This is a genomic window from Pseudomonas sp. p50(2008) (genome assembly GCF_015351605.1).
GTDB lineage: Bacteria > Pseudomonadota > Gammaproteobacteria > Pseudomonadales > Pseudomonadaceae > Aquipseudomonas.
Map to the genome: position 1 here is coordinate 1 of NZ_JACMYF010000016.1, position 46,974 is coordinate 46,974.

Here is a 46,974-nt window from a genome sequence, read left to right on the forward strand (position 1 = left end):
CAGGCTGAAGCCTTGGGCATGACTGATTTGAATGGTGGCGCGCTCTTCAACGCTGAGTTCGGTATAAGACATAGGGGCAGCACCGTACCGGAAAGGTCAGGTGTTGCACTCAGTTTTTGCCGCCGCCTGGGTTTAGCCCATTTCACAATTAGCGAATTGCAGAACTGCATGTTTAATCGAGCTAATCATATGAAGAAAAAGTGGAATAGCGAATTTGATGCTTTTCTAAAAGAGAACATCAATAAATTGAGCAAAGATAAAATAGCCATAACCCTCGGTGTTAAGCCAGATGCTATAGATAGAGCGAGGGTTCGCCTAGGTTTGCCCGCCTTCCCCAAATGGGCGAGCGAGGATGACCGCATCCTTGCCGAAAACGCAGAGATCAAAACTATCAGCGAACTCGCCAGCATGCTCCAACGTAGCAAGTCGCAAATAGACATAAGATTGGATTGGCTGGGCAAGACTGCCAAGGCAGTCTCCAGCGAGAAACAATCTTACTTATCTGAAAACCAGAAGGAAATCATTAAAAAAAATCGACTCCGCCTTAGTTTTAAGCAAATAAAAAAATTACTTGGAATATCAACTTCGCATTTGAAAGGAGCTTTAAATACCCTAAATATCGAGCTGAAGCATAAGTCACCTTTTTCAGTTGATGAAGTTAGTTACATAGCTCAAAATTATGCAAATCGTGGCGCACGGCACTGTGCTGAACACATAGGCCGGACAAAAAAGAGCGTCGAAGCTAAAGCACTATCGCTTAAAATCAAGATGGGAAATAAAAAAATCTGGACTATAGAGGACGATCGTTTTCTCGTCGAGAACATTCAGATGCTTGGCTGTGAACAGGTAGCTTTAGAACTCGGAAGAACGCTAGCAGCTGTTAAATTTCGCCGAGCTTTTTTGAAACCAACAAGAGAAAGGCGAGTATTTAGTAAGGCAGAAATAGATTTTATCATCGACAACTACTCTAGTTTTGGATGTGTCTGGATATCAAATGAGCTGAATACCTCCGTTGATAAAGTCGTTGGAAAGGCTAACCGCTTGGGGCTTAAGCCAGTCTCTCGAATCCTCCTAAGTATGGATATCGAGTTTATAAGGGATAACTATCAAAAGTACGGAGCCACATGGGTGGCAGAGCGAATCTCCTGCACTATCCAAAATGTCCTTGAGATAGCCAATGAATTTGAATTGACTTTCAAAAGAACTAGATGGACCAAGGATGAAGATAAATTCCTTCTTGACAATTACCAAAATCTTACGCTCAGAGAGATCTCAGAGAAACTTAATAGGCCTTACAAATCGACCGTGACAAGACGCACCAGGTTATTTAAAAAAACAACTTATAATCCTTAAAAAGCAACTTCATTTGTTAATGTCTACTGCTCCTCTGGTGACGGCCAGTTTCACTAACTGGATAACTTGCTTCGATTCAGACCCCAGCCTTTACTATTTACCGATTGCTCAGACCAGTCCGAACAGAGTAATCAGACCTTTGGGGGGCATACACGCCCCTCCCCTTCACTAGGCCCAGACACTCAAGCTCTCACAGCCTGCCTCCTCTCCTTCCTGAAGGGTTCATTCTGCTCGATAGCAACTGTGGGCTATGATGTGGGACGTAATATTTGGGTTCCCTGTAATCCCTTATATCCTGTGGCCTGTAGCCATTTTGTATGGGGATACCTTATCCTCCTACATTCCGGCGAGATCTGGCGCGATTGCAGTATCAGCGCCTGCGAACAAACGAGCCGCGAGGAATCCGTAGTGAAAAACCATGATTCGAATGAGCACGCTCAAAACGAGCCAATTTCTGGTGAGATTTACCACGTCACGCCAACTCGTAATCTGGAGTCCATCTTCCGTGAAGGCTTACGGCCGCAGATTGGCCCTCGCTCCGAACTACTCGGCGAAGCCAAGGAAATGGTCTATTTTTTTGGGTCGATGCTGGCAGTAGAAGACGCACTCAGTAACTGGCTTGGTGAAATGCTTGATGACGAGCCTGGAGCGATTTCCGTTCTCGCCGTTGATCGCTCCGGTTTACACCTCGTTTCAGATGCGGGGTACGAGCTTGCTTGCCTTCGCCTTGTCCCACCGGAGAACATTTCTCTCGCTTTTCAGGATCACGAGCCGGCGGTTGATAAAAATGGCCCGGTGACCGAGGGCACCTCATGAGCAAACTGACCCCTAAGTTCGTTAAGGACATCGACCAGCCCGGCTCCTACCAGGACGGCCGAGGGTTGATTCTTCGTGTATCAGCTACTCTGCGGAAAAGTTGGGTCTTTCGCTATATGCTGGCGAAGCAACGGCACGATCTAGCCCTGGGGACATTCCCTGCTTTGAGCCTCAGAGACGCACGGCTGGAGGCTGACAAGTACCGGCTCGACATCGCCCGTGGCGTCGACCCAGCCGCTGAGCGTGCGAAGGCCAAAGCCGCCAAAGCCTCACGAACTACAACGAGCCACACGTTTCGGTCTTCGGCGGAAAGGTACATACGCACGCATTCGTCGAGTTGGTCTAAGAAGCATCACCAGCAATGGCAGAATTCACTCACGAAGCATGTCTACCCTGTCATAGGCGGATTTCGGATAGTCGAGGTCGACACGGACGATATCCTGGATGTGCTGACACCGATCTGGAGCAAGATCCCCGTCACGGCTAACCGCGTCCGGAATCGCATAGAGCTCGTGCTCGATGCAGCGAAGGCACTGAAGCTTCGACAAGGTGAAAACCCCGCACGGTGGCGTGGCCATCTCGACAAGCTCTTGCCCAAGCAATCACATACGGTAGTCCCCTTCCCGTCTCCGACACCTTTACGCACTGCTGAGCTGTTGGCCAGGCTCGATTCCCTGGATGGGGCAGCAGCTCGTGCTGTTGAATTCGCAATTCTGACTGCGACCCGTAACCAAGAGGTGGGCGGGGCCCAGTGGCCGGAAATAGATTGGGAAGAGAGAATCTGGTACATCCCAGCAGAACGCATGAAAGCGGGCAAGGCTCACCGGGTACCCCTTACAGAGCAAATGCTCGAGGTGCTACGGCAGCAGGTCGGAAAGCATGACAAGTGGATATTTCTCAACTCCTGGCGAACAGGCCCCATTCCCGGCAATGCCATGGCCAGGGTGCTCGACCAGCTCCAGGTCGATGGCGTCGTACCGCATGGGTTCAGATCTACTTTTCGGACGTGGGCCGCGGAAAAAACCGATCACCAGCGAGAGGTTTGCGAAATGGCTCTCGCGCATACCCTCACCAGTAAGGTTGAAGCAGCATATAACCGAGGTGACTTGCTGGATAAGCGTCGCGCCCTGATGAAGGATTGGGGGGACTTTCTTGTCGCCAACGCTCCTCAGGTGCAAGGTGAGGTATCGGATCTGGTTTCGGAGCTTGCCCCTGATGCTGGATCAGATCAGGCCAAGGTTCTGCCGGCCGCTTGACCACCGAGGTGAGGGCGCTCTGCCAGAAGCGCCCGAGTAACAACCAATTTTGCCTGAACTGTGCCCTCTCCCTCGCAGTTCCTATATTTCATAGGCGAGATCAGGATGGAAGTTTCTGCTCCACCACCATAGCTGCGGCGTTGTACTTCCTGCCCATCCTGAATGTGTCCCCCATAGTCGTGATAGTACGACCACGAAGATCGGTCGCTTTCTTGTCCTCAGCCAGGAAGCGCATCGCATCGGCAATCCGGTGCGCGAGCTTGCCAATTTCTTGGTTGTACCGATCGGCATCTCGACCGACACCCAGGGCCACATCCAGGGTTTCGCCATGCAACAGAGCGTCGGCAACCCACTCACCAACCTCTTTGGCTGTCTCGTGATCGTTTTTGCGGTCTACCACTTTACCGAGCAGGTAGAAGAGGAAATCGTCGTCACGGTTCGCCGACCACCCGTTAATGAAGCGGCACTCCATCTGGAACACATCGAACAACGAGTAGAGAGAGCCGTCCGAAAGCATGGACAGCTCAGGGTAATACGATCGCAGCTCCGCGAACTCTTCCTGCGCGTACTCAGGCACTTCATCGGACGGATCGTTCAGCGCGTCCAGGCGCAGGTCTACCGCCTGGGCCCACACTTCGGCAGACCGGGCTTGAGCGTGCTTAGCGGCACTGGCGATGTTGGCACGCCACCCAGCTTCCAACTCCTTCACGCGATTGAACATCACCTCCGAGACTGGCTCAAAGCCGGCCTCGAACCCCACGTTAGCCAATGCGGTGTAAACCCAGCTTTCTGGCGTCGGCCCTTCTTGAATTGCTGGTCGCGCTGGCAGCAACGTCAGATCCAGGGGATCGAGCAGCGTCATCGCCTGCCCGCGATAGGTGAAATCACCGTCCCCAGGGTGAATGCCGCCCAGCAGGATGTTGGCGAACGCGGTTTTCACGTCGCTTTCGTCCCGGAACGCGCCCGGCAGTCGGGCGTTGAACGGCCGATGCCGGATCAAGAAGGTAGACCCCTGCGTATCAAGTGGACCTATGTCCTTGGAAGGGACTTTCTCCGTCTCATAGGCAACCGGCACAACGCCCCAGGCCTCAACTGCATCTTTGGCGGAAACGGTTGCCTCTACGATCAGGCTGCGGGCCAGATCAGCAAGCGGTAAATCCGGCTGATCCAGCTCGCGCTCTTTCACCAGGTGTACCAGCTTGTCGAAGACAAACACCTTCCCGTCATTGACCAGGTAGGTTGCATTAGGGACGCCAGACACCTTTCGCAACTCTTCCTTCAGCGTGTCATTCAGTCCCCCCAAAAAGTTGCTGTACTCGTCCACGAACAGCATCCGCGGTGGCTCAGTTTTGACGTGTTTGTCGTCAGACATGACTCAATTCCTTTCCAGTGCCTCAATGGGCATAAACGGTGACCAGTTACCCGCCGAGCAACAATTCATTCGCTGGCTTGGCCGAAAGAGGTGCCTCGAATATTGTTGGCCTCGTCGCAGATCCGGGCAACCTCCAGCATCGCTTTCAGCGCTCGCTCCTCCGTTTCCTTCGTGGCGAATGCAATCATGAACCCATGCAGCAGGCCGGCGAGCATTGCCCCACTGTCCGCAACGTTACGGTTCCCTGCCACGGCGGAAAATTGCTCCAGAAGAGGAGCAGGTGCCTTCAGAAGAAACTCCTGACCGAGGGATCTTCCGATACTTGCCGCATGGACACACTGGCGAGCCAAGGCTTCTTCAGGCGACATCGGTGTACCGTCATAATGCTCGAATGACGCCTTTACATGGTTGCGACCGTGCATGCCGGCGGCGATGCTTTCAGCTCCCTGACGGATCTTCTCAACTGCAATACTGGCTATGCTGAAGTCCGTTTGCGCTTCATCCATAACCGCGGCCAACAGGCGTTCATCGACGTTTTCAGTGCTATCCATTTGATCCTCCGTTGATAGTTATTTACCTCCATTTCAAGTTCGCATTCAATTGAAAAAACCCAAGCTCCCGGTGGCCAAACCGAACTCACAAAAAAGGCCGGGTTCACCGGCCTTTTATTTTAGAAGATCCGCGGAAGCGCAAACTCACTGGGTTCGCCATGTCTCGACTACATCAGCGCCATGCTCTTGCTTCCACTCCTTGAGCGTCTTGTGGTTGCCGCCCTTGGTCTCAACGAGCTCACCCGTGTTGGGGTTGCGGTAGATCTTGACTGCTCGTTGCGCACGAGGTTTGCCAGGCTGATGGGTAATTTGCTTTCGATAGTCCGGGTCAAGAATCGCGATGATGTCGCGCAGGCTCTTGCCATACTCAGACATCAAGGCCCGTAGCTTTTTCTCGAACTCCATCTCTTTCAAAAGGGCTTCATTTCCGCTCAACTTCTCCAGTCGGTCCTGAAGCTCCTTGATGGCTTCCTCTGTGGCTCGGTACTCGGTGATGAGGGACATCTTGTCTCCTTGGTTTGGGTTTCATGGCCCTGAGCCGTGACGGTGCGCGCCAGGCTTGCTAGGGCTGCTGGTTAGATCATGCCTGCCGATGCAAGGAATGCATAGCCCGCAAGGAATCCGGCGGAAGGCCAGAATGCGTAAAATTGAATGTCGACGAACAGTTTCTTGTTCATGGCGTCCAGGAGGGCTAAGCCTCCTCCTCCAAACGGTTGATTTCGGCAATTACGCCCTGCATGTTTTCGATCGCAATTTCGGCGGCTTCCCGGGCCTTGCCGAACAGTGATTCCTTACCTTCAAGCAGGGAGTCGAGGCGGTTGTTCTCGCGCCGGAGCTGCTTCGCAATGGAATCAAAGTCTTCACCCTCGGGAGGTTTCTTGCCCTGGAGCTTGAGTTCCATGGCTTCGGACTGCTTTAACATTAGATCGCGAACGACAGTACGCTGAGTCGCACTTTGCTCGTCGAAGCCATTGATGCTTTCGAAAACCTTCACGGCTGCTTTCACACTGGACAAGGCTTTGGTGCCAACTTCGGACTTCCCTGCCTTGGTTTGAGTGGCTGCCTGTTGAGTATTCACGCCAGGTGCAACATTGCTGCTCGAGGGAGCGCTGCTACCACCAGCCTGGCCGCCGCCGGCCTCGGCCGTGTTTTCTTCGGTACAACCCTCAGTCATCTGATGAGAAATACTCGCCGTACCCTCCTGGGCCTTGTTCGTAGCATCTGCATCATCAGCGGAAGGGATGGACGCAGAGCCACCCTCGCCACCGAAGAGGTTCGGGCCAAAATCCATTACGGTGTCGTCCTGAGTTGTTTGCATGCGGGGTACTCCTTTTCTGTTCGGGCTTTAACCTATGAAATCACCCTTCCAGAAAATCCCAACACTCATGTCTCCTCAGCATATCGGGCCTGCATTTTTGCCTTCACCCGATTTTCTAGCCTCTTGGCTACGTCCACAACGAATGCAAGGAACTGAAGATCCAGGCCCTCTTCAACCTCATTCATGATGTCGTCGGCAACGCCCTCAGCTTCCTGGCCAAATTGCATTCCAGCATCAGCCATTTCGAACAGGAGCTGAGCCGCTGGCTTTCTCTCATAGGTATAGAAAACGTCCGATTCTTGCTCAATCGCGGCTATTTGGTTTGCCGGTGCATCAGGGGCTGATGCGCCATCTTCATTTTCATCATCGTCAAGCGGTACTGGCGGAGGCAGGAGACCGTTTTTATCTGAGAGCGGAAGTGGCTTATTAGGCATCGCAGGTTTCGACCTACCCTCCTCCCTCATGTCCTTCGCGGCCTTACGAATTGCCTTAGGCCCGCGGCTACACAGTTCTTGCTGTGCTTTTTTTTCCAGCTTAGCCACCTGCTCCGCTGCGGATACGCTTACGTCGCCGGCCTTGACAGCATCCAGCAGCTCCGGGGTGCCGTCTCGGACAACCTTGCACGCAGAAGACACAGAGCGCGGACTGATACCCAGTACTTTGGCTGCCTCCTCAATAGCCATTTTTGCGGCTTCCAGCTCCTGCCCGGCGGCCTTTTCCAGGTCAACAGTGATAGCGCTACTCCCGCGCAGTGAGGACAGCTCGGCAGCGATCAAAGCCCGTTGTGCAACGGTGAGCTGCCGGCGATAGAGGTTAAGCGAGAGGACATAACCTAGGGCATCATCTCCTGTGTATTCCTCTGTTCGGGGTTCGATCAGCAGATCTTTGCAAACGCGGTACCGGTTGCGCCCATCAAGGATCTTTCCTTCATAGAGAACGATCGAGGCACGCTGTCCGTTGACATCAATATCTTCAAGCAGGGCTTCGTAGTCATCTCCGATGATTAGCGGAAATAGCTGAGCGTAATCGTGAAACTCAAGATCATAGCTTTGCATAAGCAGCTTCTCGTTCCTGTTTTATCCAAGAACGATACGTCGAAGACGCGCACAAGTGACGCTTTTTCAGGTCGTTTTTACGTCTGAATTCGCGATCATTGTTGCTACCCTAGGCTCAATCTTCATTCAAAAAAAACCCTGCCGTATAAGCAGGGGTTGGTGTTCTAGAGAAGCCCAGACAATAAAAAAATCTAAATTAAATCTTCTCTTGAAGTTGGCTTATTAGTTCTTCGAGTGCTGCTTGATCCGGTTTTGTGTCAACGAATCTAAGCGACTTGTCTGAAAGGACTTCCATGACACCCCATTTCAATTCATGCAAATCCTGGCCCGGCTCTGGTGGCGTTTCCCAGTAGGGAAAGCTTCTGACTACATGGGGCGGCATCTTTGTGATCATAGCTGAATCTCGGTATTTTCTGTCAAGGCAAAGGCTGCATGCTAATCAGTGTATAGATATACAGTTCCGCATCACTACACAAAAACGGCGTCAAAAGGTCGTCATTTTTCAGCTCGTAAACGGGTCGCAGAACGGCAAAAACCTATAAAAAGTTGTTTCATAGCACAGCATAAGCTAGGGCCATGTCTACAGCAAACACTAGGCCATCACAGACCATTTAAGGCGTAATTAGTTTCATTAATTGATGCTTTGAGTTTTCTGCCCGGCGTAAGCTCGATCCTTTACACACAAGGACGGCGAACAGGCTGGTGAAAGCATAGATTACTACGAGGATCTATGTAGATCATTTCCCGACCGGAGCCTGGGATGCTCCGGGACAGCCTCCTTTGAGCTTCCCTGCTAGGCCTGCGGCCTCCTGGCCTACTCTCTGCTCGCACTAGAGCAACAGAGTAACGAATGAGCTGGAGGGTCAATTGCGATTCGTGCAAAAGGATGCGCTTGTGCGATTCCTTGAGGTCAACTTCACTCGCCCAGATCTCGGAGCAAGGCACCGACGCTGGTTCACCCGCACTCACTCACTGACACCTTTGGCCCAAGCCAACCTTGCCTGCGCACCTCGTCCATAGCCGCTTCCAACTCAGGGATCGAGGATATGTCGCAAGAAACCGTCGGTTTTTTTCCTTTGCGGTCTGTAGGCAACTGCAATATCACCTGTTCAGGATCGCTCAGTGACACCTGGAACTTTACGCTCGGAAGCCCGCTGAAGGTGATGCTCGCCTTCGTTTGGTTCACCTCAGCTGAGGCCTGTCGCACCTCACCTTCGTGCTCATACGCCAGCGAGATACGGTGTTTGGTTGAATTGCTCATAGATAATCCCTGGAGCTTGGTCCACGCAAATTTGCGTAACGCTTAATGCTTTGTTCTGAGCCCGCGCTTCACCGCGGATGAACCGATCTTCGCTGCTCAACATGTGAATCCGAGCGGGGGCTGAACACTTCAGCCAGTGCTCTGAAATTACCGAAAACAGCTCAATCCGGCTCAGGCCGTGCAGGTGCTCAGGCTCAATCTTTGACAGCTGTGCGAGAGCGGCGAATCGTGTCTGCGGTTGCACCACTCTGTGTTCTGGTTGCGCGACTGCGGTTGCCATATGTCCTTATCTCGTAGTCTAAAAAACCATATTCTGTCATGGCACATCGCCTTCGTGTGCACGTTTTCTAACCTGTTTCGCGTCTGAAATATTTAGTTACAAAGCAAATGTGAATCATTCGCTCTCGATCAAAGAACGGTCAATTGTCTTTAAAAAGGCCTCGAACTGCTCCGCAATCAGTTTCGCGTCGACACTTTTCTCACAACGAAGCTCGACTTTTTTTCCTTCTACGCGAACCCGGCCAATACCACTGATCTCAGTATCGGTGAATTTGCTGGACGAGTTTTTCTGGGTCCGTGAAGCAATTTCCTTGGCTAGCCAACGCAGGGCGTGTTCTTGTGTCCATCGCTCATCACGCATAGCCGTCACGGCTCGCAGAAGTAGTTCGGGCTCTTTGCTGCTGAATTCAATAAAATCCTTTGCCCGCTTCCCACCGATGAGTCCTGGATTCGTGTCCAGAATGGCTTTCACTTCATTAGGTAGGTCCATCAGCAATAGGCATCTACTCACTATCGAGTGATTGACTCCTAACCGGCGGCCCAGCGCCCTGACAGATGGCTCACCTCCAGAATCCAAAATTTTTGCGTAAGATTTACCTCGCTCGTACTCCGTGAGCGCTTCTTGGCCTTCGTTGTCCGTCAGCGCAAGGATCTGCGCCAAAGCGTCGTCCATTTCACGGACGTATGACGTAATGGTCTCCCGCCCCAGCAATTTGTGAGCACGCCATCTGCGCTCACCGCCGACCAGCTCATAAATGCCATCACCTATCGGCCTGACAGTGACGGGCTTGGCCAATCCAACAGAAGCGATCGAATTTGCAAGGTCTTCGATAGCTGCCTCGCTGAATGCCAGCCGTGGCTGGAATGGCGATACCCGTATATTGCTGGTGCTGATCTCAGCTATGACACCGTTCGCGGCTCCCGTTTCAAGAACCTTGCCGGAGACTTTAGCCTGGCTATTCTCGCCCTCGATGCCTGCTACCGCTTGCTCAGCAACAGGCTCATTGACCTGTTGCTGAGCAAGCATTTCCCTAACCGAAACTCTTAAATTGGGTTCAGGCAATTCCGCCGGCGTCCTTTTGACGCCAGACATCCAGGTAGGCGCATCTTTTGGCCTTCCTGGAAAATCCTCTGACTTAGCCATAATTTCTCCGTCAATTAACCGCTGTAACGTGGAGCGCATCTAATCTTTGGGCCTGCTGAAGATCTCAAGTGGTGCTCGGAGCACCAGTTAAGCTCAGCAGACTGATGGTGCTCCGAGCACCAGTGAAGCTCAAAACCCAGGTGGTGCTCCGAGCACCAGTGAAGTTCAAAACCAGGTGGTGCTCCGAGCACCAGTGAAGCTCAAAATCCAAGTGGTGCTCCGAGCACCAGTCACTGAGAAGCAAACTCCCGGACTTTTTGGAGTGCTTCGCTAAAAACTGAGCGCATGGAGTCAATAGTTTTGCTGGTAGCGCCCTTCCATACGATCAGAGGAATGCCTTGATCCAGCGCTTTACCATAGTCTTCTGAGTAATAGAGCTTTTCTTCAGCAACCCGACCAGGGAAGAGATCGTTCAGAACAACAAGGTTATTCAAGATGCGTTTACGGTTCCTGATGAACATGGTCGGGATTGCTAGAACAACAGGGGAGCGACGGTATGCCTTGGCAAATCGAACCATCCATTCGTTCAGCCGCATAAGGGCGCGGAAAGAGAATTTATCCATCCGAACAGGGCAGATAACAAAGTCGCTAGCGACGATGGAGTTTTTTGTGAGTCGAGAAGCGGTAGGGGCATTGTCGAAAAGGATCACGTCATAGGCTGACGTATCAATACCGGGAATCTCTCCAGTCCTGGCTCGCTCTAGCCAGTCTGCATACCAGAAATCCATATTGTTCTCTGCGTCTAAAGCAACAACAAGATCCTCGAGGTACGCATCAGCTGGGATGAGGTGGGGGCCGTTCTCGCCGAATGGCTTTTTGATGACTTGCTCAAAAGACAATGGCTCGAATTGTCGACCTCTCAGCTCTGGGCTCAGAAGGTTCCCTAGGTTGCCCTCAACATAGCGCTCTGGAGGAATTCCCATCGATTCAAGGTCAGACCTTGCCAAATCTGGGTCATACCCCAGCTCACTCGACGAGTCGCCCTGGGGATCATTATCAATGATAAGAATCCGGAGCCCTTGCATCTGGAGGTAGATTGCCAGGTTGACCGTTACGGTCGTTTTTCCCGTGCCGCCCTTGGGAACGAAGGTTGATATCACAACCTGCCGTGGTAGCCCCTTTGCTTGACCTTTCGCTCTACGGATCGCTGCGATATCGAAAATATCACTCAGGGTATAAGCCCGAGTTGGGACAGTGCCGCGAGCAATGCGGCGAATTTCCAGCCCGTTTTCATCCTCAATGTCCTGAAGACGACGGGTAGTCAATCCAAAACAATCGGCTGCAAATTTGGGGGGGTAGAGGAGGGTGGAGAAATCCGTGAAATAGACGGATTCCTCTTCAAACTGCTCGCTTGGCTGCTGCATGACGATCCCTGCATTGTTGAATACAGGTGAATCATAATACGTTAAGTCGCTTTTTCAAGAAAAATCATGGTACAGGCTGGGTTTTTGCCTGTAAAACCGAACTGGAAACGGCTTTTTCCATCTCACAGTTCGGCTTGGCTTTGATGTTTTGGAGACTAAACCCGAATTCACGCTAGGTAAAGCGAGAGCCGATGTCAGCGGTCAGGCGTACTGTTTTTGGGCATCGGTGCGTGCACGTTTGAAGTCCGCGCTTATGTAGTTGACTGTGAATTGGGTGTCCATGGGATGCGATTCGACCACTACCTCGGTGGAGCCAGACAAGAATGTGATGTTCTCAAACCCGTGGCTGGACTCGTCTGTGCCAATTTGCAGCTGGCTTCTCAGCCCGCTTAGCACTTCCTCCAGGTGAAGTTTGTCAGCTTTTACCGTAGCGACATCCAGTACCCCTTCAGCGTTGAAGGCCAGCTGAATGTCAGTGACACCCTCCAGGTTTACCTCCCATTCTGAGAGATTAAGTACCGGGCCGCCGGTGTAGGACGTACCAATCTTGTCGATGATGGTGTAGTGCTGCTGGACGTCGACGATCGTCGTAACGCCTACAGTCAGGCTTACCGGCTCCGGCGCTATGACAGCCATGCTGAGCAGATAAGCTGCGACGCCCGCGAAAGCGGCAGTATTCATTGGGTTCCTCCAGGTCATATTCGGATGGGATCATTTTCTCCTCGCCGACCTGGTGGGTGTGCTGCTTTCGAACCGAATTGTCGTCGGAAAAACAGCCATTGGATTGTGAGTCTGCTTTTGGTTTTTCAACCCTCAGAAAATTAGCTTTTCAGTTTTAAAAGCCTTTTAACTGTTTTTCTCTTGTTGTTCTCTTGTTTTTAGAGAGCTGGAGCCCTTGTATTACGTGGCCTCCAGAGGATCATCGACTACAAATTACGGCATTGCGACTACACATTCCGGCTTTGCGACTATGGATTACGGCTGAAGCGACTACAGATTCCGGCTGTGACGACTACAGATTGCGGCCGTTATCCACAGGCCGGATGGAGGGCCTGGGCTGTGTCTAACGACTACAGATTCCGGCTGCTGGATGCTGCACGTAGCACGAGTTTGAGTTTTTATGGCTCGATTTCAAGCAATTTTGTGTTCTGAATTTGCCTGAGTGGCGTTTCTTTGGATAGAAATCGCAATAACTCATTGTTTTTAAATGATATTTTAAATTGCCCGTCGCTTATTTGACGTTTTTCAGTGGTTTGCCCTCTACCTTGGTGGATTCGCCAATAAATAGTCTTTTAGCTTCACCGTTGGACCTATCGACTACAGATTACGGCTATTTTTACAGTCATCAGCTCGATGCGACTACAGATTACGGCTGTGCGTGGACGAGTATGACCAGGCAGTTTTGCAGCCCTATCTTCGGTATCGACTACAGATTACGGCTGTGGATCAAAGGTGTCCCACGCTATCGACTACAGATTACGGCTGTTCTACGTGGCGAACGGACGCCAATCGACTACAAATTACGGCTACTGCCTATCGACTACAGATTTGTCCCTTGTCTTGCGATTGGATGAGGTGGTTGGCTGTGAGGCCCATTTTTACTGGGGTCTAGAGCCTAACCGACTCCTGGGTATCGACTACAGCGTAATCTCTCTGTAGGGTTCCGTTACTAATCGTGGGGCCAGACATGTCCAATTTACCCAAACCTGCCAAGCCGGAACCTAAGCCGCTCCGGGTTACGAAATCCAATACGCTGATTACCGCGTCGTACCGGCTGACGCTCAACGAGCAGCGGTTGATCCTCGCGGCTATCAGTAAACTCGATCCAAGAAGGCCCATGCCGAAAAAGGTGTCTGTCTCGGCCGTGGACTATTCGGATATCTACGGCGTCCAGCTCAGGCATGCCTATGAGCAGATGAAAGTGGCAGCTGATGAGCTGTACGAGCGCGATATTAAGACCTTTGACGGCTCTGGCATGGAGCGGAAGCGTTGGGTCGATCGGGCCAAGTATTTGGATGGTGAGGGTCGCGTTGAGTTGTCGTTCACCATCCATGTCATGCCCTATCTCACGATGCTGTACAGCAAAGTGACTAGCTATGATCTTCGGCGGGTTGCCTGCCTGGACTCGAGCCATTCGTTCCGGCTGTTTGAGATGCTGATGCAGTTTCGGAAGACAGGATGGGCCTACATTGAGGTCGAATCCTTGCGGGTCGCACTCGGATTGTCGGATGCCTATCAACGATTCAACAACCTCCGCCAGAGAGTCATAGATCCGGCAGTTGTGGAGCTGAAGACTAAGAGCAACCTGGATGTCAGCTATGAGTTGAAGAGGGAAGGGCGGAAGGTGGTCGCAATCAAATTCACCTTCCGTGACGTTGCACAGCTCCCGCTTAATCTGGAACTTGACCCTGAAGATCTTCCCCCTCTTCCTGAGTTTGAACCCGCAGAAGATAGCGAATGGCTGGCCACTCAGCCGTTGGGTGAGTTGGCGGAAGCTCAGGAAGCTGGGCTGCTGTTCACTGTTTCGGCAGAGGAAGAAGAGCAACCAGATTAGCATGCGTCGTCATCTGACGGCCGTTTGTGCCTTTTCTAGCAATGCTCCCGGTGCAGTTCATTCCTGCCCAGGCATTCGAGTCGTCATTTGCCGTCCGTTTAGTGCCAATTCCATAGCAAAAACCCGCCTTGGTGGCGGGTTTTCTTGGCCTGGTCATTGACGGGTGATGCTCAGTAATTGGGTACCAGCGTAAATAGGCTTCGCCGCCATTGGCATACATCCTCGACTGATGCTCGCCCTGCGGTTTTGAGCGCGTCGAAGACGCTCAGAGCAAACGACATTGCAGCCTGGTCATCTTCGTGAAGATCGACAATCACAACAGGAAACTGGTCGCCGTCATCAGCATCTGGTGTTGCTATGGCGACTGTCTGAATTCCCCAGGTGATGCCGTCATCGTAAGGTTCTACAACAAATCGCTTGAGCCGGCGAATCATGCCGTCACGAATCATCTGAATCAGATCGGTGCGTACCGGCTCCGATTGGCACTGCTGGAAAAGTTGGATGGCTGTCATAAGCTACGGCTCCCTTGATATGCATTCATCCTGCCAGCAGTCTCGTAAATCCCAAACGGAATTCCCCTGGCTTTGTTCGACATCGCATTGGCGGCGAACCCTAGCATTATTTTTCCCCCTGGTTGGGCGTGCTCTTCCTCGCGGGTGGTGGCGGAAGATCAACAAAGGCTGGAGCGGCTACGCAAAATGCTGTTTGCATGCCAGAAACATCACCGTCCCAACACTCGCATTCGGCGTCCCAACCTTCAGGGTCAAAATTGAAGATCGTCCCGAGATCAACAGCCCCATCCAGGGTGGCGTATGCCCCGCTCAAGGTTCCGTTGATCAGTACCGCGTAGCAATCGTCGCCGATTTGCAATGCTTTCCCTGGATTGGCTTCAAGAAGACGCTGATAGGAAGCAAGGGTCTCGTCGTAAGTCATGGTTGCTGCTCTGATTCCGGGTGTGAGAAGACATTGCCACCGCTCCAGGAATACCCAAATCCTGTAGAGGGCAGAGCTGGCAGCCCCGCTTGGGTTTGTGCGTGGCTATGCAACCATGGAGACATATCAGAACGGAGATCCAAGGCATGAACTTCACCCACGAACAGGGGCCAGCGATTAACTCGTTGGCCCGTATCGTCAAGCTGGTGGCTTTTGCTGGAACAGGGAAGACCACCACGCTTGTTGGCTATGCCAAGGCTAGACCTCAATGCCGTCTGCTCTACCTCTGCTACAACAAAAGCGTCGAGATTGCTGCCAAGCAAAAGTTTCCGCCGAACGTGACGTGCAAAACAGCCCATGGCTTGGCTTATGCGTCGATCGGATCGAAGTACAGACACAAGCTCACGAGCAATCTGCGCCTGACCGACATTGCAAGAGTTATCGGCTCACAGAACTGGGAGCTGGTGCGCAGCGTGCAAGAGACGCTGAACAATTATCTGGCCAGCGCGGATGACGATATCGAGCTTTGTCACTGCCCTGTAAGCAAGCTCAAGACGGATCGAATGAAGCGCGCCGCCGGCAGCATCGTCGAAGGAGCCAGGCAGCTTTGGTTGCAAATGTGCGACATCCATAACGAGGCAGCGAATATTACGCACGATGGGTACCTCAAGCTCTGGGCTCTCTCGAAACCAAACTTGCGGGACCGTTACGATATTGCGCTTGGAGATGAGGCACAGGACATCAATCCAGTGATTGCAGGTGTTCTTGCGCAGCAGGCGGCATACGGTATGGGTGTAGTCGTCTGTGGCGATGGCCATCAGATGCTCTACCGTTTCAGGGGGGCTGTAGACGCTCTCAATGCGACCTGGCTCGACAAAGCGGAAGTCCATTACCTCACTCAGTCGTTTCGGTTCGGGTCTGCCGTTGCGCACGTCGCCAACATGGTTCTCGCGTTCAAGGGTGAATCCCGCCAACTGGCTGGGCTTGGTGGCGAGACTCGTGTTTCAAAGGCGCTACCGGCTGACCTTGAACATCGCACCGTACTCTGTCGGACGGTGGTTGGAGTGATCGAGACGGCGCTGGCCAATGTAGAGACTGGTGCAAAGATCTACTGGGTTGGGGGGATCGAGGGTTACAACCTCCAGGATCTTGAAGACCTACATGCGCTATCGAAGGGGTGGCGTGACCGAGTGAAGGGGAAAAAACTCCTCCAGGAATATCCTGATTATGACCTCTACAAGCAGATTGCCGATGAAAGCCAAGACCCTGAGATGAACCGCTCGATCAAGATCATCGAGCAGTACAGCGCGGATCTCCCGGAGTTGTTTGCCAAGCTGCGGCGCAACGCGGTCACTGATGAGCTTGAAGCCACCATCACCCTCAGCACCGCGCATCGCTCGAAAGGCTTGGAGTGGGATGCGGTGCAACTGGCTGAGGATTTCACCTTCGATCCGTTCAATCCGGACAACGAAAAGGAACCATGGATCGATGAGATGAACCTCCTATACGTCGCGTGTACGCGTGCTATGCGTGTTCTGGCTGTCAACTCGACGATGTTGGAGATCATGAAAGAGTTCGTCGACCGGCGTGATGGTCGCAAGCCAAACACCCCAATGGTTTTCAGGAAGAAACAGGCGGCTGCCGCGTAGTGCTCCTCGAGCATCGCATTGGGTTATCCGGTGCACGCACTAGGATTGGATTTGACCATTAGATTACCGATGGACCGTAAATGAGTCGGAAAAAGTCAACCCAGCGGGATCTGGATCTGCTCGCGATGTCGAGCATTGCCAGCCAGCTACCTGTTCGTTTTGAGAATAAAACAGCCTGGCATGTGTTCGCCGGTGAGTGCCGCGGCTGCAACCAAACGATCCCGGACGAGCATCTGAGAGGAGCTGTCACCCGAACTGCCCAGTGGTGCTTCACGATTGAAGCAAGCGGCTATTGCCCTGAGTGCAGGAGCATCACCAGGTTCTTGTTGCGCCTTCATGATGATTTGACAGCTTCAGGCCCAATGAACGGGCTCTGGCAAACATGGAAACCGAAGCGAAAAGCAGGCTTCGCCTGGTTGCTTCGATTCTTGAAACTCACCCGCTAATCACAGGAGATATTCTCATGTCCATTTCCAGCCACCAGGCAGCTTTGCTTCAGCAGCTGCGGGATCAGGGCTATGTAGTCTTGCTCGTTGAGCCGGGCGAAACTGAACACATCAGTCGAGACAGGTTGGAGAGCCGTTTGCGAGCCGACGCTGCGGATCACATTGAGGATCTGCTGTCTCTGGAGGCAGTCCGAACTCGCTGAGCTGACACGTAGCAAAAAAGCCCGTTTCGAACGGGTTTTTTTATGAGCGGAATTTGTGATACTTGGTAATACCACCCCTTCAATCGCGAGATCGCTTTCGCACCCGCTGCGTTGCTCCTGGTTAACATGGAGCAGAGGGGGAGGAGGGCACACGGCATAGCCGTAGTGAAGGGGTGGTATTATGAGGAATCCTAGATGACTGACGCAATTGTTTCCGCTTACAAGCGTTTGGTCGAAACCGTTGGGGCTTTCAATGAGAAATGGCCCGCATTGGTTGTCGGCGGGATGATATGGCGCATCCCGCTCCTCTCTGAACAGAGGACGCCATCTCGAATCAACGTCCAGGTACTGACAGGAACTGACGCGATCAAGGCCGCCGTAGAGGCGTTACGCGAGTTTGAGCGCGATCTCGGCCAGGCTCCAGGTACCGTGCTGCGTTTGCCGGGGTACTTTCTCCTCTCCGGATCGATACTCGATGAGGGTAGGGCGGTGAATCGCTGCAAGAGCGCGCTGGTGGATGCGATCGAGGCTGAGCGCGTGTTTCGCAACGTCGCCGTCAGCCGCCGCTCCCACATCATGCGCCAGGCCCTGGGGAAAAATTTCTCTCTCAACCAGCTGAAGCGCGCAATCCAAGTTTTTGATGCGGCCCCAAGGCAGATCACATTCACCTGGGCCGGCCACACCTCAGGTAAAGAGCGTGTCACTGTTGGCCACGTCCGGGAAGTACTGCTTGCCGAGGCACATGAAAGATCCGTGGCCACCGGCGAGCCAGTGGAGAATAGCCCCCAGTGGATCGATCTACGCACCATCGCGAACATGGCTGAAACCGACCTTTTAGATGCACCAAAGCCTATCGCTCCGCATCCACGGGCCATGCTGTGGTTTTCCGAGCGAAGCCGGTATGACGCAATGCTGCATGCCAACCTCCCATTCTTCGTACTCGATGGGCAGCCCTCTGCAAAAGTCGTTGGCCTCAAGGACTTCGATAGAGACTCGCGATCAGCAAAACGGCCCGACATAAAGCACCGGTTGCCGGCACTCCCTGGTGGGCGCTTTTTCGTAGCCTCATCCACTGCGGAACCAATTACCCAAGAGCCCGGCGGGCCAGATGGCCCCGAGGTGCTTTCGACCTACCGAGAATCAATAAAAGACGTCTCAGAGCGATAGTTTATCCATAAAAATCAATGGCTTAGAGTTCGCATAATAGGGATTATGTTAAATAATGTATTAAGATTGCGCCGACTCTGCTCGCACATGCCCAGTACCCGCCACACGTTTAACTCATGCACTTTCACAAGTAATTTCCCCCACCCCTAGGTATGCTCCGCGTTTATTGCCGATCACTGATACCGGGATGCCAGCCCAGTTCTCTGCTGCCCACGCAGTGTATGGAGCCGTATCCTCTCAAGGACGTTTGAACACGATGAGTACCCCTGCGCTGGATATCAGCAGCCTGACGCCATTGCCTTACCACCAGCGTGTGGTCGACTACCTGAAAGCCCATGAACCTGCCGTGTGGGAATGGGCCTCGTCCTTGGGCGTTCAGCAGGAACACGCCCAGGATGTACGTGCGCAATTGCTGCGTGACACTTATCGCTTGAGCCCCGAGACCCATCCGCAGGCTTATCAGGCCTGTGAAACCGCATTGCAGTGTTTGCAGATCAAGGCACCCGCCACCCTTTACCAAGCTGGCGACGGCGCGATGAACGCGAGCCTGTATTACCTGGCCGATGAAGTGCATGTGGTGTTTTATGGGCCGATTCTTGAGCGTCTCGACGCCCAGGAATTGCTGGCATTGCTCGGGCATGAGCTGGCTCATTACCGGCTGTGGTCGGAGCACGGTGGTGACTTTCTCACCGCCGAGCGGATTCTCAATCACGCTATGGCCGACGTGAATACGCCGCCCAGCCTGGAACAGACTGCACGTCTATATAGCCTGCACACTGAAATCTATGCCGACCGCGGCGCGGCACTGGTGGCCAATGGGTCAGAGGCGTCGATTACCTCGCTGGTCAAGATTCACACCGGCATTGTCAGCGTCGATGCGGCCAGTTACTTGAAGCAGGCCCGCGAGCTGGATGGTAAGGATGCCCAGCTGTCCCAGGGCGTCTCCCATCCGGAGACGTTTTTGCGCTCCCAGGCGGTGGACAGCTGGTGGCAGCAACTCCCGCAGACGGATAACTGGCTGGATCGCCGGTTGCGCGGGCCCTTGTCGCTCAATCGCCTGGATGTGACCGACCAGGTCGAGTTGACCGCCCTCACCCGCGGCTTTATGGCCCATTTCATCGGCTCCCCGCTGTTGCAATCCGAGGTTGTGCTCAATCAGGTACGCGGTTTTTTCCCGGACTGGAAAGACAACGAAACGCCGCTCGACCTGACGACGTTGAATGCCGATCGCATCGACACCAGCATCCATGAATACCTGCACTTCATCATGCTCGACCTGAGCCTGGTGGACCGCGACTTGCGGGATGAGGCTCTGCTGCACGCCGCGCGCACCGCGAAGAAACTCGGCAGCGCCGATGACTTTATCAGCGTGCTCAAGCGCGATATCAAACTACCCAAACGTGAGCTCGACCCGCTCGTTCGCGCGCTCAAAGCGGAGGTCGACACATGGACCCAGTAATTCAACCCGTCACGTTCACTCAATTGCTGCAGAGTCACGATGGCGCCGCCGTGCCCATCGACGATGTGTTGTTCTTGGCGCTGCCACTGCTGCGTCAGGTGGCACAGCTGCACGAGCTGGGACGTGTCGCCCAGCTCGGTTATCTCGATGTGCTGCAAGGGCCGGAACGCACGCTGCAACTGCGTAATCCTGAAGGCGTGCCGCCGCGGCTGGCGCTGGAAGCGATCAAGCAGGTGCAGCCCAATCCGGAATCGGCGCTGAACGTCGTCGGCAAAGTCCGCCTGACCCGGGATTCGGAAAGCGGCGTGGCCATTACCGACCTGCAGGTCCAGGAGGACCTGCATCAGGCCATCGACCACCCGGTGTTCCTTCCGGACCTGCACAGTTGGGAGCATCGCCTCGGGCACCACGATGAGATCACCGACATATTCCAGCTCGGCCAGTTGCTGGCGTGCCTGGCGTGCGGGTTGGATTTTACCGATATCAATGACCTCAAGACGTTTGCCCGGCACCGTCGCAATCTGTTCCAGCTCAATGGCCGGCTCAACCCGGTGCTGGCCAACCTGATCGTCGAGATGACGGAGCTCAACCGCCACGAACGTGCCACGGATGTGGGCTCGCTGGCGCGGCGCCTCGAGTCCTGGCGCGAACAGCCGGCCAGCCTGGATGTCGAGCGTGTGCTGGCCCAGGCCGAAGGCCCGGCGTCGCGGCGTACGGTGGTGCTGGAACATCTGCGCAACCGCTTGTTTGACCTATCGCGGCGCAATCGCTTGCTGTATTTCCGGCCGACCCAGGCCAATGTCAATCTGACCGTGGCCAGCGTGCCGTTGGTGATGCGCATTGAAAGCATCCGGCCTGAAGCGCTGTGCACCTGGCAGCCGACCTTCGGCGGGTTCTCCGAACAAGTGCTGAGCGGCAAGCCCGTTGGCCTGCAACAGTGGCTGCGCTTTGAAGACCAGACCTGGTTGCAGGCGTCGCTGGAGCGCATCATCCAGGAAACCCGCCGCGACCGTGCCGAGTTTGGCTTCAGCAACCTGCGCCTGGTGGTGGCCTTCATGCGCTGGCACAACCTCAAGGACACGCCGGAAGAACGCATCGTCACCCCGCTGCTGTGGCTTCCAGTGGAGTTGAGTCGCAAAAAAGGCGTGCGTGACCAGTTCGTGTTGCAGTGCGACGAAACCGAGGCCGAATTCAACCCGGTACTGCGCCATCAACTGCGTCAGCTCTACGATATCCAGTTGCCGGAAACCGTCGACCTGCAAAAGACTTCGCTGGAAGACATCCACGCCGATATTGCACGCCAGATCAAACTGACCGAACCCGGCGTCGAGCTACGCCTGCAAAGCAAACCGCAAATCGAATTGATCCACCAAAAGGCCGTGCAGCATCTGCACCACTTCCAGCGCCGTCGTGCCCGCCAGCGCTCGGCGATGCCTTTGGTGAAACCGGACTTCAGCTACGACCGCGAAGATTTCCGTCCGCTGGGCCTGCAATGGTTCCAACAGAAGGTCCTGCCCAGCGAATTGCCGCTGCGCCTGGCCGTAGGCGCCAAACCTGTGCTGCGCAATCAACATCCTCAGATGGTTGCGAGTAGCGCCGAAAACAGCACCTTCGCCCTGCCCGAGAACCAGGGGCATCGCTACGCCTGGGACATCGACCTGACCCAGGTGACCCTGGCCAACTTCAACTATCGCAAGATGTCGCTGGTGCGTGACTATGCGCAGTTGATCGACGAGCCGGCGCAGAACGAAGCGTTTGACCGGATGTTCTCCATCGAGCCTCGCGATGTCGAGGTCCAGACCCCCGACCCTATCCCACTCCCGGAACAGTGGAACGTGGTGGCCGGCGACGCGACACAAAATGCTGCCGTCAGCCTGGCCCGCACCGGACGCAACTTCATTATTCAGGGGCCGCCGGGCACGGGTAAATCCCAGACCATCACCAACCTGATCGCGGACTATGCCGGCCGCGGCCTGCGAGTGCTGTTTGTCTGCGAGAAACGTGCGGCACTGGACGTGGTATTCCATCGCCTGCAACAAAGTGAACTGGGCGACTTGTGCTGCCTGATCCATGACTCCCAGACCGATAAGAAAGCCTTCGTGGGTAACCTGCGCGAGTGCTATGAGCGTTGGATCGCCGGCGATGCCCAGTCGCCGCAGTTGCAAGCGCGGCGCGACACCTTACTGGCCGGCCTGAGCCAACAGCTGGGCTTGATCGAGCGTTTTGAACAGGCCATGACGGGCGTGCCGGAGTCCTTGGCATGCTCGGTACGCGAGCTGGTGCGTCATCTGATCGAGCTGCCGCCCGTGGTTGCCAAGCTACCACCCGAAGCCTTGGAGCGTCTGCCCGAATGGCGTCATTGGCAGGCCCAAAGCGAGCTGACCGGCCGCGTGTATCAGGCGATCAAAGAACGTTTCGGCCTCGACAGCTTTGCACGGCATCCTTTCAGCCGCTTGGCCTCAAGCCTGATTACCCATGAACATGCGTATGGTCAACTCAAGGCATTCCTGGATGAAGCCAGTGGGTTGATGGACAGTGTCGAACTGTTTCTGGAGTCATCGTCGAGCCTACTGTCCGGGAATACTCGCCTGGCAGATGCGTGCGTACTGACCCAGGCCGCCGAGCAACTGACCAGCGCCAACCTGGCCGCGCACCTCGATCTGCTGGAGCCTGGCTCATCAGGCTCTCAAGCGCTGCATGCGGAACAGGCGGCGTTGCAGGCACTGGCTGTACAGCAACACAACGCCCGCGAATCCACCCACCACTGGCGTGAAAAACTGGCGCCGCAAGACACCCAGGCGGCCCTTGAGCTGGTACAGCGGTTGGAAAGCTCGCCGCTGCGTTGGCTGCAACCCTCCTGGTGGCGGCTGCGCGGTGAATTGCAACGACGCTACGACTTCAGCCAGCACGCGATTCGCCCGAGTTTGCGCAGTGTGCTCGACAACCTGGCGGGTGAGCACCGCGCCACGGCCGAGTTACACGCCGAGCAGCAACGCTTGCAAAGCCGTTATGGCATCCCGGACATCGACCTGTTCGTGCACAACCTGCAAGCCCTGCTCCAGCAGCTCAGCGCATCACCGCTGTTGCGCCAGTGGGTCGAGAGCCTGCGGGGTAACCCGGACGCCCTCCCCGGCGTGCGCCAGGAAGCCAGCCTGCGTCAGCCGTTGGCGCGCCTGGCCGAGCTGGTCGCGCAACATTGTGTGTTCGACCTCGCGCCAAGCCTGGGCGAGTTGGCGGAATACCTGCGCGATCTGCGTGAAGAACTCGACGAACTGCCCGATACCCTGCCCCTGCTCAATGAGCTGCACCAGGCCAATCCTGTCTGCCTCGCGGTCGTGCAACAGTACGCCTTGGCGCAACGTGCACTGGACGGCTTGATTGCCCAGGAAAACCTGACCCGCCTGTACCGCGCCAACCCACAGCTGGCCCGCTTCGATGGCCCGGCCTTGAGTTTGGCCGCGCGCCAGGTCAGCCAGGCAGAAAGCAACCTGCTCAAGAGCAACGCTCATGTGCTCAGCGCGACGCTGCACCAGCGTTTTCTGGAGCATGTGAAGCAATCGGCGATGTCGGTGACGCAACTGGACGCCCAGGCGCGCGAGTTCAAGAAAGCCTACGCCAAGGGTCGCCGTGAACTGGAGCATGAGCTGGGCAAGACCATGCGCTATCGCTCCATTCGTGAAATGGCCAGTGGTGACAGTGGCCGGGTGATCAACGACCTCAAGCCCATCTGGTTGATGAGCCCGCTGTCGGTGTCCGACACCCTGCCATTGACGCCGGACCTGTTTGACGTGGTGATTTTCGACGAAGCCAGCCAGATACCCAGCGAAGAAGCCGTGCCGGCCCTGAGCCGTGCGCAGCAGGTGATTGTGGTGGGTGACGAGATGCAGTTGCCACCGACCAACTTCTTCTCCAGTGCCGGCGACCAGGACGATAACGAACTGATTGCCATGGAGGACGGCGAACAGATCGCTATCAACCTGGATGCCGACAGCCTGCTCAGCCAAGCCGCGCGTAACCTGCCGGCGACCCTGCTGGCGTGGCACTACCGCAGCCGCCACGAAGCCTTGATCAGTTTCTCCAACGCAGCGTTCTATGAAGGGCGGTTGATCACCATTCCCGACCGTCGTATCGAGCGCCCTGCCCCGGCCCACGCCGCACTGGACTCCACGGATACCGAGGCCGTGATCCAAGGTGCCGACACGCTGTTGGAAAGCCCGATCAGCTTCTTGAAGATGAGCGACGGTGTCTATCTCAGCCGCAGCAACCTGGCCGAAGCACGCTATATCGCCAACCTGGTGCGTGAACTGCTGCAACGCGAGACCGGCCTGAGCCTGGGCATCGTGGCGTTTTCCGAGGCCCAGCAAGGCGCCATCGAGCAGGCGTTGGAAGACTTGGCCAGCAGCGACTCGGCCTTTGCCACACGGCTTGAGCGCGAGTATGTGCGTGAAGATGCCGGGCAATTCAATGGCCTGTTCGTCAAGAACCTGGAAAACGTCCAGGGGGACGAGCGTGATGTGATCATCCTGAGCATCTGCTACGCGCCAGGGCCGAACGGCAAGATGTTGATGAACTTCGGCCCGATCAACCAGCGTGGCGGGGAAAAACGCCTGAATGTGATCTTCAGTCGCGCCCGCAAGCGCATGGCGATCGTCTCCAGCATTGAGTCCGAGGCCATCACCAACACCCACAACGATGGTGCCGCTGCATTGCGTGCGTTCCTGCAGTTTGCCCAGGCCAGTGCCACTGGGGATGCGCCGCGCTCCCAAGGCATCCTCGCCAACCTCAACCCAGGCGCCAAGCAATCCTTTGCCGTCAGCCTGCCCAAGGACCACCTGCGCAGCGCCCTCGCCGCCGCGTTGCGCAAACGCGGGCATTCGGTCCAGGAATATGTCGGGCGTTCGCAGTTCCGCTGTGACCTGGCGATCAGTGACGCCAGCGGCGAACACTTCAGCCTCGGCGTGCTGCTGGACGGCGACACCGCAGCGGCCACGGACGTGCGTGAGCGCTACATCTTCCGCCCGACGGTGCTGCGCAGTTTCGGCTGGAAGATCATCGACGTGCTTAGCCATGACTGGCTGCGCGATCCGGAGGACGTACTCAATCGCATCGAATCGCTCCTGCGAGGTGAGGAAGCCCCTGCGCTGCCAGAACCGGAACAGGTAGAGGAAAGCGTCGAGATCGAGGCTGAGTCACCTGTCACCGCTGAAGCGACACCCTTGATGCGCGAGTTCACCTTCGGTGAAGGCAACTCAAACAAGTTCTGGCGTATTGGTGTCGCAGAGGCCGAGGTGACGGTGCATTTTGGCCGTATCGGCACCAAGGGTCAGACCCTGATCAAGTCCCTCGACAGCCCTGAACGTGCTTTGCGTGAAGCGGAAAAGCTGATCACGGAGAAACTGCGCAAAGGGTATCAAGAGCAGGCGGGTTCAATCACCTCGGGGTGAGCTCAGTCGGTCCAGCATGAATCAGACAAGCGCGTTCAATCTGAACGCGCTGCAGCGGTCCGAAAAAGGGGGCGGCCCCCTAGAGAGCTGTCTGTCATGAGCATCAATTTATGAACATTCGGCTCCACAATTTGAGCAAGGCGCTGGACATAGCGATTTCGGGACTCTTCGTGAACCACGGCAATGTCTTTCCCTCCTATTTGAGGTTGCCCATCTCCAAGCAGACGCTGCTGCCGTTGTACTTGACGAACAAGCTTCATGAACACATATAGATGAACACCCACTCCCATTCATAGAAAGCTAACCAGCTATAACAGCGCTTTGACCGATACATGAACATCTGACATCGCCCACTTGTTAAACGTCGTTAGCACCCTAATAATTAGGTAGCAAACATTATCCTTCCATGCGCTGAGCTGTTCAAGCCACTAATGAACCGAGTACGCTCCTTTGAGGTCGCTTGCATTCCGCTAGCTGCCTGAAACGGAGATCGAGAAGATGATGATTGATGGCGTTGAGAAACGAATCGAAGCCGGCGTGAATACGGCCCTGGACATGGTTGAGGTATTGGTTGCAGCTGGCCAGCCCCTCAAATCTGCGATTGCCACCTCGCGGATACTCACTATGGAAGTTGTCCGTGAGTCTCTGGCAAAGAACCTGGCAAACAAAAGCGGCTCGGTGATTACTCATACCTTGGCCACGACGCCGGCCCAACCTGAGCCAGTACCGCCCCAGCAGGCCGCAAAAACGAAACAGCACCAGACAGTTGAATGATCATTGAGGTCGGCCGGGAGATCTTTGTGATACACCCGGCCGTGCCTGCGATACCAGCTTCCTCACCTCACGCTTGCTGTAGCCACCGCAGAGCGTCCAGAGGGCAGGAAAACGTTCAGGCAAGCCCCAGCACTACATAACTGCATATCCGCCCCGCACGGCCCCCTATCGGCAGTTTCCGGCCCGTTTAAACCCCGCCGCTTCGGCGTCCGCAGCGCTCGCAAACTCTACCCGGTTGCGCGTTCCGACCTTTCCATAGCTCGGACAGCCCACTGGCAGGTGGTATACATTGCTATTGCGGTTCCCAATCACCAGCGGGATCGAGTTGGAGGCGTCTCCACCAGATACCTGGTGCTGAACTGGCTCGCTCCGAATGGCCTGGGGTATCGTGCCGGCTCTCGTCACTCGCATCCCGAGACTCCAAGAACGCTCACCTGTTACGAATGGGTTGCTGTGCCCCATTATTCGGGCAATGCGCCGGTCACGCTCCTGTTCCCACGCGGTCACTGGGTATTGGTGATCCCAGGCCATCAGCAACTGCTGTTGTGCCTTGGACATCGACAGCCCGTAACGGTCGTGCATGTAGAAATATATGCGAGCAACCGCTCCCTTTACCTGGTCGCGAGGCTCTGTCACCCGCTGCTGGAAATCTGTTCTGGTCGGGCAAGCGCCGTATTGCTTGGGTGTTGAGGGTAAAACGCCATAACGAAAGTTGCTGCGATCAGCATTCACCTCGCCGACACTCACATCGAGGTTGTGCATGTCGGCTTCCATTTTGCGAAATACCGGATCGTTATCGATGCAGTTTTTGCGCCCCCCGTTCTGCCAACACTGCCGCTGGCTGCCGAAGGCGTATGCGGGCAAGACATGCTCCCATTCGATGCGCTGCGCGCGATTCTCCTGAGCGCGGACTTCGTACCCGCACGAGGCGAAGTCCACACGGCCTCCTGATCGCCCTACCCACTTCCAATTGCACCCACAGTAAAGATCGCCGGCTTCGCTGGTGTTGCGGTCGTAGTAGACCTTCTGGCGTAGCTCAACCTTGGCCTGCTCGAAGGTCGTAGGTGCTGAGGCCAGAGCGAAGTTAGACGTGGCCATCAGCATGGCCAAAAACATCATGAGGATCGATTTCATGGTTTTCCTTAAAACAAGGGTGGTTCCAGGCTATTCAGGGGGGAAAGAAGCTCGCCGATGCGACGAACTCTGCGAAAGATAATTTGCGCGATCGATTCATGGCCCGTGGCAATGACCCCAAACAACCCAGCCAGGAGAAGTGCCCAGAAGCTGTTGCGCTTCCAGTCGCTTGCCTCGGCCAAGGCACTCTGGCGATGCTGTTCGGCTCGTTCAGAAAGGGACGGGCTTTCTGGGCCAAGCGCAGTTGCCTCGATGGCGTAGGCAATCCCGGCCGGCACGGAAAAGTCGCCCTTGATTTTTCTCTCTCGCAGATTTTTTGCTGTCAGCACGACCCACTTCGATGAGTTGCCACCGGCAACAGATGCCTGGGCTAGCACATACGCCTTGGCCACCTCGTCAAGATCCTCTCTGGAGCTGAGCAGGCGCTGAAGCGTCAGTAGGTTCTTCGACTCAACCGCGGAATAAAACTCGCTGGGCTTACTTGCCGTGCTTGTCGTTCCCGAATCCATCATCCCAGCAACCGCCCCCATGAAGTAGGGGTTTGGGGAGCAATGGAACCAAAAACCAACGTAAGCCCTACCAACGCTTTTCGGTGTCTTCTTCCCAGGCGCCCATCTCGACAAAACAGTTGCGCATGTCGGCCTCCTGGCTGATCTCGGTCAGCAGGTCATGCACGCTCTTGTCCAGCTCATCGTCGCTCCGATACGGAATGGTCAACTCATAGTGGCCGGCATCCAGCCGCTTCATGCCATAGGGCTCCAGGCAGTAGCGCTCAATGTTCTCCGTGGCCCGCTTCCGGCCGCGCACGAACTTGCTGTTATTCACCACCGCGAGGCGCAGGGTGACGGTGGCCACCCGCTCGGCGGCGGGCGGCTCTGCCGGCGACGCGGCCGAAGGCTGCTGGTCGCGTGACCTGGCGCTCTTCTGGTACGCGCCGATCTCGACACCACGGTGGCGCAGGTAGCTGTACAGCGTGCTCTTGGAGATGTGCAGCTTCTCGCCGATCGCGCTGACGCTCAGGCGACCTTCGCGGTAGAGGGTTTCGGCCGCCATGGCGGTGGCCTCAGCCTTGGCTGGCAGGCCCTTGGGACGGCCACCGATCCGGCCACGCGCCCGTGCGGCCGACAGACCCGCCTGAGTCCGCTCGCGGATCAGCTCGCGCTCGAACTCCGCCAGCGAGGCGAACAGGTTGAACACCAGGCGGCCTTGGGCGTGGGTGGTGTCGATGGGGTCATTCAGGCTCTGTAAGCCGACCTTGCGCTCTGCCAGCTCGCCGACCAACTCGACCAGGTGCTTGAGGGAACGCCCAAGGCGATCCAGCTTCCAGATCACCACGGCATCACCCGGCCGCACGTTGGCCAGCAGTTTGTCCAACTCCGGCCGGGCGCTTTTCGCGCCGCTGGCGATGTCTTGGTAGATGCGTTCGCACCCGGCCTGTTTCAGGGCATCGACTTGTAGGTCGGCTTTCTGATCCCGAGTGCTCACTCGCGCATAACCGATCTTCATCAAAAGTACTGTTTACTCGACTACGTTAGTAATAGTTGAACTTTGATTAAGCGTACCAGTTATTTGAACCGTAGCGCGGGGAGCTTAACGAACCGAGCCATTCCTCGATAGAGTTCGGCAAAACCTTCGTTTTGTCGAACCATTGCATCGCCCTTTGTGATTGGCGTATAAACACACAAACACCTATTAGCGGAGAACGCTATGAATACCATTCGCTGGAATGTCGCCGTCTCGGCCGACACCGACCAGTCGCTTCGGATGTTTCTGGCCAGCCAGGGCGGCGGCCGTAAGGGCGACCTGTCGCGCTTCATCGAAGAAGCGGTACGGGCACACATCCTGGAGCTGAGCGCTGAGCAGGCCAAGGCCGCTAACGCCCATCTGAGTGAGGCAGAATTGACCAACGCGGTTGACGAAGCGCTCGACTGGGCACGTAAGCGCTGATGCGGGTCGTGTTGGATACCAACATCCTGTTCAGCGCCCTGATCTCGCCACATGGCGCGCCCGATGCGATCTACCGTGCCTGGCGGGCGGCGCGTTTCGAGGTGGTGACCTCGCGGATGCAACTCGATGAAATTCGTCGAGCCAGCCGCTATCCCAAGCTTCAGGCCATCCTACAGCCCGCCAAGGTGGGCGCCATGATCAATAACCTGCAACGGGCTGTGGTACTGGAGCGCCTGACCATCGAGGTCGAAGCCGATGATCCGGATGACTCGTTTTTGCTGGCCATGGCCTTGGCGGGCGATGCGGACTACCTGATAACCGGTGATCGCCGCGCCGGCCTGCTGCAACGCGGGCACATCGAACGCACGCGGATCGTCACGCCCGCCGTGTTCTGCGTCGAGGTGCTGTGATCAATGCCGGTCGGTTTTCTGACTCAAGAGCAACGCGACGGTTTTGGCCGCTATGTTGATTCGCCCAGCCGTGAAGAGCTGGAACGTTACTTCCACCTGAGCGATGAAGACCGTGAAGCCATCCAGGTGCTGCGGGGTAACCATAACCGTCTGGGTTATGCCGTTCTGCTGACCACCGTCCGCTTCGTTGGCGTTCTGCCGGACAAGCCCGCCGCCGTGCCGGTGGAAGTCCTGCAGGTGCTTTGCCGACAACTGGCGATTCCAGACCCCGACTGCCTCCAGCGCTATAGCGATCATCGCCGCTGGATACATGCCACCGATATTCAGAACCGCTTTGGCTATCGTCATTTCACCGATCCGGGCATCGGCTTTCGCTTGAGCCGCTGGCTGTATGCCCTCTGCTGGACGGGCACCGACCGGCCGGGAGTGCTGTTTGAGCGAGCCACCTCGTGGCTGTTCACACAGAAAGTCCTCCTGCCTGGTGTGTCTCAACTAGAGCGCTTTATCGCCCAGTTGCGCAGTCGGGTCGAAGAACGCCTCTGGTTTACGCTGGGCCGCAGCGTGACTGAGGAACAGCGATTGCAACTGCAAGACTTGCTGACGGTGGCCGAAGGCAACCGCAGCTCCCGGCTGGATCAATTGCGCTCCGGCCCGGTCATGGTCAGTGGCCCCGCGTTGATTCGGGCACTGCGCCGGCTCGATGACGTGCGCGGCATCGGCATCACCTTGCCGGCGGCGGCGCACATCCCTCCCAGCCGTATCGCCGCCCTGGCCCGCTTCGCCAACACGGCCAAGGTCACCGCGATTAATCGGCTGCCGGCGTCGCGGCGGATGGCGACACTGGTGGCCTTCGCACTCTGCCTGGAGGCGACTGCGCACGACGACGCACTGGAAGTCCTGGAGGCCTTGCTGCGCGACCTGTTCAGCAACGCGGAGAAGGCCGACAAGAAAGCCCGCATGCGCAGCCTGAAAGACCTGGATCGGTCGGCCGCGACGCTCGCCGCCGCGTGCAAGGTCGTGCTGGACAGCTCGATCAGCGATGACAACGTGCGCGCCCGGCTGTTCAACGACCTGCCGAGGACCACCCTGGAAAAGGCCCTGGAAGAGGTCAACGCGCTGATCCGCCCGGTAGATGACGTCTATTTTCTTGCATTGGAAGCGCGCTACCGCAGCGTGCGCCGCTTCCTGCCCGACCTGCTCAAGCACATCCGCTTCGGCTTCAGCCCGGCCGGCAAGGGCGTGGCGGCTAGTCTGGAGTGGCTGCAACTGAACCTGCCGCGCCGGAAGCCAGAGGATGACGCGCCGCAGGAGATCGTGGCCAAGGCTTGGCAGAAGCACATCACCCGCGAAGATGGCTCCCTCGACATGGGTGCCTATGTGTTCTGCACGCTCGATGCGCTGCGCACGGCCCTGCGCCGCCGCGATGTCTTCGTCTCGCCCAGTTGGCGCTATGCCGACCCGCGCCTTGGCCTGCTCGACGGTGCCGAATGGCTGGCGGCGCGACCGATCATCTGCCGGTCACTGGGCCTGACCATCGACGCCAAAACCACCCTGGACGCCTTGTCCGTCGAGCTGGATGCAACCTGGCTGGCAGTAGCCGCGCGCCTGCCCGACAACCCGGCGATTCAACTGAGCGAGAACACCGAGGGCAAGACCGAACTGTCGCTCGGGGCGCTGGACAAGCTGGACGAGCCCTGCTCGTTGCTGCAACTGCGGGCGGCCGTGTCTGACCTGATGCCGCGTGTCGATCTGCCGGAAATCCTCTTGGAAATCGCCGCCCGCACTGGCTTTTCCGAGGCCTTCACCCATGTCTCCGAACGCAATGCACGCGCCGACAACCTGGTCACCAGCCTCTGCGCGGTGCTGTTGGGCGGGGCCTGCAACACCGGCCTGGAGCCCTTGATCCGCACCGACAACCCGGCGCTGCGCCGTGACCGGCTGTCCTGGGTCAGCCAGAATTATATCCGCGACGACACCCTGTCAGCGGCTAACGCCATCCTGGTCGGAGCGCAAAGCCAACTGGAACTGGCCCAAGTCTGGGGTGGCGGCGAGGTCGCCTCCGCCGATGGCATGCGCTTCGTCGTACCGGTGCGCACCGTGCATGCCGGCCCCAATCCGAAGTATTTCGGCACCGGCCGGGGTGTCACCTGGTACAACCTGATTTCCGACCAATTCTCCGGCCTCAACGCCATCACCGTGCCCGGCACGCTGCGCGACAGCCTGGTGTTGCTGGCGGTCGTGCTGGAACAGCAGACCGAGTTGCAGCCGACGCAAATCATGACCGACACCGGGGCCTACAGCGATGTGGTGTTCGGGCTCTTCCGCCTACTTGGCTACCACTTCAGTCCGCGGCTGGCCGATGTCGGCGGTACCCGCTTCTGGCGCACGCGCCCGGACGCGGACTACGGCAAGCTCAACGGGCTGGCCCGCCAGTCGGTCAAACTCGACCTGATCGCCGAGCACTGGGACGACCTGCTGCGCCTGGCCGGCTCGCTCAAACTCGGCCGGGTGCCGGCGACTGGCATCATGCGCACGCTGCAAACGGGAGATAGACCCACCCGGCTGGCCCAGGCGCTGGCCGAATTCGGGCGGATCGAAAAGACTCTGCACACGTTGACCTATATCGACGACGAGTCCAAGCGCCGCGCCACCCTGACCCAGTTGAACCGAGGCGAAGGCCGGCACAGCCTGGCCCGCGCCGTGTTCCACGGCAAACGCGGCGAGCTCCGCCAGCGCTACCGCGAAGGCCAGGAAGACCAGCTCGGTGCTCTGGGCCTGGTGGTGAACATCATCGTGCTGTGGAACACCCTCTACATGACGGCGGCCGTGGAACGGCTCAAGCAGCACGGCTATCCAGTGCTGGAAGAGGATTTGGCCCGGCTATCGCCGCTGATCTACGAGCACATCAACATGCTCGGGCGGTATTCCTTTGCGGTACCGGAAGAAGTTGCGCGCGGCGAGCTGCGGCCACTGCGTAATCCAGACGACGACCTGTGATCCCCCTAAACGCTATGAGCAACACCCAAGCTGCTGCTGGATCGGCGGGCACTTCACCGAGCCGAACGAACAGAAAACGCAGCAATCCCCTGGGTTGGGGCGCAGCAGCGCCTTGCAGTTGCTGCACTCGTAATAGAACTGGCAGGCGTCCGTGGGCATGGTTTCCGGCTTGGCGAAGCCGCAGCGCGGGCAAGTCAGCACGGACTCAAGGACAATGGCGCTCATCGTGACCTCACTTCTGCACTGTGGAGGGGTATCCCGCGTTCGCGGTCGCCTCAGTCAGTGCCTCGGGCTGGGCCTTATCGGGATCGTAGGTGACGGTCGCCGTCTTCTGGTCGAAATTGACCTGGACGTCACTCACGCCGGACACCTTCTCCAGCGACTTCTTGACCGTGATCGGACAGAGTCCGCACGTCATGTTCTGCACGTCGAGCGTGACGGTTTTCGGGGGAGCCGCCAGCGCCACGAAGGGCAAGGCGAAAAGCACGGCGATCAGCAGTTTGCGCATGGTTAATCTCCTTCAGTAGAACAGCGGGGCGAGCCACGGCACGGCCAATAGGCCGAGCAGCAGCACGCTGACGATCCAGAACACGAGTCGCTGTCGCACGAGCGTGCGCGGATCGGCGCAGGGTGTACCTGGCGTACAAACCTGTGGCACCAGGTAGAGCTTGCGGAATGCCAATCCCAGGAACAGTAGAGTCAACCCGATGAAGAGGGGGCGTAGTGGCTCCATCATGGTCAGAGCGCCCACCCACGTACCGCCGACACCGAGTGCCAACAGCACCAGTGGCCCGACACAGCACACCGACGCACCGATGGCGGTCAGCGAACTCGCGACCAGCGAGCCTTTCCCGGTGAGTTGCATCCCCATTCCCATCTCCTGAGCCTGATTGCCTAGGTGCTATTCTAAACTCCGTACCAAAGTACGGAATCAAGGAGAAAGTGATGGCCACAGAGCTGACCATTGGCAAGCTGGCAGACGCCGCCGGGGTGAACGTCGAGACGATCCGCTACTACCAGCGACGCGGGCTGCTGGATGAACCAGCCAAACCCTTGGGTGGCCATCGGCGCTATCCGGTGGACATGGTGAAGCGACTGCGTTTCATCAAGCGGGCTCAGGCGCTGGGTTTCACGCTCTCGGAAGTCGGTGGACTGCTGACGCTGGATGAGTCGTGCGCCTGTGCCGAAACGCGAGCACGGGCTGCACGCAAGCTCGCGTTGATCGAGCAGAAGATGGCCGACTTGGTCGTCATGCAGCAACTGTTAGGCGAACTGGTGCAGCAATGTGATGCGGGAGACGGCGGAACGATCTGCCCGATCATCGAGGCACTGATCAGAGAGTAATGCCTGGCGGGTGAGCTGGAGATCGGAAAGCCCCTTTACGGTGGGATTCAGAGCTTACGTTGGTTTTTGGTTCCATTGCTCCCCAAACCCCAGATTGCAACACTAATCAAAAAGGGAGGGAGTGCTCAGGACGTCGCAGCTCAGCACATGCATACCTGCATCGTGAACCGCGGTGCAGAGAACCCGCAGAACATTTGTCCCAAAGGAATTGAACCCAGGCGCTTGCTAAACCTTCTGGTGGAGTATGGCTACGCCACATCGCTCGCTGACGGCTCACCCTTCCCACCGGCAGCCTGCCTGAGGGTCGCCACCAACTCAAAAATACAGGGTTTCGCACTGTTTACCTCAGCTGCCGCGCGGTCAAGCATCACTACCGGACCTCTGGTCACAGATATGTACGTATGGGACGGCTTCTTCGACTACACCACCGATCGTGCGCCCCTATACACGCCCGACACCACCCGAGGCCATCCTCGGCTCCATTCGGTGTGTGTTGTGGGATACTTGCACGATGGCTGGATAATTAAGAACAGCTTCGGCACTTGATGGGGTGATAGGAACGCCTTCGCCACCATTGCGACCGGCACCTGTGGCCTTCTTACCGACGCTCCGCCGGCCGGCTTAGCACAGCGTCCCGCCTACACATTGGAGGTGTGAACACGTCAGCAGGTGCACGAGCAGTTGTGGGCCTTCATCCAGTCGCGACTGCTGGCCGGATTCCATTAAAATTTTGGGCCAGCGGGGTTGGCCTCAGCCTTGCTGGTGGGTGTGATCGTCAGCCGCAGGATCATCGGAGTGCCGCTGCTGGCTGAAGCGGGAGCCCAGCAACTGGTGTCGATTCTCGGACCTGCCATCCAGGAGATATTGCCGTCAGCCGAAGCGCCTGCCGCCTAGGAGTCCACCCGTAGAGCATACAACAGGATTGCGGGCAATTTAGTTCTACCTCCTTTGAAAAGCCCTTCTTAGAGGCTCATCGAGATGTTCTATGCGAGCCAGGATAGGCTTTGCAGAATACCGGTTGCAGACAATGCCTTACATCCACACATAGGGCCATCGGCACAGGCTCAAAAGCCGGGACATTTGGGTGCCAGGTCACAGTGGTGGCCCTAGCGGCTTAACCAGATACAGGTTCTCGATCAGCTCGGATCTGGCCGAAGCGACCTATAATGCGTCTTCAAATGATCGGAGCATCGTGGTCATGAAGCGCACACTTATTGGAATGGTCGAGGCTGGCGAGCCGCTGATATGGCAAACGCTTGAGGCCATTCAAAGGGCCTCTGAAGCTGAGGATTCTGAATTACCTTTGCATGAGGTTCGGTGTTTTTACCTATTGGCGGATTCGGTTTACCCAGCCGTCATTGACTCTCTGCTTGCCAAAGCTGGTCAACCACCGTCGTTCGCTCACCAGGATCCCGCCAGTAAATGACGCAAAAAACACCATTCCTTTATCCTGATCACCCTATGTATACCGAGGCCGTGGAGGCGTTGAAGCGTTACCACGAGGCGCAAGCTTCTGGGTGTCTCGCCGAAGAAATCGAACGGCTGCGTCAAATTGCGGAGTTACAGTTCCAAGCTGTGAACGAATATCAGCTCAGAGCCCTAGGCTACTATTCTCGAAAAAGCCATTGATGGGCTAGGTATGCGGGCGTTTTCTTGGGTGCCCTATTGAGCCGAATGCCGCACTGTTTGAGCAGTACGCCGACGCACTAACAATGCCCTGCGTCGAGCATTGGGCATCTACCCGATTTTGGTGGCGTTGCCGTACCGCATGCCGGGAACACTTGCGCGCCATGCGTGGACGGTTGCTCCAGCGACGTCGAGAAGCCACTTAGCAGTGGGTGTATTCTATCGATCGACTGCGCAAGAAGACTCGGCTTGCGGTAGCTAATGAATTCCTCTCCCCGACGCATTGTAATGACGCCCGGCAGAGGCCGGACGCCACCCATCTTACGCTGCCAGCACTAGTGTTAGTGATAAGCCTCGCCAGGTTTTACCTTGCCGCGGAACACGTGATAACTCCAGAAGGTATAAGCCAAGATAATCGGGATGATGAATAGCGCGCCGATCAGCGCGAACAACTGACTGGTCAATGGCGCAGCGGCCTGCCACAAGGTCAGGCTCGGCGGCACAATGTTCGGCCAGATACTGATCGCCAGGCCAAGGTAGCCGAGGAAGACCAACCCCACCACGGCGATAAAAGGCATGTGCGAGTGGCGCTTGCGAAGGGTCTTCAAAATCACCATTACCACCAACGCCGCTAGAGCAGCGATTAGCGCTGAACGCAACCAGTGGCTGGCATCGAACCAACGCTGGGCAATATCGTCGTTCAACGAAGCGGACCAGATACAAATCGTCACAATCACCACTGCCAAGGCGTAGGTAAGCGGCCGGCTGTAGCGACGCATACGCGTCTCAAGCATGCCGTCAGTTTTGATCAGCAGCCAGGTGCTGCCCAATAGCGCGTAAGTCAGCAGCAAGCCGACGCCGCAGAACATTGGGAACGGCGCCAACCAGTCCCAGCCGGAGCCGGCGAACTGACGGCCCACCATTGGGATACCACTGATGTAAGTGCCAATAGCCACGCCCTGGAAGAAAGTCGCCAGGACCGAACCACCAATGAAGGCCTTGTCCCACAGATGACGCTTGTGTGCCTCGGCCTTGAAGCGGAACTCGAAAGCTACGCCGCGGAAGATCAGTCCGGCTAGTACCAGCACCAAAGGCAGGTAAAGCGCTTCGAGGATTACTGAGTAGGCCAGCGGGAAGGCGCCGTACAACGCCGCCGCGCCGAGCACCGCCCAGGTCTCGTTGCCGTCCCACACCGGAGCCACTGTATTCATCATCACATCACGGTCGCTGGAGTCGCCGATCAGTGGGAAGAGAATCCCCAACCCCAGGTCGAAGCCGTCCATGATCACATACATCATCAGACCGAAGGCGATGATCACGCCCCAAATGACTGATAGGTCGATACCTTGAATTACCATTTTTGCCAGCTCCTTTTCAGTCGGCGACGGACAGCGGGCGACGCGCCGTAGCCAGCGATTCCGGTTGATCAGCGCTCGGCATTTGCTCGTGCGCGGTCGGCCCCTTGCGCACCAGGCTCATCATGTAGCAGATGCCGACGGTAAATACCGAGAAGTAGATAAGCACGAACAACCCCAGCGTCAGGCTCATCTGCGCAGCGCTGTGATTGGACGCCGCTTCGTTGGTCCGCAACATGCCGTAGACCACCCAGGGCTGGCGGCCCACCTCAGTGGTGAACCAGCCTGCCAGTAGTGCGATCAGCCCGGACGGCCCCATTAGCAAGGCGAACCCGAGGAACAGGCGGTTACGGTACAGTGCGCCGTTCCGACGCAGCACCAAGGCCAGCAGCGCGCAGGCGAGCATCAGCATCCCTAAACCGGCCATGACCCGGAAGCTCCAGAACACGACGGTCGAGTTGGGGCGGTCCTCTTTCGCGAAGCTTTTTAACGCCGGGATCTGCCTATCCAAGCTATGGGTCAGTATCAGGCTGCCCAGATAGGGGATCTCAATGGCGAAGCGAGTCTTCTCGGCCTCCATATCCGGCCAGCCTGCCAGGATCAGCGGCGACGGCTCACCGGGGATGTTCTCCCAGTGCCCTTCGATGGCAGCGATCTTCGCCGGCTGGTGCTCCAGAGTGTTCAAGCCATGAGCATCGCCCACCACTATCTGCACCGGTGTAGCGACAAGAATCATCCACATGCCCATCGACAACATCTTGCGAATCTGCGGCGTGTTGCGCCCGCGCAATAAGTGCCAGGCGGCGGAAGCCGAGACAAAAAACGCAGTGCTGAGGAACGCGGCCAACGCCATGTGGGCCAGACGGTATGGGAACGACGGGTTAAAGACGATTTTGAACCAGTCAAGCGGTACCACCCGGCCATCAATGATCTCGATACCCTGTGGGGTCTGCATCCAGCTGTTCGAGGAAAGGATCCAGAACATAGAAATCAGCGTACCAATGGCGACCATAACCGTGGCAAAGAAGTGCAGCTTGCGCCCTACCCGGTCCCAGCCGAACAGCATGACCCCGAGGAAACCCGCCTCAAGGAAGAATGCGGTGAGGACCTCATAGGTCAGCAACGGTCCGGTGACACTGCCAGCGAAATCAGAGAAGCGCGCCCAGTTGGTGCCGAACTCATAAGCCATGACCAGGCCCGAGACAACGCCCATGCCGAAGTTGACGGCGAAGATCTTTGACCAGAACTTATACAAGTCCTTATAGACCGCATTGTTGGTTTTGAGCCAGCAACCTTCGAGCACGGCCAGGAAACTGGCCAGACCAATAGTGATAGCCGGGAAAATGATGTGGAAAGAGACCGTGAAGGCGAACTGAATCCGCGCCAGGTCCAACGCAGTTAAAACTGACATAACAATATCCTTATAGACAGACGGGCTACCCAAAACTATGACCATCCTCAACCTGAACTTTAACTTTACTCATCAAAGGCGCAAGTAAGGTGGTCTGACGGAGTCCTCTAGGACGAGATCAAGGGTATCCGAGCAGCAATTGTAGGAACGCGAGAGCTCTGTGCTAAGCCCAACGAAATTTGGACTATCAGTTCACCGCCCATCAACTGGTAAATTATGGCCCAAACCGCTTGAATTAAAATAATTTTATTTACTCATCAGCACCACCTGGGGTACAAAGAAGATAGTCGCGACAATTAGCCGCACCAACTCCTATAGTTGGGTTGCCTCATCAAGTCGACCAGTCATCACAACAGATACAGCCTATTTTTTTGAGGACCTATCGTCAAATTGAAAATAACGACGAAATGATCAATTTTATCTATCCCCTTCCACTCAAGCGCACGATCACCCTTGATAGACGCGCCCTATGAGATAAATGAAAAAAGCAATCTAACCGACACCGCCCCCTCGCGGAGTAAAATCAATGAATCAATCGTCGCCGTAGGTGCGGCCTTGTTATAGACCGCCAGTGCTAAGACGCTCTAGACACTCACTCATTATCCGATCACACACCGACCGGCACCACTTCCAGCACTATCCACCTCTTTCTAGCTTCATCGAGACCAGCAATTAACTCGAAGACTCTTTCGGCCGTGACGAAAGCGGCTTGCCCCTTGACGCGATCGTACGCACGCTTGAGCGCGAACTCCTCAGTGCATTGGGTACACCATTCTTCCACGCCTCTAAACCTTGACGAGAAACGACGAACTTCGAATCGCGCCTCTGCCGTAACTCAGTGGATGGTAGACGGCGGTAGACCAGCTACCAAGAAGTGGGAATCGATCACCCCCTGAATGAGCGACTCGAACAAAAGCCCTAATTTACGAACCTCTTCCAAAGGCACGCCGCTCTCGTCCGCTTCCTTATAAGTTCGATAGGCCGTAAGCGCCTCGCGAAGCAGGACATCGCTTTCAAGATCAGCCGCCCCAATTGTCAGTTTCATGATTCATCCCAAATACCTTACCCAACGAACTCTAGGGCACTAATTACTCCAAGCCTGCTGAACAAACTTGATCAAAGCCTAATCAAGGGCGCTAAATAGGCAGGACAGAAAAGCACCTGCCAGTGAGGAGTGCCCTACAGCTTCGCTCGGACGTCCAGCCCCTCAAAACGGTGGTCAGAGGCCATAACAGCCTCTGACCCTTGTTATCAATGAAATAGATATAGCCTCGGCTAATCCAATACTCAACACAGGCCCTTAACTCCACAATCAACCAGCAGAATCGCTTGACCCACAACACCTCAACCCTCAACCCTCAACCCTCAACAGCTACATATAAATAAACTGTCGATACAATGCATCCAACTGCACACGAATGTTTTCTACACTCTCATCGTCATGTCGATCTGTATATTCAAGCAACTCCTGCTCCTTGTTAGTTATCAGTTCGCAAAGCGTTGATAAATTTTCGCAAAACTTGCTTGAGTGGACGACCGGCTCTACTACCAGAGTCGCTTCATCAGCCATTTTGCGGACCGAGGATACAGGTGAAATCCCTTTTAGTTTGTTGAATTCAATTTGACGTTCGCGACGACTCTTGGTTTCGTCAATTGCTTCTTGCATCGCAGGGGTCACAGTATCGGCATACAAAATAGCCGTACCATTTTGATTCCTCGCAACTCGACCGATCATTTGAATCAGCGCATGTGCAGATCGTAAAAAGCCAGCGCGATCAGCATCTAAAATGGCCACCAAAGATGCTTCAGGAATATCCAAACCTTCACGTAATAGACTAACTCCAATTAACACGTCGAAATCGCCTGCGCGCAATCCATTAATGATCTCAACCCGAGCATCAGCCTTGGTATCCGAGTGCATGTACCGGACGCGTACTCCCTGATCCGCCATAAAGGTACTCAGATCCTCGGCCTCAACTTTTGTTAACGCCGTGACCAATACCCTTTCATTGTTTTGCACACGCACAGATATTTCCCGAAGCAAATCGTCCATACGCCCCTCCAAAGGCCTTACTTCCACTTCTGGATCTAGCAACCCTGTAGGCCGAATTACTTGCTCAACAACTCTGCCCGCTGAAGCTTTGAGCTCATAGGGCCCTGGAGTTGCTGATACAAAAATGGCCTGAGGCTTAATGCCTTCAAATTCCTCAAAGCTCAATGGACGATTATTTTTTGACGAAGGAAGGCGGAAACCATAGTCTATTAATGTCTCTTTGCGACTTTGATCCCCACGATACATAGCTGAAATCTGAGGGACCATGACATGAGACTCATCAATAAATAGCAAGCCATCTTTAGGAAGGTAATCGAGCAGAGTTGTCGGATGCAGCGAAGAATCACGCTCATTCATATAACACGAGTAGTTCTCAATTCCGGAACAGTATCCAAGCTCACGCATCATTTCCACATCATTGGTAACTCTCTCATACAAGCGATTAGCTTCCACGAGACGGTTCTCTCGATTAAATTCCTCTACCCTCGACTCCATCTCGGCCAGTATTTCGACGGCAGCTGATTCAATTTTATTTCTCGGCGTTACAAACAAGGTCTTAGGCGATACCAGGTAGCTATCTACCTCTTCTAACAACTTACCAGTAATAGGGTCTAACCATTGAACCAACTCGATGTAATCATCCAACAGTACAACTCGAATGGCCCTATGCTCTGAATCCGCCGGGAAGATATCTATGATATCCCCGCGCACACGAAACGACCCACGCCTCAGAACCCGATCGACGCGATCATATTGCAGCAAAGCCAATTTTCGAATTAGTTCACCCTGCTCGATTTCTACTCCGCGTGCTAGCCGAACCTGTAGCGCACGGTAGCTGTCTGGATCTCCTAATCCATAAATTGAAGACACAGAAGCAACGACAATGACATCGCGGCGTTCAATCAATGACTTCGTAGTGGAAAGACGTAGGCGCTCCAGGTGCTCATTTATTGCCGAGTCCTTTTGAATGAAGCGATCGCTCCCAGGCATATAGACTTCGGGCTGAAAGTAATCGTAATAGGAAACAAAATACTCCACCGCATTTTCAGGAAAGAAGTTCTTCATCTCACTATAGAGCTGTGCGGTCAACGTCTTGTTGGGTGCCAAAATCAAGGTGGGCCGCTTAAGGCGATGAATCACATTGGCCATGGTGAAGGTCTTACCAGAACCAGTGATACCCTTCAACATCTGATGTGTTGCACCCTCTTCAATCCCTGAGATCAGGCGTGCTACGGCCTCTGGCTGATCCCCTGCCGGCGTATAGTTTGAGTGCAAAATGAATTTACCACTTGACATGACAATCCTCCAAATCGCGACTTGGTATTCAACTGGCGTATCAGCCAATTGAAATACTCGAACCTACCCTTAGTGGTACAGAACTTTCGGCAACTCGAAACTGATAGTGAAATATGCCTCCAGTTGGTAGCAACCACGTTTTGGGCTCTATGCACCGAGAGTGCTCACCTACAAACACCCTAAAGTGTTGACCGAGTCGAGCAAAAAATCCAATCAACTCGTGCCTTTGTCTCACTGATGCACCGCCAAGCCTTAGCGCAGATCGTGCTAAACAGCTAAGGTGGCACGTATATTTCGACCTGAACTGGTTCACAAAGCCTCTCATGGACGACCAGCTCAAGATAGCCGCGCGATACGCCTGGGCGGCCGTTAGTCTTTTGCTCGAAGTCGGCGATGGATCGACATTATGGCTCGGACAGGAATGGCTAACTCAGGACTACTAGCCACTTCTAAGAAAGCTCGAACCGAGGCAGACTCGAATGAATTTTTGCCAGCAACAAGGGCAATGGTGCAGTGTGATGGCGTTCCAGTGATCACAACCGCCCTGACATTGGCCACATGCAAAAAATTATTAGCTAAGGACTGTGGAAGAACTGCAAAAAATCTACCTGTCGAAATGTGCGAGACCAGTACACTCACTGAATCAGTTACAACAGATCGCATTTTACTTTGCTCAAGCCTACTTTCTACAGCAACTGAGAAAGTAGAAGCCAACAAACAGAGCTGCCTGCTTAACACATCTTCCCACGTTACGCTTGCAGGAAGTTCCAAGCCGAAACACCCAAAAAGAAACAACCGCTCCTTATGCAGGACTCGCGTATCGAAATCCTCCATGCAAGTGTTCTCAAGATGCATAAGTGCCACGTCTAGACCATTACTTTTAATCCCTTGCAGCAATGAACATGGGCTAGCAGTACTGATAGTTTGCTGCAACAGTGGGAATTTTTCAGCAAGTGCAGCACTTAAGATCGGGGATATAGAAGTCGTCCCCGGTACGATACCCAGCCGCAACTCACCTTCGAATCCACTTCGCAATGCGGCAAGTTCTCGATCTAAGGCTCTGCAGTCATCAGACATTTTTTGAGCCAATGCCAACACACGATACCCTTCCAATGTCAGGCCATCATAGCGCCTGCCATGGCGCACGATCTCGACACCCATGTCCTTTTCCAACTGTCTAATTCCGGAAGAAAGCGTAGGCTGAGAGACATTACAGATTCTGGCTGCGTTACCATAGTGCCCCTCGCGATAGAGAGCCAACAAGTATTCAAAATTTCTGACAATCATATGTGACCTCATCTACCAGCCTGGCACACTCCCTCGTCGCCAGTTATACTCTGGCAGAGTACGCTCTTTTTACATCCGAGCACTCAACATGACCATACACATTAGCTGCCGATATGCACTCCAACCTTTCAACCTTTCAACCTTTCAACCTTTCAACCTTTCAACCTTTCAACCTGGACGTACGAAAACTTCAATCATCACTTAAATCCATCTAAGAGATCACCATGCGCATATTCACAATCGGCTTTACTAAGACCACCGCGCAGTCATTCTTTACAAGACTAGGGGAATCCGGTGCTAAGCGCCTAATCGACGTTCGCCTAAACAATACATCTCAACTGTCGGGCTTTGCTAAACGCGACGACCTCAACTACTTCACCAAAAAAATCTGTGAGATTGAATACCATCATCTCCTATTGCTGGCACCCACAGCAGACATGTTTAACGAGTACAAAAGTAAAGGTGGTGATTGGACGCACTACGCCGATAGCTTCCTAAAATTAATGTCATCGAGAAAGATAGAGAATATAGACAAGGAAATCATGGACGGCAGCTGCCTCCTTTGCAGCGAAAATAAACCTCACCACTGTCACCGTCGACTTGTTGCTGAATACCTGGCGAGCAAATGGCCAAATGTGGAGATCGTGCACCTTTAATATGCTAGCGATGTGAATCGAAAGCGCCGACATCTATCCCAGCTGCATACTCTACGGGTGAAATCTTGCTTATAGGGTACACATTCAGCTCATGTTTCCATCCCACAATATACGGTAAACGCGAGCTAGGTGCCGATCTCACATTCACTACCTAGAAGCTGCATACGTCCTGCAGGAACTGACAATCATCCCTGACTATCAATTCACCGTTGCAGTCTTACTTGGGTTCCAGCTCGGCGGGCCCACGCTTGGCCTGCGGTGTCGACCGCATGATCAGACGTGACCCTCGGTAACCGACACTGTGGTTCCAGACCCAACTCAGCGCGACACTCAAGCGATTGCGCACGCCAATCAGGAAATAGATGTGCGCCAGCTTCCAGATCCACCAAGCGAGTGCCCCACGCAGCTTCAGACGCCCCATGTCGATCACCGCCAGGCTACGACCGATGGTGGCCAGGTTGCCCTGGTGCTTGTACTTGAACGGCTCATCCACACTTTTGCCTTTCAGCCGCTTCTTGATCAGATTGGCAACGTACTGGCCTTGCTGCTTGGCCGCCGGCGCGATACCTGGCACGTACTTGCCATCCGACATCGCCGATGCCGCCGTGTCGCCAATCACGAAAATCTCGGGATGCCCCGGCACGCTCATGTCCGGCCTGACCAGCACTCGACCGGCACGATCCGCCTCGGCATTCAGCCAACGAGCGGCGGGTGACGCTTGCACCCCGGCCGCCCAGACAATGGTCTTAGCTGGAAGCGGCTTGCCCGCAACGATGACACCGTCAGCCGAGCAGTCGGTGACCGGAGCGCCCAACGCCACTTCAACGCCAAGCTTTTCCAGTGCGCGCCGGGTGTAGTCCGAGAGCTTCTCAGGGAACACCGGCAGCAGACGCGGCCCCGCCTCGATCAGCACCACCCGGGTAGCCCGCGGATCAATGGAACGGAAGTCATGGGCCAACGTGTCTTTCGCCAGCTCAGCGATCGTGCCCGCCAGTTCGACCCCCGTGGGACCGCCGCCGATGATCACGAAGGTCTGCAGTGCGGCACGCTCCGCCGGATTGTTGGAGCGTTCGGCCTCCTCGAACGCGGAGAGAATCCGTCCGCGAATCGTGGCAGCGTCCTCCAGAGTCTTCAGGCCGGGCGCATGGGGCTCCCATTCATCGTGACCAAAGTAGGCGTGCGTTGCCCCCGTCGCCAGGACCAGCGTGTCGTAACCGACGGTCGAACCGTTGTCGAGCAGGACTTGTCGCGAGCCGACATCCACACCCTGCACCTCCGCCATGAGCGTCTGCACATTCTGACGGTTGCGGAACAGGTAGCGAATCGGCCAGGCAATTTCAGAGGTCGACAGCGACGCGCCGGCCACCTGGTACAGCAGGGGCTGGAACAGGTGATAGTTGCGGCGATCGATGATCGTTACGTCCACGTCGGCGCCGGAGAATCCGTTGACAACGTCCAGCCCGCCGAAACCCGCGCCAACGACGACGACATGATGCCGTTTGTCAGAGGTCTTTTTCATCTTCAGGGTCTCCAGTGTTCAGCGATTCAACGCAGCCGCATGGTGGGCCATGTGTCCGCCCAGGTAGCTCGAAATAAAGTAGTAGCTATGGTCATGCCCGGGCCGCAGGTTGAGGGTCAACGGATGCCCTGCCTGTTCACAGGCGGCGCGCAGCAGTTCTGGGCGCAGCTGGTTCTCGAGAAACTCATCGCCCAGCCCTTGATCGACCAGCAACGGCAAGCGCTCTTGCGCAGAACGGATCAGTTCGACCGTGTCATAGCGCTTCCAGTCATCCTGGTTGTGCTCGCCCAGGTAAGCCGCCAGAGCCTTCTGCCCCCAGGGCACTTGTGTGGGGGCGACGATCGGCGAGAATGCCGAAACACTCGCATAACGACCTGGGTTGCGCAGCGCAATGACCAGGGCACCATGTCCACCCATGGAGTGCCCGCTGATGCTGCGCTTGGACGACGCTGGGAAGTTAGCCTCGATCAGCGCCGGCAGTTCGTCGACCACATAGGAATACATCTGGAAGTGATCGCTCCAGGGCAGCTCCGTGGCGTTCACATAGAAACCCGCCCCTTGGCCGAGGTCATAGGCCGCGTCGTCGGCGACGTTCTCCCCGCGTGGGCTGGTATCGGGGGCGACGACTATGATCCCATGCTCTGCGGCATACTGCTGCACGGCCGCCTTGGTGATGAAGTTTTGCTCCGTACAAGTCAGCCCAGACAGCCAGTAAAGTACCGGAAGCTTTTTATGTTCGGCCTGAGGGGGGAGATAGATGCCGAACTTCATCGTGCAACCGAGCACGGTCGACTCATGCTGATAGACGTCCTGCCAACCCTCGAAGCTGGCGTGATGTTCAATGCGTTCCATGGATATTCTCCTCATCTCTACGAGCCAGCGTTACCACTGGCATGAAGGATCACTGCTACAAACCCGGGCGCCACCACACCACGAAGGCCAGATGTCGTCTTCGATGTGCAAGTAATAAAATGTGCAAGCCAGTGAGACATCAAAACGAGAAATACAGCAAATGACACAGCCCACTGGCTTGCTGTGAATTCCGTGTGTCTTGCAACGCCTTCGGCCATGAAGGCGAGACAATTACCTTTCGGAGCTCGCGTCAGCTGACGTGGTCTCCGAGTGCCGTGGCCGCGTGGCATGAGTAGACATGCCAGGCACGGTCACGGCCAGAGCGGAAGGTGCGGTCGTCCTAACCGGAGCAGGCTCCGTTCACAACGACCTCACGACTCCTTGGTTTCAGACAAAGGTGTAGGCACACACTTTGTTACCAGCTGGGTCACGCAGGTAGGCCGCGTAGGCACCCGGCAGGTGGCCACGTGGACCTGGCTGGCCTTCATCGCTACCGCCAGCGGCGAGGCCGGCAGCGTGGAACGCATCCACTTCAGCGGTGGTGGCGGCAGCGAAACCGACGGTTACGCCATTGCTGGTAGGTGCAGCACCATTGCCTGGACGGGCGATGATGAACGCTGGCTTGTCACGGCCGTACAGCACCCAATCGTTACCGAAAGGACCCAGGTTCTTGATGCCGAGGGCACCCA

44 protein-coding genes are annotated in these 46,974 nt (G+C 55.7%); 19 read left to right on the forward strand and 25 right to left on the reverse strand.

The window, feature by feature from the left end; genetic code table 11:
* The 3 genes from H7698_RS29955 to H7698_RS29965 form a co-directional block, all read left to right on the forward strand.
* Positions 1 to 1,353: hypothetical protein (locus H7698_RS29955; RefSeq protein ID WP_208525902.1), on the forward strand; the 1,353-nt coding region annotated here is incomplete at its 5' end.
* A gap of 408 nt (positions 1,354 to 1,761) precedes the next feature.
* Positions 1,762 to 2,169, forward strand: a complete 408-nt coding sequence (locus H7698_RS29960; RefSeq protein ID WP_016974339.1) for a hypothetical protein — start codon at positions 1,762 to 1,764, stop codon at positions 2,167 to 2,169.
* Positions 2,166 to 3,425, forward strand: a complete 1,260-nt coding sequence (locus tag H7698_RS29965) for a tyrosine-type recombinase/integrase (protein ID WP_016974338.1) — start codon at positions 2,166 to 2,168, stop codon at positions 3,423 to 3,425. Before H7698_RS29960 ends, H7698_RS29965 begins: the two co-directional genes overlap by 4 nt.
* A gap of 100 nt (positions 3,426 to 3,525) precedes the next feature.
* On the opposite strand, the gene H7698_RS29970 is transcribed toward H7698_RS29965, so the two are convergent.
* The 9 genes from H7698_RS29970 to H7698_RS30010 form a co-directional block, all read right to left on the reverse strand.
* Positions 3,526 to 4,797 carry a hypothetical protein gene (locus H7698_RS29970; protein ID WP_016974337.1) on the reverse strand — a complete coding sequence of 424 codons (1,272 nt, stop codon included), beginning with the start codon at positions 4,795 to 4,797 and terminating at the stop codon, positions 3,526 to 3,528.
* A 65-nt stretch (positions 4,798 to 4,862) separates the two neighbouring features.
* A complete protein-coding gene (locus H7698_RS29975; RefSeq protein WP_016974336.1) occupies positions 4,863 to 5,348 on the reverse strand; it encodes a hypothetical protein in 486 nt (161 codons plus the stop codon).
* A 144-nt stretch (positions 5,349 to 5,492) separates the two neighbouring features.
* The gene (locus tag H7698_RS29980; protein WP_016974335.1) at positions 5,493 to 5,852 is read right to left on the reverse strand and encodes a histone-like nucleoid-structuring protein, MvaT/MvaU family; all 360 of its coding nucleotides are present in this window, start codon (positions 5,850 to 5,852) and stop codon (positions 5,493 to 5,495) included.
* A 187-nt stretch (positions 5,853 to 6,039) separates the two neighbouring features.
* Positions 6,040 to 6,666, reverse strand: a complete 627-nt coding sequence (locus H7698_RS29985) for a hypothetical protein (protein WP_016502327.1) — start codon at positions 6,664 to 6,666, stop codon at positions 6,040 to 6,042.
* A 65-nt stretch (positions 6,667 to 6,731) separates the two neighbouring features.
* A complete protein-coding gene (locus H7698_RS29990; RefSeq protein ID WP_016974333.1) occupies positions 6,732 to 7,721 on the reverse strand; it encodes a hypothetical protein in 990 nt (329 codons plus the stop codon).
* 955 nt (positions 7,722 to 8,676) lie between these two features.
* Positions 8,677 to 8,982, reverse strand: coding sequence for a hypothetical protein (locus H7698_RS29995; protein ID WP_011077920.1), 306 nt, complete (start codon positions 8,980 to 8,982; stop codon positions 8,677 to 8,679).
* A 394-nt stretch (positions 8,983 to 9,376) separates the two neighbouring features.
* Entirely contained in the window at positions 9,377 to 10,405 is a 1,029-nt protein-coding gene (locus H7698_RS30000; protein WP_020372618.1) for a ParB/RepB/Spo0J family partition protein, read from the reverse strand.
* A 230-nt stretch (positions 10,406 to 10,635) separates the two neighbouring features.
* Complete coding sequence (locus H7698_RS30005) at positions 10,636 to 11,769, reverse strand: ParA family protein (protein WP_016974331.1); 1,134 nt, start codon at positions 11,767 to 11,769, stop codon at positions 10,636 to 10,638.
* Between the two features lie 201 nt (positions 11,770 to 11,970).
* A complete protein-coding gene (locus H7698_RS30010) occupies positions 11,971 to 12,450 on the reverse strand; it encodes a hypothetical protein (RefSeq protein WP_011077916.1) in 480 nt (159 codons plus the stop codon).
* Positions 12,451 to 13,456: 1,006 nt separating this feature from the next.
* Here H7698_RS30010 and H7698_RS30015 point away from each other — a divergent pair.
* Positions 13,457 to 14,323, forward strand: coding sequence for a replication initiation protein (locus tag H7698_RS30015; RefSeq protein ID WP_016974330.1), 867 nt, complete (start codon positions 13,457 to 13,459; stop codon positions 14,321 to 14,323).
* A gap of 170 nt (positions 14,324 to 14,493) precedes the next feature.
* On the opposite strand, the gene H7698_RS30020 is transcribed toward H7698_RS30015, so the two are convergent.
* Both H7698_RS30020 and H7698_RS30025 read right to left on the reverse strand, forming a co-directional pair.
* Positions 14,494 to 14,835, reverse strand: a complete 342-nt coding sequence (locus tag H7698_RS30020; RefSeq protein ID WP_016974329.1) for a hypothetical protein — start codon at positions 14,833 to 14,835, stop codon at positions 14,494 to 14,496.
* Between the two features lie 106 nt (positions 14,836 to 14,941).
* Entirely contained in the window at positions 14,942 to 15,256 is a 315-nt protein-coding gene (locus H7698_RS30025) for a hypothetical protein (RefSeq protein ID WP_016974328.1), read from the reverse strand.
* A gap of 146 nt (positions 15,257 to 15,402) precedes the next feature.
* Here H7698_RS30025 and H7698_RS30030 point away from each other — a divergent pair, with 146 nt between their 5' ends.
* The 7 genes from H7698_RS30030 to H7698_RS30060 all read left to right on the forward strand — a co-directional run bounded on the left by H7698_RS30030 (position 15,403) and on the right by H7698_RS30060 (position 26,398).
* Positions 15,403 to 16,905: a 3'-5' exonuclease gene (locus H7698_RS30030; RefSeq protein WP_016974327.1), complete on the forward strand. Its 1,503-nt coding sequence runs from the start codon at positions 15,403 to 15,405 to the stop codon at positions 16,903 to 16,905.
* 80 nt (positions 16,906 to 16,985) lie between these two features.
* On the forward strand, positions 16,986 to 17,351 hold the full coding sequence (locus H7698_RS30035; RefSeq protein WP_016974326.1) for a hypothetical protein: 366 nt from the start codon (positions 16,986 to 16,988) through the stop codon (positions 17,349 to 17,351).
* A 17-nt stretch (positions 17,352 to 17,368) separates the two neighbouring features.
* Positions 17,369 to 17,554: a hypothetical protein gene (locus H7698_RS30040; RefSeq protein WP_016974325.1), complete on the forward strand. Its 186-nt coding sequence runs from the start codon at positions 17,369 to 17,371 to the stop codon at positions 17,552 to 17,554.
* 195 nt (positions 17,555 to 17,749) lie between these two features.
* Positions 17,750 to 18,721, forward strand: a complete 972-nt coding sequence (locus tag H7698_RS30045) for a DNA replication terminus site-binding protein (protein ID WP_016974324.1) — start codon at positions 17,750 to 17,752, stop codon at positions 18,719 to 18,721.
* Between the two features lie 256 nt (positions 18,722 to 18,977).
* Complete coding sequence (locus H7698_RS30050; RefSeq protein ID WP_016974323.1) at positions 18,978 to 20,180, forward strand: M48 family metalloprotease; 1,203 nt, start codon at positions 18,978 to 18,980, stop codon at positions 20,178 to 20,180.
* Positions 20,168 to 25,624, forward strand: coding sequence for a WGR domain-containing protein (locus tag H7698_RS30055; RefSeq protein WP_194693813.1), 5,457 nt, complete (start codon positions 20,168 to 20,170; stop codon positions 25,622 to 25,624). Before H7698_RS30050 ends, H7698_RS30055 begins: the two co-directional genes overlap by 13 nt.
* A 498-nt stretch (positions 25,625 to 26,122) precedes the next feature.
* On the forward strand, positions 26,123 to 26,398 hold the full coding sequence (locus H7698_RS30060; RefSeq protein ID WP_016973421.1) for a hypothetical protein: 276 nt from the start codon (positions 26,123 to 26,125) through the stop codon (positions 26,396 to 26,398).
* 165 nt (positions 26,399 to 26,563) lie between these two features.
* Here H7698_RS30060 and H7698_RS30065 read toward each other — a convergent pair whose 3' ends face one another.
* The 3 genes from H7698_RS30065 to H7698_RS30075 all read right to left on the reverse strand — a co-directional run bounded on the left by H7698_RS30065 (position 26,564) and on the right by H7698_RS30075 (position 29,038).
* Positions 26,564 to 27,532: an endonuclease gene (locus tag H7698_RS30065; RefSeq protein WP_016973422.1), complete on the reverse strand. Its 969-nt coding sequence runs from the start codon at positions 27,530 to 27,532 to the stop codon at positions 26,564 to 26,566.
* A gap of 8 nt (positions 27,533 to 27,540) precedes the next feature.
* Positions 27,541 to 28,044 (reverse strand): hypothetical protein, encoded by a 504-nt coding sequence (locus H7698_RS30070; protein WP_016980297.1) that lies wholly within the window; start codon positions 28,042 to 28,044, stop codon positions 27,541 to 27,543.
* 64 nt (positions 28,045 to 28,108) lie between these two features.
* Positions 28,109 to 29,038 carry a recombinase family protein gene (locus H7698_RS30075; RefSeq protein WP_003150544.1) on the reverse strand — a complete coding sequence of 310 codons (930 nt, stop codon included), beginning with the start codon at positions 29,036 to 29,038 and terminating at the stop codon, positions 28,109 to 28,111.
* A gap of 201 nt (positions 29,039 to 29,239) precedes the next feature.
* On the opposite strand from H7698_RS30075, the gene H7698_RS30080 reads away from it, so the two are divergent.
* The 3 genes from H7698_RS30080 to H7698_RS30090 are packed head-to-tail and all read left to right on the forward strand — an operon-like array spanning position 29,240 to position 32,886.
* Entirely contained in the window at positions 29,240 to 29,479 is a 240-nt protein-coding gene (locus tag H7698_RS30080) for a ribbon-helix-helix domain-containing protein (protein ID WP_003089107.1), read from the forward strand.
* Positions 29,479 to 29,889: a putative toxin-antitoxin system toxin component, PIN family gene (locus H7698_RS30085; RefSeq protein WP_003463562.1), complete on the forward strand. Its 411-nt coding sequence runs from the start codon at positions 29,479 to 29,481 to the stop codon at positions 29,887 to 29,889. Before H7698_RS30080 ends, H7698_RS30085 begins: the two co-directional genes overlap by 1 nt.
* Before the next feature lie 3 nt (positions 29,890 to 29,892).
* Positions 29,893 to 32,886, forward strand: coding sequence for a Tn3 family transposase (locus H7698_RS30090; protein ID WP_003299771.1), 2,994 nt, complete (start codon positions 29,893 to 29,895; stop codon positions 32,884 to 32,886).
* Positions 32,887 to 32,898: 12 nt separating this feature from the next.
* Here H7698_RS30090 and H7698_RS30095 read toward each other — a convergent pair whose 3' ends face one another.
* From H7698_RS30095 to H7698_RS30105, 3 genes are read right to left on the reverse strand one after another with little or no spacing between them, the layout of a single operon-like run.
* Positions 32,899 to 33,111, reverse strand: a complete 213-nt coding sequence (locus H7698_RS30095; RefSeq protein ID WP_003089113.1) for a GDCCVxC domain-containing (seleno)protein — start codon at positions 33,109 to 33,111, stop codon at positions 32,899 to 32,901.
* Positions 33,112 to 33,118: 7 nt separating this feature from the next.
* Positions 33,119 to 33,394: a mercury resistance system periplasmic binding protein MerP gene (merP, locus tag H7698_RS30100; RefSeq protein WP_003150552.1), complete on the reverse strand. Its 276-nt coding sequence runs from the start codon at positions 33,392 to 33,394 to the stop codon at positions 33,119 to 33,121.
* Between the two features lie 12 nt (positions 33,395 to 33,406).
* On the reverse strand, positions 33,407 to 33,757 hold the full coding sequence (locus tag H7698_RS30105; RefSeq protein WP_003089115.1) for a mercuric transporter MerT family protein: 351 nt from the start codon (positions 33,755 to 33,757) through the stop codon (positions 33,407 to 33,409).
* A 74-nt stretch (positions 33,758 to 33,831) separates the two neighbouring features.
* On the opposite strand from H7698_RS30105, the gene merR reads away from it, so the two are divergent.
* From merR to H7698_RS30125, 4 genes are all read left to right on the forward strand, one after another.
* Positions 33,832 to 34,230 (forward strand): Hg(II)-responsive transcriptional regulator, encoded by a 399-nt coding sequence (gene merR, locus H7698_RS30110; protein WP_003089120.1) that lies wholly within the window; start codon positions 33,832 to 33,834, stop codon positions 34,228 to 34,230.
* Positions 34,231 to 34,974: 744 nt separating this feature from the next.
* Complete coding sequence (locus H7698_RS30115; RefSeq protein WP_016973425.1) at positions 34,975 to 35,124, forward strand: TetR/AcrR family transcriptional regulator; 150 nt, start codon at positions 34,975 to 34,977, stop codon at positions 35,122 to 35,124.
* Positions 35,125 to 35,428: 304 nt separating this feature from the next.
* Entirely contained in the window at positions 35,429 to 35,656 is a 228-nt protein-coding gene (locus H7698_RS30120) for a hypothetical protein (protein ID WP_016973426.1), read from the forward strand.
* Entirely contained in the window at positions 35,653 to 35,859 is a 207-nt protein-coding gene (locus tag H7698_RS30125; RefSeq protein ID WP_016973427.1) for a hypothetical protein, read from the forward strand. The genes H7698_RS30120 and H7698_RS30125 overlap by 4 nt, the downstream gene beginning before the upstream one ends.
* A 338-nt stretch (positions 35,860 to 36,197) precedes the next feature.
* On the opposite strand, the gene cydB is transcribed toward H7698_RS30125, so the two are convergent.
* The 5 genes from cydB to H7698_RS30150 all read right to left on the reverse strand — a co-directional run bounded on the left by cydB (position 36,198) and on the right by H7698_RS30150 (position 43,258).
* Positions 36,198 to 37,214, reverse strand: a complete 1,017-nt coding sequence (gene cydB / locus H7698_RS30130) for a cytochrome d ubiquinol oxidase subunit II (RefSeq protein ID WP_016973428.1) — start codon at positions 37,212 to 37,214, stop codon at positions 36,198 to 36,200.
* Positions 37,215 to 37,230: 16 nt separating this feature from the next.
* Positions 37,231 to 38,622, reverse strand: a complete 1,392-nt coding sequence (locus H7698_RS30135; RefSeq protein ID WP_016973429.1) for a cytochrome ubiquinol oxidase subunit I — start codon at positions 38,620 to 38,622, stop codon at positions 37,231 to 37,233.
* An 835-nt stretch (positions 38,623 to 39,457) separates the two neighbouring features.
* Positions 39,458 to 39,667 carry a hypothetical protein gene (locus H7698_RS30140; protein ID WP_016973431.1) on the reverse strand — a complete coding sequence of 70 codons (210 nt, stop codon included), beginning with the start codon at positions 39,665 to 39,667 and terminating at the stop codon, positions 39,458 to 39,460.
* Between the two features lie 327 nt (positions 39,668 to 39,994).
* Positions 39,995 to 41,971: an excinuclease ABC subunit UvrB gene (gene uvrB, locus H7698_RS30145; RefSeq protein WP_016973432.1), complete on the reverse strand. Its 1,977-nt coding sequence runs from the start codon at positions 41,969 to 41,971 to the stop codon at positions 39,995 to 39,997.
* Between the two features lie 369 nt (positions 41,972 to 42,340).
* Entirely contained in the window at positions 42,341 to 43,258 is a 918-nt protein-coding gene (locus tag H7698_RS30150; RefSeq protein WP_079384147.1) for a LysR family transcriptional regulator, read from the reverse strand.
* 224 nt (positions 43,259 to 43,482) lie between these two features.
* Between H7698_RS30150 and H7698_RS30155 the strand changes: the two genes are divergently transcribed.
* Positions 43,483 to 43,914: a DUF488 domain-containing protein gene (locus tag H7698_RS30155; protein ID WP_016973433.1), complete on the forward strand. Its 432-nt coding sequence runs from the start codon at positions 43,483 to 43,485 to the stop codon at positions 43,912 to 43,914.
* Positions 43,915 to 44,131: 217 nt separating this feature from the next.
* On the opposite strand, the gene H7698_RS30160 is transcribed toward H7698_RS30155, so the two are convergent.
* The 3 genes from H7698_RS30160 to H7698_RS30170 all read right to left on the reverse strand — a co-directional run.
* Entirely contained in the window at positions 44,132 to 45,433 is a 1,302-nt protein-coding gene (locus H7698_RS30160) for an NAD(P)/FAD-dependent oxidoreductase (protein ID WP_052155507.1), read from the reverse strand.
* An 18-nt stretch (positions 45,434 to 45,451) separates the two neighbouring features.
* Positions 45,452 to 46,285, reverse strand: coding sequence for an S-formylglutathione hydrolase (fghA, locus tag H7698_RS30165; protein WP_016974193.1), 834 nt, complete (start codon positions 46,283 to 46,285; stop codon positions 45,452 to 45,454).
* A 387-nt stretch (positions 46,286 to 46,672) separates the two neighbouring features.
* On the reverse strand, positions 46,673 to 46,974 hold a 302-nt coding region (locus tag H7698_RS30170; RefSeq protein WP_194693814.1), incomplete at its 5' end, for a VOC family protein.

Coding starts and splice junctions, on each gene's coding strand:
- H7698_RS30005 (WP_016974331.1), bottom strand. CDS start 11,769: ATGCAGCAGCCAAGCGAGCAGTTTGAAGAGGAATCCGTCTATTTCACG.
- H7698_RS30155 (WP_016973433.1), top strand. CDS start 43,483: ATGCGCATATTCACAATCGGCTTTACTAAGACCACCGCGCAGTCATTC.
- H7698_RS29965 (WP_016974338.1), top strand. CDS start 2,166: ATGAGCAAACTGACCCCTAAGTTCGTTAAGGACATCGACCAGCCCGGC.
- H7698_RS30020 (WP_016974329.1), bottom strand. CDS start 14,835: ATGACAGCCATCCAACTTTTCCAGCAGTGCCAATCGGAGCCGGTACGC.
- H7698_RS30010 (WP_011077916.1), bottom strand. CDS start 12,450: ATGAATACTGCCGCTTTCGCGGGCGTCGCAGCTTATCTGCTCAGCATG.
- H7698_RS30070 (WP_016980297.1), bottom strand. CDS start 28,044: ATGATGGATTCGGGAACGACAAGCACGGCAAGTAAGCCCAGCGAGTTT.
- H7698_RS30045 (WP_016974324.1), top strand. CDS start 17,750: ATGACTGACGCAATTGTTTCCGCTTACAAGCGTTTGGTCGAAACCGTT.
- H7698_RS30065 (WP_016973422.1), bottom strand. CDS start 27,532: ATGAAATCGATCCTCATGATGTTTTTGGCCATGCTGATGGCCACGTCT.
- H7698_RS30120 (WP_016973426.1), top strand. CDS start 35,429: ATGAAGCGCACACTTATTGGAATGGTCGAGGCTGGCGAGCCGCTGATA.
- H7698_RS30135 (WP_016973429.1), bottom strand. CDS start 38,622: ATGTCAGTTTTAACTGCGTTGGACCTGGCGCGGATTCAGTTCGCCTTC.
- merP (WP_003150552.1), bottom strand. CDS start 33,394: ATGCGCAAACTGCTGATCGCCGTGCTTTTCGCCTTGCCCTTCGTGGCG.
- H7698_RS29985 (WP_016502327.1), bottom strand. CDS start 6,666: ATGCAAACAACTCAGGACGACACCGTAATGGATTTTGGCCCGAACCTC.
- H7698_RS30035 (WP_016974326.1), top strand. CDS start 16,986: ATGAGTCGGAAAAAGTCAACCCAGCGGGATCTGGATCTGCTCGCGATG.
- uvrB (WP_016973432.1), bottom strand. CDS start 41,971: ATGTCAAGTGGTAAATTCATTTTGCACTCAAACTATACGCCGGCAGGG.
- H7698_RS30095 (WP_003089113.1), bottom strand. CDS start 33,111: ATGAGCGCCATTGTCCTTGAGTCCGTGCTGACTTGCCCGCGCTGCGGC.
- H7698_RS30055 (WP_194693813.1), top strand. CDS start 20,168: ATGGACCCAGTAATTCAACCCGTCACGTTCACTCAATTGCTGCAGAGT.
- H7698_RS30080 (WP_003089107.1), top strand. CDS start 29,240: ATGAATACCATTCGCTGGAATGTCGCCGTCTCGGCCGACACCGACCAG.
- H7698_RS30105 (WP_003089115.1), bottom strand. CDS start 33,757: ATGGGGATGCAACTCACCGGGAAAGGCTCGCTGGTCGCGAGTTCGCTG.
- H7698_RS30030 (WP_016974327.1), top strand. CDS start 15,403: ATGAACTTCACCCACGAACAGGGGCCAGCGATTAACTCGTTGGCCCGT.
- H7698_RS30025 (WP_016974328.1), bottom strand. CDS start 15,256: ATGACTTACGACGAGACCCTTGCTTCCTATCAGCGTCTTCTTGAAGCC.
- H7698_RS30060 (WP_016973421.1), top strand. CDS start 26,123: ATGATGATTGATGGCGTTGAGAAACGAATCGAAGCCGGCGTGAATACG.
- H7698_RS30000 (WP_020372618.1), bottom strand. CDS start 10,405: ATGGCTAAGTCAGAGGATTTTCCAGGAAGGCCAAAAGATGCGCCTACC.
- H7698_RS30150 (WP_079384147.1), bottom strand. CDS start 43,258: ATGATTGTCAGAAATTTTGAATACTTGTTGGCTCTCTATCGCGAGGGG.
- H7698_RS30160 (WP_052155507.1), bottom strand. CDS start 45,433: ATGAAAAAGACCTCTGACAAACGGCATCATGTCGTCGTCGTTGGCGCG.
- H7698_RS29980 (WP_016974335.1), bottom strand. CDS start 5,852: ATGTCCCTCATCACCGAGTACCGAGCCACAGAGGAAGCCATCAAGGAG.
- H7698_RS30125 (WP_016973427.1), top strand. CDS start 35,653: ATGACGCAAAAAACACCATTCCTTTATCCTGATCACCCTATGTATACC.
- H7698_RS30050 (WP_016974323.1), top strand. CDS start 18,978: ATGAGTACCCCTGCGCTGGATATCAGCAGCCTGACGCCATTGCCTTAC.
- H7698_RS30040 (WP_016974325.1), top strand. CDS start 17,369: ATGTCCATTTCCAGCCACCAGGCAGCTTTGCTTCAGCAGCTGCGGGAT.
- H7698_RS30085 (WP_003463562.1), top strand. CDS start 29,479: ATGCGGGTCGTGTTGGATACCAACATCCTGTTCAGCGCCCTGATCTCG.
- fghA (WP_016974193.1), bottom strand. CDS start 46,285: ATGGAACGCATTGAACATCACGCCAGCTTCGAGGGTTGGCAGGACGTC.
- H7698_RS30075 (WP_003150544.1), bottom strand. CDS start 29,038: ATGAAGATCGGTTATGCGCGAGTGAGCACTCGGGATCAGAAAGCCGAC.
- H7698_RS30090 (WP_003299771.1), top strand. CDS start 29,893: ATGCCGGTCGGTTTTCTGACTCAAGAGCAACGCGACGGTTTTGGCCGC.
- H7698_RS29990 (WP_016974333.1), bottom strand. CDS start 7,721: ATGCAAAGCTATGATCTTGAGTTTCACGATTACGCTCAGCTATTTCCG.
- H7698_RS29970 (WP_016974337.1), bottom strand. CDS start 4,797: ATGTCTGACGACAAACACGTCAAAACTGAGCCACCGCGGATGCTGTTC.
- H7698_RS29975 (WP_016974336.1), bottom strand. CDS start 5,348: ATGGATAGCACTGAAAACGTCGATGAACGCCTGTTGGCCGCGGTTATG.
- H7698_RS29995 (WP_011077920.1), bottom strand. CDS start 8,982: ATGAGCAATTCAACCAAACACCGTATCTCGCTGGCGTATGAGCACGAA.
- H7698_RS30140 (WP_016973431.1), bottom strand. CDS start 39,667: ATGAAACTGACAATTGGGGCGGCTGATCTTGAAAGCGATGTCCTGCTT.
- merR (WP_003089120.1), top strand. CDS start 33,832: ATGGCCACAGAGCTGACCATTGGCAAGCTGGCAGACGCCGCCGGGGTG.
- cydB (WP_016973428.1), bottom strand. CDS start 37,214: ATGGTAATTCAAGGTATCGACCTATCAGTCATTTGGGGCGTGATCATC.
- H7698_RS30015 (WP_016974330.1), top strand. CDS start 13,457: ATGTCCAATTTACCCAAACCTGCCAAGCCGGAACCTAAGCCGCTCCGG.